36 protein-coding genes are annotated in these 42,020 nt (G+C 58.5%); 27 read left to right on the top strand and 9 right to left on the bottom strand.

What is annotated here, in order from left to right:
- From L1249_RS17595 to brnA, 4 genes are all read left to right on the top strand, one after another.
- Positions 1-97: IS3 family transposase (locus tag L1249_RS17595; protein WP_137095251.1), on the top strand; the 97-nt coding region annotated here is incomplete at its 5' end.
- Positions 98-330: 233 nt separating this feature from the next.
- Positions 331-1,032, top strand: coding sequence for an aspartate/glutamate racemase family protein (locus L1249_RS13935; protein ID WP_137094293.1), 702 nt, complete (start codon positions 331-333; stop codon positions 1,030-1,032).
- A 75-nt stretch (positions 1,033-1,107) separates the two neighbouring features.
- A complete protein-coding gene (locus L1249_RS13930) occupies positions 1,108-1,371 on the top strand; it encodes a BrnT family toxin (protein ID WP_058578261.1) in 264 nt (87 codons plus the stop codon).
- Positions 1,361-1,630: a type II toxin-antitoxin system BrnA family antitoxin gene (brnA, locus tag L1249_RS13925; protein ID WP_228168976.1), complete on the top strand. Its 270-nt coding sequence runs from the start codon at positions 1,361-1,363 to the stop codon at positions 1,628-1,630. Before L1249_RS13930 ends, brnA begins: the two co-directional genes overlap by 11 nt.
- A 32-nt stretch (positions 1,631-1,662) precedes the next feature.
- On the opposite strand, the gene L1249_RS13920 is transcribed toward brnA, so the two are convergent.
- Together L1249_RS13920 and L1249_RS13915 are read right to left on the bottom strand one after the other, a co-directional pair.
- Complete coding sequence (locus tag L1249_RS13920; protein WP_228168975.1) at positions 1,663-2,100, bottom strand: hypothetical protein; 438 nt, start codon at positions 2,098-2,100, stop codon at positions 1,663-1,665.
- A gap of 5 nt (positions 2,101-2,105) precedes the next feature.
- Positions 2,106-3,278: a UbiH/UbiF/VisC/COQ6 family ubiquinone biosynthesis hydroxylase gene (locus tag L1249_RS13915; protein WP_228168974.1), complete on the bottom strand. Its 1,173-nt coding sequence runs from the start codon at positions 3,276-3,278 to the stop codon at positions 2,106-2,108.
- A 96-nt stretch (positions 3,279-3,374) separates the two neighbouring features.
- On the opposite strand from L1249_RS13915, the gene L1249_RS13910 reads away from it, so the two are divergent.
- From L1249_RS13910 to L1249_RS13890, 5 genes are all read left to right on the top strand, one after another.
- Positions 3,375-4,241 carry an NAD-dependent protein deacetylase gene (locus L1249_RS13910; RefSeq protein ID WP_044628895.1) on the top strand — a complete coding sequence of 289 codons (867 nt, stop codon included), beginning with the start codon at positions 3,375-3,377 and terminating at the stop codon, positions 4,239-4,241.
- 141 nt (positions 4,242-4,382) lie between these two features.
- Entirely contained in the window at positions 4,383-5,861 is a 1,479-nt protein-coding gene (locus L1249_RS13905; RefSeq protein ID WP_058578264.1) for a protein adenylyltransferase SelO, read from the top strand.
- A 183-nt stretch (positions 5,862-6,044) separates the two neighbouring features.
- Entirely contained in the window at positions 6,045-7,091 is a 1,047-nt protein-coding gene (gene dinB / locus L1249_RS13900) for a DNA polymerase IV (protein ID WP_058578265.1), read from the top strand.
- A gap of 104 nt (positions 7,092-7,195) precedes the next feature.
- Positions 7,196-8,008, top strand: coding sequence for an alpha/beta fold hydrolase (locus L1249_RS13895; RefSeq protein ID WP_235253643.1), 813 nt, complete (start codon positions 7,196-7,198; stop codon positions 8,006-8,008).
- A 19-nt stretch (positions 8,009-8,027) separates the two neighbouring features.
- The gene (locus L1249_RS13890; protein WP_008958845.1) at positions 8,028-8,276 is read left to right on the top strand and encodes a YkoF family thiamine/hydroxymethylpyrimidine-binding protein; all 249 of its coding nucleotides are present in this window, start codon (positions 8,028-8,030) and stop codon (positions 8,274-8,276) included.
- A gap of 35 nt (positions 8,277-8,311) precedes the next feature.
- Here L1249_RS13890 and mapR read toward each other — a convergent pair whose 3' ends face one another.
- Positions 8,312-9,721, bottom strand: a complete 1,410-nt coding sequence (gene mapR, locus L1249_RS13885; protein ID WP_137094296.1) for a GntR family transcriptional regulator MpaR — start codon at positions 9,719-9,721, stop codon at positions 8,312-8,314.
- A gap of 206 nt (positions 9,722-9,927) precedes the next feature.
- On the opposite strand from mapR, the gene ccoG reads away from it, so the two are divergent.
- Positions 9,928-11,007, top strand: coding sequence for a cytochrome c oxidase accessory protein CcoG (gene ccoG / locus L1249_RS13880; protein ID WP_235253642.1), 1,080 nt, complete (start codon positions 9,928-9,930; stop codon positions 11,005-11,007).
- A 48-nt stretch (positions 11,008-11,055) separates the two neighbouring features.
- Positions 11,056-11,703, top strand: coding sequence for a hypothetical protein (locus L1249_RS13875; protein ID WP_044628889.1), 648 nt, complete (start codon positions 11,056-11,058; stop codon positions 11,701-11,703).
- 66 nt (positions 11,704-11,769) lie between these two features.
- Here the strand turns inward: L1249_RS13875 and gabT are convergent, their stop codons facing one another.
- The 5 genes from gabT to csiR all read right to left on the bottom strand — a co-directional run bounded on the left by gabT (position 11,770) and on the right by csiR (position 16,518).
- Positions 11,770-13,044 carry a 4-aminobutyrate--2-oxoglutarate transaminase gene (gene gabT / locus L1249_RS13870; protein WP_044628888.1) on the bottom strand — a complete coding sequence of 425 codons (1,275 nt, stop codon included), beginning with the start codon at positions 13,042-13,044 and terminating at the stop codon, positions 11,770-11,772.
- A gap of 56 nt (positions 13,045-13,100) precedes the next feature.
- Positions 13,101-13,298 (bottom strand): GGDEF domain-containing protein, encoded by a 198-nt coding sequence (locus L1249_RS13865; protein ID WP_268825203.1) that lies wholly within the window; start codon positions 13,296-13,298, stop codon positions 13,101-13,103.
- 10 nt (positions 13,299-13,308) lie between these two features.
- Positions 13,309-14,523, bottom strand: a complete 1,215-nt coding sequence (locus tag L1249_RS13860; RefSeq protein WP_044628886.1) for a CaiB/BaiF CoA transferase family protein — start codon at positions 14,521-14,523, stop codon at positions 13,309-13,311.
- A gap of 27 nt (positions 14,524-14,550) precedes the next feature.
- The gene (locus tag L1249_RS13855) at positions 14,551-15,729 is read right to left on the bottom strand and encodes an acyl-CoA dehydrogenase (protein ID WP_235253641.1); all 1,179 of its coding nucleotides are present in this window, start codon (positions 15,727-15,729) and stop codon (positions 14,551-14,553) included.
- 99 nt (positions 15,730-15,828) lie between these two features.
- Positions 15,829-16,518 (bottom strand): DNA-binding transcriptional regulator CsiR, encoded by a 690-nt coding sequence (csiR, locus tag L1249_RS13850; RefSeq protein ID WP_074211002.1) that lies wholly within the window; start codon positions 16,516-16,518, stop codon positions 15,829-15,831.
- Between the two features lie 111 nt (positions 16,519-16,629).
- Here csiR and lhgO point away from each other — a divergent pair, with 111 nt between their 5' ends.
- From lhgO to L1249_RS13830, 4 genes are all read left to right on the top strand, one after another.
- Positions 16,630-17,823 carry an L-2-hydroxyglutarate oxidase gene (gene lhgO / locus L1249_RS13845; RefSeq protein ID WP_074211001.1) on the top strand — a complete coding sequence of 398 codons (1,194 nt, stop codon included), beginning with the start codon at positions 16,630-16,632 and terminating at the stop codon, positions 17,821-17,823.
- Between the two features lie 132 nt (positions 17,824-17,955).
- The gene (locus L1249_RS13840; protein WP_074211000.1) at positions 17,956-18,915 is read left to right on the top strand and encodes a TAXI family TRAP transporter solute-binding subunit; all 960 of its coding nucleotides are present in this window, start codon (positions 17,956-17,958) and stop codon (positions 18,913-18,915) included.
- Positions 18,916-18,933: 18 nt separating this feature from the next.
- The gene (locus tag L1249_RS13835; protein WP_058578273.1) at positions 18,934-19,428 is read left to right on the top strand and encodes a DUF1850 domain-containing protein; all 495 of its coding nucleotides are present in this window, start codon (positions 18,934-18,936) and stop codon (positions 19,426-19,428) included.
- Between the two features lie 104 nt (positions 19,429-19,532).
- Positions 19,533-21,545 (top strand): TRAP transporter permease, encoded by a 2,013-nt coding sequence (locus L1249_RS13830; protein ID WP_058578274.1) that lies wholly within the window; start codon positions 19,533-19,535, stop codon positions 21,543-21,545.
- Between the two features lie 81 nt (positions 21,546-21,626).
- On the opposite strand, the gene L1249_RS13825 is transcribed toward L1249_RS13830, so the two are convergent.
- The gene (locus L1249_RS13825; RefSeq protein WP_074210999.1) at positions 21,627-24,155 is read right to left on the bottom strand and encodes a penicillin-binding protein 1A; all 2,529 of its coding nucleotides are present in this window, start codon (positions 24,153-24,155) and stop codon (positions 21,627-21,629) included.
- A gap of 193 nt (positions 24,156-24,348) precedes the next feature.
- On the opposite strand from L1249_RS13825, the gene pilM reads away from it, so the two are divergent.
- The 12 genes from pilM (at position 24,349) to eno (ending at position 41,498) form a co-directional block, all read left to right on the top strand.
- Positions 24,349-25,410, top strand: coding sequence for a type IV pilus assembly protein PilM (gene pilM, locus L1249_RS13820; protein ID WP_074210998.1), 1,062 nt, complete (start codon positions 24,349-24,351; stop codon positions 25,408-25,410).
- Positions 25,407-25,976 carry a PilN domain-containing protein gene (locus L1249_RS13815; RefSeq protein ID WP_074210997.1) on the top strand — a complete coding sequence of 190 codons (570 nt, stop codon included), beginning with the start codon at positions 25,407-25,409 and terminating at the stop codon, positions 25,974-25,976. Before pilM ends, L1249_RS13815 begins: the two co-directional genes overlap by 4 nt.
- On the top strand, positions 25,973-26,620 hold the full coding sequence (locus L1249_RS13810; protein ID WP_074210996.1) for a type 4a pilus biogenesis protein PilO: 648 nt from the start codon (positions 25,973-25,975) through the stop codon (positions 26,618-26,620). Before L1249_RS13815 ends, L1249_RS13810 begins: the two co-directional genes overlap by 4 nt.
- Positions 26,617-27,135 (top strand): pilus assembly protein PilP, encoded by a 519-nt coding sequence (locus L1249_RS13805; RefSeq protein ID WP_074210995.1) that lies wholly within the window; start codon positions 26,617-26,619, stop codon positions 27,133-27,135. Before L1249_RS13810 ends, L1249_RS13805 begins: the two co-directional genes overlap by 4 nt.
- Positions 27,136-27,195: 60 nt before the next feature.
- Complete coding sequence (gene pilQ, locus L1249_RS13800) at positions 27,196-29,241, top strand: type IV pilus secretin family protein (RefSeq protein WP_074210994.1); 2,046 nt, start codon at positions 27,196-27,198, stop codon at positions 29,239-29,241.
- Positions 29,241-29,807, top strand: a complete 567-nt coding sequence (gene aroK, locus L1249_RS13795) for a shikimate kinase AroK (protein ID WP_058578279.1) — start codon at positions 29,241-29,243, stop codon at positions 29,805-29,807. The genes pilQ and aroK overlap by 1 nt, the downstream gene beginning before the upstream one ends.
- The gene (aroB, locus tag L1249_RS13790) at positions 29,804-30,907 is read left to right on the top strand and encodes a 3-dehydroquinate synthase (protein WP_058578280.1); all 1,104 of its coding nucleotides are present in this window, start codon (positions 29,804-29,806) and stop codon (positions 30,905-30,907) included. Before aroK ends, aroB begins: the two co-directional genes overlap by 4 nt.
- 454 nt (positions 30,908-31,361) lie before the next feature.
- Positions 31,362-35,804 carry a glutamate synthase large subunit gene (gene gltB, locus L1249_RS13785; RefSeq protein ID WP_228168973.1) on the top strand — a complete coding sequence of 1,481 codons (4,443 nt, stop codon included), beginning with the start codon at positions 31,362-31,364 and terminating at the stop codon, positions 35,802-35,804.
- A gap of 32 nt (positions 35,805-35,836) precedes the next feature.
- Positions 35,837-37,255 (top strand): FAD-dependent oxidoreductase, encoded by a 1,419-nt coding sequence (locus L1249_RS13780; protein ID WP_228168972.1) that lies wholly within the window; start codon positions 35,837-35,839, stop codon positions 37,253-37,255.
- A gap of 355 nt (positions 37,256-37,610) precedes the next feature.
- Positions 37,611-39,266, top strand: a complete 1,656-nt coding sequence (locus L1249_RS13775; protein ID WP_228168971.1) for a CTP synthase — start codon at positions 37,611-37,613, stop codon at positions 39,264-39,266.
- A 10-nt stretch (positions 39,267-39,276) separates the two neighbouring features.
- Complete coding sequence (gene kdsA / locus L1249_RS13770; RefSeq protein WP_062372343.1) at positions 39,277-40,140, top strand: 3-deoxy-8-phosphooctulonate synthase; 864 nt, start codon at positions 39,277-39,279, stop codon at positions 40,138-40,140.
- 68 nt (positions 40,141-40,208) lie between these two features.
- Positions 40,209-41,498, top strand: a complete 1,290-nt coding sequence (gene eno / locus L1249_RS13765; protein ID WP_172415924.1) for a phosphopyruvate hydratase — start codon at positions 40,209-40,211, stop codon at positions 41,496-41,498.
- The last annotated feature ends 522 nt before the right edge of the window (positions 41,499-42,020 follow it).

Here is a 42,020-nt window from a genome sequence, read left to right as displayed (position 1 = left end):
GTTTGAGTACGTCGAACTGGACTACAACAAACAACGGCGGCACAGTGCTATTGGGATGATCAGCCCAGAGGCCTTTGAAGCCCGAATGATCGCTTAAACCAGTGTCCACTGTTGCTGGGTAAGATCATTAGGGCGTGGGGGGACTTCTGTGGTCGTGGGAGCCGTTTTGCTTTTAAGCTCAGCGGGGGGCAGCCGATTATGGGCGCTACTGTTAAAACTGCGAAGTGCCGGATGGCGGTAAGCATTTGAGCCTCTGATAGAGTCCGAAGCCTTGTCTGCTGCCTTCGCAATACACTCTCTTTCTTGTGACCAGAAGGTGGAAGTGCATCCATGAAAACCATCGGCTTGATCGGCGGCATGAGCTGGGAGTCCACCCAAACCTACTACCGCCTCGTCAACCAGCATGTGCGCACGGCGCTGGGCGGGCTGCACTCTGCCAAAGTGGTGCTGTACAGCGTGGATTTTGCCGACATCGAGGCGCTGCAGCATCAGGGCGACTGGCAGGCCACCGCCGAGATACTGGGGGCAGCGGGTAAAGCAGTCGAGGCGGCCGGGGCTGATTTTCTGGTGCTGTGTACTAACACCATGCACAAGGTGGCTGAGCCGCTGGAAGCGGCGGTATCCATTCCGCTACTGCATATCGCCGGCGCCACAGCCCAGGTGCTGCAACGCCAGGGGATTGCCTGCGTAGGCTTGCTGGGCACGCGGTTCACCATGGAGCAGGCGTTTTATATCGAGCGTTTGCAGCGCCACGGTATCGAAGTAGTGGTGCCTACCGAACCAAAGCGCGAGCGCGTGCACACGGTGATCTACCAGGAGCTGTGCCTGGGCGTGGTGAAAGCAGAGGCCAAAGCCGACTACCTGGCGATCATCGAGGCGCTTGCCGAGCGCGGCGCGCAGGGGGTGATTCTGGGCTGCACCGAAATCGGCCTGCTGGTTCAGCAGGCCGACACTCCCGTGCCGCTCTTCGATACGACCGAGATCCATGCAGAGCAGGCGGTGCAGTGGGCGCTGGGGCATGGTTTTGTATAAAGCCTGCTGCAGTAACGGCGTTGCTTTCGGCTTTAGAATCTTGTTGAGTGAGTAAAAAAGGAATAATTTATACTCATGAACGAGTTCGAGTTTGACGTCAACAAAAGTCAGGCCAACCTGACAAAGCACGGTATTGATTTTGAAGCGGCACAAGCGCTGTGGAAGGATCCATATCTGCTAGAGATTCGCGCAAAATCCGAGGGCGAACCAAGGTTTTTACTAATCGGTATGATCAGTGAAAAACATTGGTCGGCGGTCGTCACCTACCGAGAAGAGCGTATTCGGCTGATTTCTGTTAGACGCTCCCGCAAGAAGGAGGTAGACATCTATGAAAGCTAAAGAGTTCGATAAAAAATTCGATGAAAATCAAGATGATGTTCTCGATGATCTAGACTTTTCCACTGCTCGACGGGTGAATCAAGAGCAAAAGCGGATTAACGTAGATTTTCCTGCATGGGTAGTGGAGTCACTAGACCGTGAGGCTGCGAGAATGGGTATTACCCGCCAGTCGATTATCAAGGTTTGGTTAGTGGAGCGTCTGCAAGCTGAAGCGGCTCATAAACCTCATGGCCATAACTCAGTAGGGGGACCTCACTAGCGCTGGCCTCTTGGAGGCCAGCGCTCCACCGCTTACTCCAAAAACGCCCGCAGCGTATCGCTGGCTTGCTCGATGGCCACCACGCCATCCAGGTGGCCTCGGTTGCCTTCCAGCGTTTCTAGCGTCACCTCAGTGCCGTCGGCTTCGATCAGCTCGGCGGTGCGGCGTACGCCCTCGGGGGCGAAGACCAAATCGTTCTCGCTATACAGCATCAATGTGGGGGCTTCGATGGCGGCCAGCCCCGCTTCCAGCGAGTCGCCGTAGCCAGCCGTGAAGGTCTGGTTGGCGCGCACCAGGTAGAGCAGGTGGTTGGCATCGGAAAGCGCTGCACGGGCGGCGGCGATGTCATCCAGGGTTTGTTCGATGGCATAGCGGGCGGTGATGTCCTGGGCAGGGTCGCGCGCGTCGTCGGCCCAGTCGCGGTTGAACGCTTCGTTGGCCCACTGCCAGTGGTTGGCATTGAGCGTCACCAGCTTCAGCCCACCTTGAACGGACTCAACCCATTGGCCTGCTGCATCATCATGCGTTTGGCAAACGGCACTCGCTCGGCGAGGTGCAGGCTGAGATCACCCAGTTGGCGGAGCGGCTTGGCCCCGGTGAAGAGGTGGTGGAAGCTGTCGGTGGCGGCAATCATCGCCTGGTTGGCCAAACGCCGGTGGCACTCGAAACGGTGCAGGCTGATGTGGTCGCCAGGGTCACGGCCTTTGATGATCAGCTCGGCCAGGGTGTCGGCGTCGTGTAGGCCGATGTTCAACCCTTGCCCGGCCAGCGGGTGCACTACGTGGGCGGCGTCGCCAATCAGCGCGAGGCGTTTGCCGATGTAGCGCTTGGCGTGCTGGCGCTTAATGGGGAAGCTGGCCCGCGCCACAATACGGGTGAGCTTGCCCAGGCGTTGGGGGAAGGTGGTTTCAATGGCGTGCTGGAGCGCGTTGTCGGAGAGCTGTTCGCGGGCTTTGGTGGCTTCATTGCTGTCGTACCACACCAGCGAGGCGCGCTGGCCGGGCAGCGGCAGCATGGCAATCGGCCCTTTGGGGGTAAAACACTGCCAGCTAACATCCTGCTGGGGCAGCTCGGTCTCGACGTTAATGATCATCGCCCGCTGGTGGTAGTCGTGGCTGGTCACGCCAATGCCCGCTAGCTCGCGTAGCGTAGAGCGCGCGCCGTCGGCCCCCACAATCAGCCGGGCACTTAGGGTTTTGCCGTTATCCAGCTCTAGCATGCGGGCGGTGGTGGCTGCCATGGTGCTGAGCGGGGCGCACTGGGTATAGCAGGTCACGCTGGGCAGTTCTTCCAAGCGTTGCCACAGGGCGTACTGCAAAGCGCGGTTTTCGATAAAAATACCGAAGTCGTTCATGCCGCTCTCTTCGGCGGAGAACACGGAGTGGCCGGTGCCATCCTGATTCGCCACGTCGATATGCCGGAACGGGCAGCAGCGCTCGCCGGGCAGTATCGCACCGCTGGCTTTCACGAACGCCAGCGAGCGGGCGTTGAGTGATGAAATACGCAGGTCGTAATCGCCGCTGGGGGGCGTGGGGGCGCTGGCGCGCTCTACCAGGCCAACCGACATGCCCGCCTGGCCCAGCCTGGCCGCCAGGGCCGCGCCCACCATGCCGCCGCCAACAATGACAATCTCGTGATCCCACTGCATGAGAGGCTCCTTAATCCGCTATCGAGGGCACATTGCATGTGCTTATATTGTCCTACAGTATCGTTGACTTGTCGCAGTATTGCCTAGGGTGATCCATTGACGCAGGCCGTGGAAAGTGTCGAAAAACGAGAGAGCAGCGAGGTAGCCGGGGAAGCACTGGCCGCCTTTATCAGGCGCTACCCCAAACTCTGGGTGATTACCGGGGCGGGCGTCAGCACCGACAGCGGAATCCCCGATTACCGCGATGCCGATGGCCAGTGGAAGCGCCCGCCGCCGGTGCAGCACGGCGATTTCATGAGTTCCTTCGCCGTTCGCCAGCGCTACTGGGCGCGAGCGCTGGTAGGCTTCAAGGCCATGCGTGAAGCCCAGGTGAGCGGCGCGCATCGTGCGTTGGCGAAGCTCGAGGCCATGGGCCATGTGGAGCTTCTCGTCACGCAAAACGTTGACCGTTTGCACCAGCGGGCAGGCTCAAAAAAGGTGATTGATCTGCACGGCAGGGCCGATGTGGTGGCCTGTATGGCCTGTGGCTATCAAATGATGCGCCACGCCATGCACAGTGAAATGGCGCGTATGAACCCAGCCTTTGCCGCGCTGGATGCCCGCCACGCGCCGGATGGCGATGCGGATCTGGAAACCGACTTTTCCACCTTTAACGTATTGGATTGCCCGCGCTGCAAGGGCATTCTCAAACCGCAGGTGGTCTATTACGGCGATGTGGTGCCCCCTGCGCGGCGGTTGGCGGCCCAGGCGGCGCTGCAGCAAGCCGACGCGGTGCTGGCAGTGGGCACGTCGTTGATGGTCTATTCCGGCTACCGCTTCTGCCGGGATGCCCACGCCATGGGCCTGCCCGTGGCATCGCTCTCGCTGGGCGTGACCCGTGCCGATGGGTTCTTGACCCACCAGTGGCGCGCGCCGCTAACGCCGGTGCTGGAATATGCGGTTGGGCGTCTGAAAAAGGGCTAACGTGTTTTGGATACCGGCGGGTTACTATCGAAGCGAGCAATTTCAAATTGGTTAAGAGGCTCTCTGCGACAGGCTATCGCCAATTACTTGAGTAAACTGCTAGGGTATTCCTAGACGATAAACTGAAAAGCGGAGTTGCCCGTGCTGACCTTTGAACACCAGTTTGCCACGCTGCCAGAGCCTTTATGGGTGGCTTGCCAGCCTACGCCCGTGGCGCAGCCCAGCCTGATCGCGTTTAACGATGCCTTGGCCGTGGCGCTAGGCATGCAAACGCGGCCCGACGATGCCACGCTGGCCCAATGGTTCAGCGGTAACCAGCTGCCGCCGGGTGCCGAGCCTAAAGCGCTGGGCTACGCCGGGCACCAGTTCGGCAACTTCGTGCCTCAGCTAGGCGATGGCCGCGCGCTGCTGTTGGGCGAAGTGGTGGACCAGCAGGGCATACGCCGAGATGTGCAGCTAAAAGGCAGCGGCCGCACGCCGTTTTCTCGCGGTGGCGATGGCCGCTCTCCCCTTGGCCCGGTGTTGCGGGAATATCTGGTGAGTGAATTTATGGCCGCCGTGGGCGTACCCACCACCCGGGCGCTGGCGGCTGTCTCTACGGGCGAGCGCGTGGTGCGCCAAATGGCCGAGCCGGGAGCCGTGCTGACCCGCGTAGCCAGCAGCCATATTCGTGTAGGCACGTTCCAGTTTGCCGCCGTTCGCTGCGATGAAGACGCGCTCAAAGCGTTGGCCGATCATGTGATAGCCCGCCACTACCCCGAAGCGGCCACTGCCGAAGACCCGTACCTAGCGCTATTGGAGGCCGTGACCGCCCGCCAGGCAGCGCTGGTGGCGCGTTGGATGAGCCTAGGCTTCATTCACGGCGTGATGAACACCGACAACTGCAGCATTGCCGGTGAAACCATCGATTACGGCCCCTGCGCGTTTATGGAGCAGTTCGACCCGAAGAAGGTGTACAGCTCCATTGACCAGGGCGGGCGCTACGCCTTCGACAACCAGCCGGGCATTGCCCAGTGGAACCTGGCCCGTTTTGCCGAAACCCTACTGCCGCTGATGCGCGCAGAGGGTGACACCGTGGTAGAGCAGGCCACCGAGGTGCTACGCGGCTTTACCTCCCGCTTTAGCGCCGAGCAGCGCCGCCTGCACGCTAATAAGCTAGGCCTCGCTCCAGAAAGCGATCGCGCCGCGCCGCTCATGGAAGCGCTGGAAATCCAGATGCATCAGGGCCGCATGGATATGACCGCCACCTTTGATGCGCTGACGCGCTATGCGCAAGCGCTGAGAAAGAACTCGTCAGCCCATTCCCAAAAAGAGGCGCTGCTAGCGCTGACCACTCAGCCCGATGGCCTTGCTGCTTGGCTGGCCGAGTGGGAAAACGCCCAGCAAGCGAGCCAGCAGCGTGAGCGCCTGGAGGCCATGCGCCGCGCCAACCCTGTGGTGATTCCCCGCAACCACCGCATTCAAGAGGTGATTGAAGCGGCAACAGAAGGCGATTTCGCGCCTTTCCACACGCTGCTCGCGGCGGTCACGCAGCCCTTCGATGAATCCGAAGAAGCGCGCCGCTTAGCCGCCCCGGCCACGGAAAGCGAGCAGGTGCTACGCACCTTTTGTGGTACTTGATTTAGATCAGCGAATATGGGCGGAAAACCCGTAGCGGGGGTCTTTCGCCAGGGATGGCGAAAGTAGCGTCCAGGGAGGGATTCACAGCGCCCCCGCCTAGGGTTTTGCTGCTCATCAGCGCTGCAGCACACCCTGTGATAAACTGTGCTTTTTTACAGTTAATGGCGGAGGCAAGGTCGGCCTGTGCGCAAAATCATTCACTGCGACTGTGACTGCTTCTATGCGGCGGTCGAGATGCGCGATAACCCCGCGTTAACCGATATCCCTATTGCCATTGGCGGCAGTGTGGAGCAGCGCGGGGTGGTGGCCACCTGTAACTATCCTGCCCGCGCGTTTGGCATCCACTCCGCCATGCCCATGGCTCAGGCGCTCAAACGTTGCCCCCATCTCACGGTGATTCGTGGCGATATGGCGAAGTACAAGGCCGTGGCACGCCAGGTGTTTGCCATCTATCGCGATGTCACCGAACTGATCGAGCCGCTCTCGCTGGATGAAGCCTTTCTGGATGTCTCGGAGGTCACGCTTCACCACGGCAGCGCCACCCGTATGGCCGAAGCCATTCGCCATCGGGTGAAGCAGGAAGTGGGCATTACCGTCTCGGCGGGTGTGGCACCCAACAAGTTTCTCGCCAAGATCGCCAGCGACTGGCGCAAGCCCGATGGGCTGTTTGTCATCACGCCAGACGATATCGACGCCTTCGTGCAGCAACTGCCGGTGAAAAAGATTCATGGGGTGGGGCCGCGCACCGCTGAAAAGCTGGCCGAACTGGGGATTCAAACGGGGGCGGATCTGCGCGCCCGGCCGCTGACCGAGCTGGTGGAGCGCTTTGGCCGCTTTGGGCATCGCCTGCATGAACTCAGCCACGGGCGCGATGAGCGCCCGGTTAAAACCCACCGCGAACGCAAGTCGATCAGCACCGAGCAAACCTACTCTCAAGATTTACCCACCCTGGAAGCCTGCCGTCGTCAGCTCCCCGAGCTGATTGGCGATTTAGAGCGCCGATACGCTCGCCTAGATCCGGCCCCCGCCGTGCGCGGCGTAATGGTGAAGGTCAAGTTCAACGACTTCACCCAAACCACCGTCGAACACGCCGACCCCGCACCCAACTTGGAACAGTTCGAAACCTTGCTGAACGTGGGATGGGCAAGGGGCGAGCGCCCCGTGCGCCTGCTGGGGGTGGGCTACCGCTTGGCGGAAGAGACCGCTGCCCAGCAGCTCTCGCTGTTTTAATTAGCCTGTTAACCCTTGGGTGGATTGACGGGGTTCAGTGCTCGCGTTAAAACAGACGTATGATAGATAGCGCTTCTTCCCGTTAGCCTAACTGCGAGCCTGCCATGCCTGCCGATGCCACCCAACGCCCCCGCTTAGTGTTTGCCCATGCCAACGGCTTCCCCGGTTTGAGCTACCGCAGCCTGTTAGACCCGCTGGCAGAATCGTTCGATTTACACCCGCTAGACCGGCTAGGCCACCACCCGGACTACCCGGTGAATCACAACTGGGGCAACTTGGTAGAGGAGCTGCTTAGCTACCTCCCCGATACTGACGAGCCGTTGCTGGGCGTGGGGCATTCGCTGGGCGGCACGCTGATGGCCATGGCTGCGGATAAGCAGCCGGAGCGTTTTCGCGGTGTGATCATGCTCGACCCGCCGCTGATGCTGGGGCCAGACGCCTGGGCCATGAAAGCGGCCAAGCGTTTTGGGTTCATGGACCGTATCACCCCCGCGGGTAAAACCAAGGGGCGGCGCACGGTGTGGCCCAGCCGTGAGGCCATGGCGACCTCGCTGCGGCGGCGGGGGCTGTTTCGTGGCTTTACCCCTGAGGCACTCAACGACTACATTGAAGCAGGCACGCGGCTTTTAGATGACGGCAGCGCCGAGCTGACCTTCGACCCGCGCATCGAGCTGGATATTTTCCGCCACCTGCCAGATCACCTCTCTAACCTGCCGCAGCGCGTAGGCGTACCCATTCAACTGGTGGCGGGGCAGCAGTCGCACTTGATGACGCCTTCACGGCTCAAGCGCATCGCTCGTCGCGGGCTGCCGGTGAGTATGGTGCCCGGCACGCACATGTTCCCGATGGAACACCCGGAAGAGACGCGCACGGCGATACTGGCCGCGTGGCAGCAGTTTCAAACGGTACAGCCATAGAAGCGATTAAGGAGGCGATATGTACCTTTCTGTACAGCTGAGCTACTACCCGCTGGCCGATGATTTCAAGCCCGTGGTGAAAGAGGTGGTCAAACGTTTAGAGGCTACAGGTCTGGAGGTTCACCCTAACCGAATGAGCACCCAGGTATTTGGCGAGTTCGATGAGGTGATGGCGGCACTGAGCGACGTGATGAAATGGTCGTTCGAGACCCACGGCAAAGCCGTGTTTACCGCTAACTTTTTAGAAGGTGACCGGCGGCCTCGGTAAATAACGCCATCGCGCGCGTGATGTCCTTCATAGCGCTAAAAAAGGCTCAATAACGTGCCCAGCGTTTCCATCCCGCGTTCGCTACGTTGGGTCCAGGGGTGGCCATAGCTTAAGCGGATGCAGTGGCGAAACTGTTGGGTCGCGGAGAAAATCGGCCCAGGCGCGAGGCTAACGCCATGGTCGAGCGCTGTGCGAAATAGCTGCAGCGAATCCACGTGTTCGGGAAACTCCACCCAAAGGAAATAACCGCCCACAGGTCGGGTGATGCGCGTATGCGCAGGGAAGTAGCGATCTGCCGCCGCCAGCATACTGGTTTGTTGGGCTTCTAAGGCATGGCGAAGCTTGCGCAAATGGCGGTCGTAGCCACCGTGTTGTAAATAGTCAGCAATGGCGGCCTGGGCGGGGATGGAGGGGGAAATGGTGGTCATTAGTTTTAGCCGCGAGATCTCTTGGGCATAACGGCCGCCCGCTACCCAGCCCACCCGATAGCCGGGTGCCAAGCACTTCGAGAAAGAGCTGCAGTGAATCACTAAGCCCTCATCATCAAAGGCCTTAACGGGGGCGGGCGGCGTGCTGCCAAAATAGAGCTCGGCATACACGTCATCCTCTAGCATGGGCACTTGGTGCTGCTTTAATAACTGGTAAAGCACCTGTTTGCGCTCGTTGCTTAGGCTGGCGCCGATGGGGTTCTGCAGGTGGCTCATAAACCAGCAGGCTTTGATGGGCAGCGTCGCTAATCGCTCTGCCAGCACGTCTAGGTCAACCCCTTCCCGAGGGTGAACCGGAATTTCCACCGCACGCAGTTTGAGCTGCTCCAACACTTGTAGGCTGGCATAAAAAGCAGGTGACTCAATCGCGACCAAGTCCCCTGGCTGAGTCACGCACTGTAGGGCTAGATTGAGCGCCTCCATTGCACCATTGGTAATCACCAGTTCGTCCATCGGCAGCTGAATGCCACCCAGCATGTAGCGCAGAGCAATCTGCCGACACAGGTTGGTATGTCCGGTGGTCATATCAGCCACCACCTGTTGGGGCGAAAGCGCCCGCAAGCCACGTGTCATGCTGATACTTAAGCGAGAGAGTGGAAACAGCTCAGGGCTAGGGAAAGCCGAGCCAAAGGGCACCGTTTGGTCATCCTGCAGTGAGTCCAGCACCGAGAACACCAGCTCGCTGACCTGCACTTCCGCTGGGTCGGCGGGTTGTAGCGTGACGCGGGGTTCGTTGACCAATCGCCGTGCGTGTTCACGAACAAAGTAGCCCGAGCGCGCTCGAGCGCTGATAAGCCCCTGGTTTTCCAGTAAGTAGTACGCCTGAAACACTGTCGACGGGCTAATGCCGTGATGGCGGCTCGCTTGGCGCACTGACGGAATGCGCTCGCCTGGTCCCAGTACGCCTTGGCGAATCAGCGTGGCTATTTCATCGGCAAACTGTTCATAGCGTTTCATGGCATAAACTCGCTGGTGCTTGGCGCGGGTGCTTAGTGGGATCAACAGAATCGATACTCTCAATCAAAAGCATATCAAAACTGATACGGCTTTTTTCTCTAAAACTGCATCTGTTTTAGTGGTTGGCTGGGAGAGCATAGTAGCGGTTCATTCGGTGACGCCCCTCGACCGTATAGATCGCCACTCCCTCTTTTCTGGATATCGGTATGACGCAACGCATTCCACTGCAAGACCTAACCAGCGATGCAGCCGTTGAACACCATTCGCCTCAGGCGAAAACTACGGGTCGCTCGCCATCCACGTCTGGGCATATCTATGTGCGAGAGATACAGGGCTTTTTTCAGCGCATAAGGCGTTATTCCAACTGGCTACTGATTGCGTTGGTAACGGGCGTCACCTTCGTGGGATATGTTACGCCGGTGGGTGGGCTCGTAAGGGATCTATTCAGCCTAGAGGCGCACCCTTGGGCGCTTTTTTGGATCGGTTTTTTTACTCTGTTTACCTACCTGAACGCTGGCTGGTTGCGCCATCAGGTGTGTCTGCACATGTGCCCCTATGCACGCTTTCAGTCGGCCATGTTTGATAGCCATACGCTGATTGTTTCTTACGATTCCGCCCGTGGTGAGCCCCGCCGTGGTCATCGCAAAGAGGTCGCGGAAGCGGCTGCTGGGGACTGTATTGATTGCGAACTGTGCGTTCAGGTGTGCCCCACGGGGATCGATATTCGTGATGGCCTGCAGTATGAGTGTATTGGCTGCGCGGCGTGTATCGATGCCTGCGATAGCGTGATGGCGCGTATCGATAAGCCACTGGGCCTGATTCGCTACACCACCGAGCGCGCGCTAGAGGGCAAACCTACGCGGTTTTGGCGACCTCAGCTGTTGGCTTATACGGCGGCACTGTTTTCTATGGTGGTTTTGTTGATCGGTTTCTTGAATGCCCGGGTGCCTATGGATGTAGAGGTTGCCCGAGATCGTCAGACGCTATTTGAAAGCACGGCCGAGGGGCGCATTATTAACTACTACACCGTGACGCTGCGCAATCAAGATACGAAGGAGCACCAATACGCGCTATCTGCCACCGGTTTGCCCGGCCTGCGTTTACAAGGAGCTGACACATTCGTCTTGGCCGCTAATGAAACGAGGCAGTTACGCGTGGCGCTCAATGCTGACGCGTCAGCGTTGACCCAGCCGAGCCACCCGGTGGTGCTGCACATCGCTGCGTTAGATGAGCCTTCGATCTCCTCTAACATCGAAACGCGGTTTTTGGGATCGACCCGTCAGTAAGAGGGAGGCTAAGTGGGTGTGAGGATAAGTAAGAATGAGGATAGATAAATGATAACCGTGCTGATTTTCTTGATGGTATTCGTGGGCGTAACAGCCGCTTGGTACCAGATTTACCAAATGCACTTTAATATCAATACGCCTAACGGTGCGAAGCTTTCGGGTAATAAAAGTAGGCAACTGGATACGCTTACAGCTGCTCAGGAAACGTCGTCGGATGAGGCCGGTGCGTCACGCTTTGAAGAGGCAGCAACGCGCATCTTTGGACGTGGATTTAACATAGCCGCCCTTCGCATTGCGTTCTCTCAGGATGGGCGAGAGGCCTATGGGCTGCCGCTTCTGCGCTGTCAGAGAAAACTCTCTCGTCCTTCGTCGCATCAGGCAGGAGAGGGCGGTGTTCGCGTGCGTCATCTGCGGTTGTTCAAGACGCGCTTGCCGTCCATCAACGTCAGGAATGCGTTCATCCTGGCGGTGATCGCAAACTGTGGGTTGGTTCAGCTACTGGCGGCGATGAGTGTGTATACCATTCACTACTCTGTGGACGTATCGGCATTGGCGTGGGTCAATCAACCGGTGATGATCCTATCGGCCATCTGGGGAGTGGTGCTCCTGAATGCTCTGATATTCAGATGGGATGCCTACACGCATGATCTTTATCAGATCAGACAGTTGAACCAGCGAACGCCTCTGTTCAACTAACAAAATATAATGCGTAAAAAGGACAACGCCGCCCAATAGGGCGGCGTTGTGGGTGGTGCAGAGCGCTTAGATCAGCGATTCCAGGCAGGATTCGATGATATCCAGGCCTTCGTTCAGCACGTCGTCTTCGATGGTGACCGGCATCAGGAAGCGGATGGTGTTGCCGTACATACCGCACGAGAGCAGGATCAGACCCTCTTCACGGGCTTTTTTGCACAGCGCCGCCGCCAGCTCCGGGTTCGGGGTGCGGTCGGTTTTGTTGTTGACCAGCTCAAATGCCGCCATGGCGCCCATGTTCCGCACGTGGTCGATGCAATCGAACTTGCCTTGCCACTCGTTGAAGCGCGCCGCCAGTTTGTCGCCCAGCGCCTGGCTCTTCTCAAGGATATTTTCCTCTTCGAAGACTTCCATCACCGCCAGCGCGGCTGCGCAGGCGGTGGGGCTACCGGTGTAGGTGCCGCCCAGGGAGTTGGGGCCAGAGGCGTCCATCACTTTGTCGGTACCGACGATGGCAGAGATCGGCATGCCGTCGGCCATGCTCTTGGCCATGGTCATCATGTCCGGCTCGACGCCGCTGTGCTCGATGGCGAACATCTTGCCGGTGCGGCCAAAGCCTGACTGCACTTCGTCGATGATCATCAGCATGCCGTGCTCATCGCAAATTTCGCGAATCTTCTTCAGGAAGCTGGTCGGGGCGGGGTAGAAGCCGCCTTCACCCAGTACTGGCTCAAGAATGATGGCGGCAGTGTCTTTGGGGTTGGCGTCGGTTTTCAGCGTCATCTTCAGGCCGCGAATCGCTTCGTCTTCGCTGACGCCGTGGTAGGGCACCGGGTAGGGCGCGCGGAATACGGTGCCGGGCATCGGGCCGAAATCGGTCTGGTAGGGCGCGACCTTGCCGTTCATGGCCATGGTGTAGAAGGTACGGCCATGGTAGCCGCCATCGAAACAGATGACATTAGAGCGACCGGTAGCGGCGCGGGCGATCTTCACCGCGTTTTCCAGCGCTTCGGCACCAGAGTTGGCCAGCATCACCTTGGCGTGACCACGTACAGGGACGATGTGGCTCAACTTCTCGGCGACTTTAACGTAGCCCTCGTAGGGCATAACCGTTTGGCAGGTGTGCATCACCTTATCCAACTGGGCTTTCACAGCGGCCACGACTTTGGGGTGACGATGCCCCACGTTCAAGACGCCGATACCGCCCGCGAAGTCGATGAAGCGGTTGCCGTCAGCGTCCCAGATCTCAGCGTTTTCGGCGCGGTCCGCAAAGGCGGTGGCGGGGCTTGCAGCGCCCGCCGCGACGTATTTCTGCTTTAGTTCGTTTAGCTCGGCATTGCTCATGACTCAGCTCCTTAAAGGATAGGGTGTAGCTCTAGCATAGTGCGCAATAGCGTTGATCACACTGATGACGATGCGATGACAATCCGGTTGCGCCCTGCCTGTTTCGCCTGATACATCGCTTTATCGGCGCGATCAAGCATTCGAGTACTCGACGTTTCAATGTAACACGCGATGCCTGCTGAAAGCGTCACGGTTAGCTGATGCTGAGTGTAGGGCGTTTTGAGAAGCGGGGTGGTAGGCTCGTTTGCCGCCAATAGCGTCTGATTAAATAATGCCCGCTTGGCGAAGCGCTAGGCGCTGTTCATCGGTGATGCCGATGGCATTCAGCACGCTGTCGGTGTGCTCGCCAAGCGTAGGGGGCGCGGTGGTGGCACTGATGGATTCGCCGTTGATGCGGATCGGATTGGCTACAAGGTTGACCTCACCTGCTTGGGTATGGGGCAACGTTTGTTTCAATCCGCGTGCTTTGACATGGGGGTCGTCGAACACGCGATCCAGGGTATTGATCGGCCCGCAGGGCACGCCCACGGCCTCGAAGGCCGAAAGCCAAGTATCGGTAGGTTGTGCGCCAAGAGCCAATTCCAGAAGCGGTATCAAGGTGTCGCGATGCTGAACACGGCTGCCGTTGGTGGCAAAGCGCTCGTCTTGAGCGAGCTGCGGCTGGTCGATTACCTGGCAGAAGCGCCTGAACTGCTCGTCATTACCGACCGCCACGATCATATGGCCATCGGCGGTAGCAAACGCCTGGTAGGGCACGATGTTGGGGTGTGCATTACCCAGACGTTGGGGCACCTGGCCAGACGTCAGGTAGTTCAGCGCCTGATTGGCCAACACGCCCACCTGCACATCCATGAGTGCCAGATCGATATGGCAGCCTTCGCCACTGTCGCGGCGTTGGTAGAGGGCCGCCAGCACCGCGTTGGCCGCATACAAGCCGGTAAAAATATCGGTAATGGCGACCCCCACCTTGACCGGGCCGCCCCCTGATTCACTGTCCGGTTTACCGGTCAGGCTCATGAGGCCGCCCATGGCTTGGATCATGAAGTCGTAGCCCGCCCGGTGGGCGTAAGGGCTCTCCTGGCCAAAGCCGGTGATGGAGCAGTAGACCAAGCCGGGATTGAGCGCTTTCAGGCTCGCGTAGTCCAGGCCATACTTTTTCAGCCCGCCCACCTTGAAGTTCTCGAGCAGCACGTCCGACTGCGCGGTGAGCTGCTTGATCAGCGCTTGGCCTTCGGGCTTGGCCATATCCACCGTCACCGAACGCTTACCGCGATTGGCGCACAGGTAGTAGGCCGACTCATTGCTGCCGGAGAGCCAGGGTGGCCCCCAGTGGCGGGTATCATCGCCGCTTTGGGGACGCTCGATCTTGATCACTTCGGCACCCATGTCGGCCAGCATCTGCCCGCACCAGGGGCCTGCCAGTACGCGAGAGATGTCGAGTACCTTGATGCCTGCCAGGGGCTTTGCGACTGTGCTCATCGGGTGCCTCGCTGAGTGATGACGACGTTAGAAGAACGACTGAATGCCGGTTTGTGCGCGGCCCAGAATCAGGGCGTGCACATCGTGGGTACCTTCATAGGTATTCACGGACTCCAGGTTCACCATGTGGCGGATCACGCCGTACTCGTCGGAGACGCCATTGCCACCGTGCATGTCGCGCGCCACCCGGGCGATGTCCAGCGCTTTGCCACAGTTGTTGCGTTTGATCAGCGAGATCATTTCCGGCGCCCAGTTGCCGCTGTCCATCAGGCGGCCCACCTGCAGGGCGGCTTGCAGCCCCAGGGTGATTTCGGTCTGCATGTCGGCCAGCTTCTTCTGGATCAGCTGGTTGGCGGCCAGCGGGCGGCCAAACTGCTTGCGGTCGAGGGTGTACTGACGGGCAGCGTGCCAGCAGAACTCAGCGGTGCCCATCACGCCCCAAGCGATGCCGTAGCGCGCTTTGTTCAAGCATCCGAAAGGACCTTTCAGGCCGCTCACGTTAGGCAGCAGGTTCTCTTCGGGAACGAAAGCGTTGTCCAGCACGATCTCGCCGGTGATAGAGGCACGCAGCGATACTTTGCCTTCGATTTTCGGGGTGGAGAAGCCTTCGGTGCCACGCTCGACGATGAAGCCTTTGATTTGGTTGTCGTGGGCGGCAGATTTCGCCCATACCACGGCAATATCGGCAATCGGGCTGTTGGTGATCCACATTTTCGCGCCGGTCAGGCGGTAGCCACCATCGACTTTTTCCGCACGGGTGATCATGGAGCCCGGATCGGAGCCATGGTCGGGTTCGGTCAGGCCGAAGCAGCCCACCATCTCGCCGCTGGCAAGCTTGGGCAGGTATTTCTGTTTCTGCTCTTCGGAGCCATACGCTTCGATGGGGTACATTACCAGCGATGACTGCACGCTCATGGCCGAGCGGTAGCCAGAATCGACACGCTCCACTTCACGGGCGATTAGGCCATAAGCCACATGGTTGACGCCCGCACCGCCATATTCCGGAGACACCGTGGCACCTAGCAGACCCAGCTCGCCCATCTCGGACATGATCTCGCGGTCGAAACGCTCTTCACGGAAGGCGCTCAGCACACGTGGCTGCAGGTTTTCCTGGCAGTAGTCGTGGGCCGCATCGCGGATCTGGCGCTCTTCGTCGGTGAGCTGGCTTTCCAGCAGAAGCGGGTCGTCCCAGTTGAAGCGTGTCATGGCGTGAACTCCGAAAGATGATCGTGTTGAGCTCAATGTATCGTCGTTATTTAAAAATTTCTACATTTTTTTAAAACGCAGAATTTAATCACTCGGCATTCAATCGATGCCGCGGGATTGCAGTACCCGTGTGATGATAGGCACCGGGGTCATCAGGTGGTCGCGCATCAGGTTAGCGGCCTGTTCGGCATTGCGGGCGAGAATGACGTCCACCAGCGCAGTGTGCTCCTGGCGCTTGATGTCCAGCGCCTGGGGCGACATGACGGTCTCTTGCAGCCATAAGTGGCGGTAGCGCTCTACCTGATCAAACAGGGTGTCGCGCATTTGCAGCAGGTGGGGGGAGTTGCAGCCGCTAGCAATGGCGGTGTGAAACGCTTTGTGGCGCAAATCCCAACCATCCAGCAGCTCGTCGGGGGAGCTGACGTCGGTGACTTTGGCAAGCCGGTGTGCCGTGGCCAGCACGTTGGCTTCCCAGTCGTCGTCGCCACGTTCGATGGCGAGGCGCAAAATCAGCCCTTCCAACTGAGCGCGAGCGTCGTAGATATCGTTCAGTTCGGCCAGCGACATGGCGGCCACCCGGTAGCCCCGTTGGCTGATGGCCACGACCAGCCTGTCGGAGACCAGCTGTGACAGCGCTTCACGCAGCGGCCCGGTGCTCACGCCGTAATACTCTTTCAAACGGCTCATCAAGAGCTTCTCTTCGGGGGCATAGCGGCCACGAATGATGTCCTGCTTGAGCGCGTGGTAAGCGCTAATCGCTAGGTTCTGGCGCGGTGCATCGTGCTCCATAGGGACTCCTTGGGTCAGTGTGGCTTAGACCAATGTAGGGGTATGGCGGTCAACGTAGAATAACGGCTATTATCAATAAATTTTGAAAATTTGGCACAGGTAACGACATTCATGTGGGATTTCATCATTGTCGGCGGCGGCATACTGGGCTTTTCCACCGCCATGCAGCTGCAACAGGCCTACCCGGACAAACGCTTGCTGGTGTTGGAAAAGGAAGCAGGCCCCGCTCAGCATCAAACCGGCCATAACAGCGGCGTGATTCATGCCGGGGTGTATTACACGCCGGGAAGCCTGAAAGCGAAGTTTTGCCTGGAAGGCAATCGTGCCACCCGTGAATTCTGCGACCAGCACGGCGTGCGCTACGACATTTGCGGCAAGCTGCTGGTGGCCACCAACCCGCTGGAAAAGCAGCGTATGGAAGCGCTCTGGGAGCGCACGGCGGCCAACGGTCTGGAGCGTGAATGGCTAGAGGCCGAGGCACTCAAGGAGCGCGAGCCCAATATCACCGGCGTAGCGGGTATTTTCGTGCCCTCTAGCGGTATTGTGAATTACGCTGAAGTCACCCGCGCCATGGCGGCAGAGTTCACGCGCCTTGGCGGTGAGATCCGCTTTGACCACTGCGTCACCGGCCTTGAGGAGCGGGCTGATGAGGTCGTGGTGACCACTCAGCAGGAAACGTTTACCGGCCGCTATTTGGTCTCTTGTTCGGGCTTAATGGCGGACCGCGTCATCCGCATGCTGGGCAAAGATCCTGGATTTACGATTTGCCCCTTCCGTGGCGAATACTACCTGCTTCCCGAGCGCCACAACCGCATCGTCAACCACCTGATCTACCCGATTCCCGATCCCGCCATGCCGTTCTTGGGCGTTCACCTGACCCGCATGATTGACGGCACGGTCACCGTGGGGCCGAACGCGGTGCTGGCGTTAAAACGCGAGGGCTACCGTAAACAGGACATATCGCTACGCGATATGGGGCAGATGTTCAGCCACCCAGGCATCCTGAAAGTGCTGGGCAAGCATCTCAAGCCTGGGCTGGTGGAGATGAAAAACTCGCTCTACAAGCGCGGCTATCTGGAGCTGGTCCGCAAGTACTGCCCGAGCCTGACCCTGGAGGATTTGACCCCTTACCCGGCGGGCGTACGCGCTCAGGCGGTCTCCAACGATGGTCGGCTGGTGGATGACTTCCTGTTCGTGAATACTCCGCGCACGGTCAACGTGGGCAATGCGCCATCGCCTGCGGCGACCTCGGCGCTACCCATTGGTGCGCATATCGTGGAGCAGGTGAAAACGTTGTTGGATTAGTATCTAACGCGACTGCCGTGCTAACGTTTAAATACCGTTCTCGGCGCCGCTGACGGCGGCGAGAAACTGGCTCCTTACCTCCCTTTACGTCAACCATAATCAATAAGTCCAAGCAGGACGGAGGCAATTCCAATGAAAAAACTAAAATATACCGTTGCAGCGACCATGATGGCGGCTGCTCTGCCCGCCAGCGCGCAGCAGCTCTCCATCGCGACCGGCGGTACCGGCGGCGTTTACTACCCGATCGGTGGTGGCTTTGCCGAAATGATCAACAACCATATCGATGGCGCTCAGGCGACCGCCGAAGTGACCGGCGCTTCCGTCGAGAACATGGGCCTGATCATGCGCGGCGATGCCGACTTAGCTCTGGTGCTGGCCGATACTGCCTATCAGGCTTATACCGGTACCGGCGATTTCGATGGCCGCCAAATTGAGAACACTCGCGCGCTTGCGTCTGTGTATCCCAATGCTGTGCAGTTGGTCACCCTGGCAGAGTCTGACATTCAGAGCATTGCGGACCTAGCCGGTAAGCGTGTCTCTGTAGGTGCACCGGGTAGCGGCACCGAGCTAAACGCCCGTGCCCTGCTGGAAGCTAACGGCGTCAGCTACGAAGATTTCACTCCTCAGCGCCTGAACTTCAACGAAACCGCTGACGCGATTCGTGATGGCGATATTGATGCCGGTTTCTGGAGCGTTGGGCCGCCTACCAGCTCTATTCTGAACCTTGCCGCTACTCGCGATATCCGCCTAATTGGCCTGTCGGATGAAGAAATCGCCAACGCCCAGGAGGAAGAGGCGGTATTTGCGCCTTACGAACTGGCCGCAGGCATGTACGACGGTATGGACGAAGCGGTTCAGACCATTGGTATTCCCAACGTACTCGTTGTCAACTCTGATATGGATGAAGAGCTGGCCTACCAACTGACCCAACTGCTGTTTGAAAACACCGATGAGCTGATCGCGGTTCACCCGGCCGCCAATGACACCACTGTTGAGTTCACCATGAACTCTACGCCGGTACCGCTGCATCCGGGCGCGCTTCGCTACTTCGAAGAAGTTGGCGCTGAGATCCCGGACCGTCTGCGTCCATAACCCATTAGGAGCCGTGCCATGCAGTGGCAACGACGACTGATGGCGCTCTTACTGATGAGTGGTTTGTTCGCCGAAGCGGAGGCCTCCCCCGCTTCGGCGACTGCGTCTTGGCATCTGTGGGTCGTGACCGAGCAGGGCGACACGCTCGTAGATGCAGCCGCGCCGCAGGGCAGCCGCTGGTGCATCCAGTGGCAGCACTCTGTCGAGCACTTTACGGTGTTGGACTGTTACCGCAACGCGGGTGGCATCATGCAGCTAGAGCGTAGCCACCAGCCGGATTTTGCCGCTGGGCTTGGGCATATTTACGGGCGTGGTGAGCAGGTATCCGACGGTGAGGGCGGGTACTGGATCAATACGATTAACGAGCCGGTGGCGAATAATCGCTACGTGCTACGGGTCGGCTCGACGGCCGTCAATCACCGTGTCATGTGGCCGGATGGCGAGCATCCCACCGTGAGCCTGAGTGAGCGAGCGGCTGGCCAACGCGTCACGATAGCCTTGTCATCGCGTTGAGTGTCGTTAGTCAAACACCTCATAAGTGCGCCGATCGATGTCGCTTTTCATAAAAATTAAGTGGGTGTTAGCCCCCTAAGTTAGCTTATGCTTCCGAGGACTTTATGAACGAATCCACGCCACCGCCGACTGTGATGCCGGGCGGTAATGCGATTCAACCCCGCTTCGTTTTATGGTGTATCACCATCGTGGCGGTGGGACTGTCGTTATTCCAACTCTATTCGGCGGGTATCCAGCCGTTGGGCTTGTTTTACCAGCGCAGTATTCACTTGGCGCTGATTATGCTGCTGGCGTTTTTAATGTTCCCCGCCTTTGGGCCCAACCGTAAACGCGGTGTGTTGGGGTGGGGGATTGATCTGATCTTTTTTGCCGGGGCGCTGATCACTGGCGGCTATTTAGTCTTAAACCTGGATGCGATATTCAGCCGCGCCGGGTTCTGGAACGAGACCGATATTTTGGTTGCCTGTATTGCCACGGTCACTGTACTCGAGGCCAGCCGCCGCGCGGTGGGTTTTGGTATGACGGTGATTGGCTTGCTCGCTATCGTTTATGCGTTTGCCGGCCCCCGTGGGGAGCTTCCCTGGCTGGGCGAGTGGATGCCCGGCATCATGGAGCACCGTGGCTATAGCCTTGACCGCGTAGCGGGCCAGCTTTACCTGGGCCAAGAAGGCATCTTCGGCCTGCCGCTGGGAGTTGCCGCTACCTATATCTTCATTTTTGTGCTCTTCGGTGCTTTTTTGGAAAGCACGGGTGCCGGTAAGTTTTTCATCGATATGGCTTACGCCGCTACTGGACGCCAGCGCGGCGGTCCGGCCAAAGCGGCCGTTCTGGCCTCGGCGGGTATGGGGTCGATTTCGGGCAGCGCCATTGCCAATGTGGTCACCACCGGCGCGTTTACCATTCCGCTGATGAAGAAACTGGGCTACCAGCCGAAGCAGGCGGGGGGCATCGAAGCCGCCGCTTCCACCGGCGGGCAAATCATGCCGCCGCTGATGGGCGCAGGCGCCTTCTTGATTGCCGAATATACCAATACGCCTTACTTAGAGATCGTCAAAATCAGCATTCTGCCGGCGATCATGTACTTTGCCACGGTCTATCTGTTCGTCCACATCATTGCCTTGAAACAAGGCATGCAGGGCATGGCCAAGAGCGAGCTGCCCCAAATGCGCCAAGTCATGAAAGATGGCTGGCACTTCCTGCTGCCGCTGGCGGTGTTGGTATGGCTGCTGGCCATGAGCATGTCGCCCATGCGCGTGGGGTATTACGCAGTCATCACCATGGTAGCGGTGGCCGTCTTGCGCTATGCGTTATGGTACTTCTTCGTGGCACCCAAACAGGGGCAGCCGGTCACGGTCGAGCGCACGAAAGTGGTCGTGTGGGCAGGGCTCGTGAAGCTGGTCCAGGGATTAGAGTTGGGCGCGCGCAATGCCGTGGCGGTCTCCATGGCTTGCGCTGTCGCCGGTATCATCGTTGGCGTGGTCGGTTTGACTGGTCTGGGTCTGAAGTTCTCCTCCATGATGCTGGCGTTCTCCGGTGGCAACCTGGTGCTGGCACTGCTGTTGGTGCTGTTGGCGAGCCTAATTTTGGGGATGGGGTTACCGGTCACTGCCAGCTACATCGTTCTGATCGTGCTGGTGGGCCCGGCGCTGACCGCCGAGTTCGGTGTGCCGCTGTTGATCGCTCACTTGGTGGTTTTTTGGTACTCCCAGGACTCTAACGTGACGCCGCCCATCGCCTTGGCAGGCTTTGCTGGGGCGGCGATTGCGGGCAGTAAACCTATGGAGACGGGCTTCCAAGCGTGGAAGTTTGCCAAAGGCCTCTATTTGATTCCGCTGTTTATGGTGTTCAATCCGGAGATCATCATTGGCGGGCCGGTACTCGTGGTGGTATGGAATGCAGTCATCGCGCTACTGGCGCTATGTGCATTCGCGGCCTCGCTAGAAGGCTACCTGTTCACGCGTATGTCTTGGCTGCCTCGTTTGGCCATTGGTGGTGCCATCGTCGGTGTGTTCTATCCAAGCTTGTGGACGGAGGTGGCCGGAGTCACGGTCATGGTCGTAGCCATCGCCGCTAACTGGCAGGCGAGCAAACGGGAGACAACGCCGGTGGCTGGTTGATTTTGCCCAGAAGAAAAGCAGCACCAAAAAAGCCCGGGAACATTCGTTCCCGGGCTTTTACGTTTTAGCGTCGGTTCGTATTTAGAAAATCGACTCTGCCGTGCCAGACCCTTGCGAGCCGCTGGCTTCCTCGAGCTCTTGGCTAATGCGCCGAGGCTGGAAATCCGGTAGATGGTCTCTGTGGAACAGCTCGGTCATGCCGCCCGGTTGGTCATCGTGTAAACGACGGCCTGTCTCCTGGTCCACCCGTGCGGTGACGATGGTGTCGGGACGCTCTGGCAGTGCAGAGGGGGTTCCTTCGAGCGCATTGCCCATGAAGTCGATCCAAATGGGTAGTGCGGCATTCGCGCCATACTCGGCAATGGTGTCGTTGCTGTCTTTACCGACCCAAACCGTGGTGACGAGATTGCTGTTGAAACCGGCAAACCAGGCGTCTCGCTGGCTGTTGGTCGTACCGGTTTTACCGACGATATCCTCACGGTTTAGGCTCAGCGCACCTCGGCCTGTACCGGAGGTAATGACGTCGCGCAGCATGTCGCGCAGAATATATACTGCTGCCGCGTCGGCCACTCGTGGCGCAACCGGATACTCTTTACCGTCGATTTCAACGGTCTCCTGGCCATCAGCACAGCTTGGGCAAGCAACTTGTGGAGTGGCTTCATCAATCACTTCGTTATCGTCATCGCGGGTCACCCGCTCGATAAACCAGGGTGCGACTTGGAAGCCTCCGTTTGCAATCACCGAATAGGCGTTGGTCATCTCCATGGGGGTCAAGCTGGCACTACCCAAAGCAAGGGATAAACCGCGCGGTAGACGGCTAGAGGCAAATCCAAAACCTTCTAGGTAGTTGATTGTATGGTCCAGCCCCATGGTTTGCAGAACCCGAATCGTGACGAGATTGCGCGAGCGGGCAAGCGCAGGGCGCAGGCGCATCGGGCCTTGAAAATCGCGGCTTGAGTTGACTGGGCGCCATAGTGAATCGCTGCCATCATCCAATACCACCGGCGCGTCGTTGACCACGCTCGCTGCGTTCATTTCGCCATCTTGCAGGGCGGCGAGATAAATGAACGGCTTGAAGATCGAGCCGGACTGACGCTGGGCTTGCACGGCGCGGTTGAACTTACTCGCGTTGAAGTCGAAGCCGCCCTGCAGCGCCAGAATCGCACCGGTACGCGGATCTTGCGCCACCAGCGAGCCTTCGGCATCCGGGCGTTGAGAGAGACGCAGGGAGCCGTCGTCATTCTCAATGACACGAATCAGGTCGCCACGCTCGGCAATCTGGCTGGCGCTGCTGGGTTCGGCACCTCGGCTGCGCGGGCTGAGGTAGGGGCGCGCCCAGCTCAAGCCGCTCCAGGCGATGGTGTGCAGTTCACCGCCACGGGTGAGTACCTGCATTTCGCGGCCACTGCTTTCGACCACGATGGCGGGACGCAGCAGGCCATAGTTGGGTGTGCGTTCGAGTACCTGCAGCCAGTTGCTCACGTCGCCATCGACACCTTCCACTTCCGTCTGGCTGCGCTGGGCGGCCTGACGAGCGGTCTGGCGAATTTCAGGTGACTCAGATAGCTCCTCTTCCAAACCCTGGGTAGTGGTCTGCTCTTGGGCTTCGACCAAGCTGGGGGCAATGTCCTCTTGCTCGGCACCCCGCCAGCCATGGCGTAAGTCGTAAGCGATCAGGCCGTTGGCCAGTGCTTGGCGGGCAAACGGCTGCAGCTTGCTATCAATCGTAGTGTAAATACGGTAGCCGCCGGTGTAGGCGTCATCGCCAAAGCGCTCAATGGCATACTGGCGAGCCATCTCTGCCACATAGGCCGCGTCCACTTCGGCTTGGGTGTAATGGCGGCGAGCGGTGACCGGCTCTTGCACGGCATTTTGGTAGATATCGTTATCGATATAACCAAGCTCGCGCATACGGAACAGAATCCAATTACGACGGATCAGCGAGCGCTCAGAGTTCGCCAGTGGGTTAAAGGCAGAAGGCGCTTTGGGTAGCCCAGCAATCATGGCGGTTTCGGCCAGGCTCAGCTCGGCAAGCGGCTTGTCATAGTAAGTCTCGGCGGCGGCAGCAATGCCGTAGGCGCGGTTACCCAGGAAGATTTTGTTGACGTAAAGCTCGAAAATCTCCTCTTTATCGAGGATCTGCTCCATCTGCAGGGCTAGCAGAATCTCGCGGATTTTGCGTGTGAAGGTCTGGTCCAGGGTCAGCATGTAGTTACGCGCGACCTGCATGGTAATGGTCGAGCCGCCCGACTGAATGGTGCCACCGCTCTGTACTAGCTCCACCGCCGCCCGTGCTAGACCGCGAGGGTCGACGCCGGCATGGTCAAAATAGCTGGCATCTTCTGCCGCAATCAGCGCATTAATCATATCCTGGGGGATATCGTCGAAGTCGATCGCCATGCGGCGCTCTTCGCCGAATTCGCCAATCAGTTTGCCGTCGTTGGTGAAAATACGCAGCGGTGTGTGCAGTTCAAAATCCTGCAGTTGGCGAACGTCGGGCAGTCCCGGCGAGAAGTAGATAGCGGCACCAATCACCGCCAGTATGACCGCACCTGAGAGCGCAACAACCAGCGAAAATAGTGACAACACAAGAGTTCGTAAAAACGTCATGAACAGTGGGCACCCGTGAAAAGAGGAGTAGCCAGGGCAGTATTAACGCCATGGCGCGCAAGTGGCTGCCATTATAGGAAGGGGAGGCAGCGGCCACCAGTGTTGATATGGCGTAGAGGCATTGGCGTGTGCCTTAACTAAAAATCATGTAACCTCGAAACTCGCACGATAGGCAGGCGGAGCCGGAGTCAGCATGCGCTTACTAAAACCCAGTAAAGGGTTGATTGGTGTCGATATTACCTCGGCCACCGTCAAGCTACTTGAACTTAAACAGTGCAACGACAACTACCAAGTTGAGAGCTACGCCGTGCGCCCGCTTCGCGAAGGCGCGGTAGTCGAGCGCCGTATTCGTGACATGAACGATGTCGCCAATGTGCTTAGTCGCGCTGTTGAGCATGCCAAACCCTCGACGCGCAAAGCCGCCGTGGCCGTTCCGGCCAGCGCCGCGATTACCAAAACGCTCCAGTTTCCCATTTCGCTTAGCGAAGATGAAATAGAGGAGCGCATCATTGCCGAGTCTGACCGGCATATTCCGTTTCCGTTCAGCGAGGTAGCGTTCGATTTCCATTGCCTAGGCCCCGCGCCCTTTGATGAAGAGCAGCAGCAGGTGATTTTGGTGGCGTGCCGCCAGCAGGATGTCTCGCAACTCACAGAAACCTTAGAGCGCGCAGGTCTTGAGCCTGCGGCGGTGGATGTGGAAACCTTCGCCATGGAGCGCTCGCTGGCCGAGCTGCGTCGTCAACTCAGCATAGAGAACGACCCCAACGCCTGCGTAGGGCTAGTGGATATTGGTGCGAACATGAACGCCTTTCACGTGGTGCGTGGAGGTCACATTGTCTACAGCCGGGACACGGTGTTTGGCGGTCGCCAGCTCACCGACGCGATTCGCGACCATTACTCTTTGAGTAACGAAGAGGCCGGCTTTGCCAAAAAGTACGGCGGCCTACCGGATGACTATCACGAGAAAGTGCTGAATCCGTTTTTGGAAACCGTGGTACAGCAAGTAGGTCGCTCGCTGCAGCTTTATTACACCGCTGCTCGCCAGCATGAGGTGCAACACATTGTATTAGCGGGAGGTTCAAGCGTTATTCCCGGCCTTGCCGAACGTATTTCAGAAGATAGCGGTATGTCGGTGACGATTGCCAACCCGTTCCAACGTATGCGTGTGAATAAACGCCTTAATATTGAAGCCCTAACCAATGATGCACCGGCCATGCTCACCGCTGGTGGTTTGGCGATGAGGGTTGGGTTATGAGCATTAATATCAACCTGCTGCCCTGGCGGGAAGCACGCCGTGAAAAGCGTACACGCCGATTTTATGGGGTAGTCGTGATGATGTTCTTAGCGGGTATTGGTTTAGGGCTGGGTATCTTGCAAATTTATCAGCAGCAGTTATCGGCTCAGCAGCAGCGCAATGCGTATATCACGAACCACATTGAGCGCTTGAATAACGACATCGCCGACGTGCAGCGCTATCAAGCAACCGCAGCCCGGTTAGGTGAGCAACTAACGCTGTTTCAAACCCTGCAAGCCGAGCGGATAGGCACTGTACAGTTGTTCAATAATATTGCTGCCAGCGTGGTGGATGGCGTGGTGTATCAGCGCCTCTCCCGCAGTGGTGAACAGGTTAGCTTTTCTGCCATGGCGGGCAGCGAGCGGCAGGTATCGGATCAACTGCGCCAAATCGCCAGTATGCCAGGGTTTGGGGTGCCACAACTCTCTGAGGTAGCCAGTGGCGAAGATGGTACCAGCCGAGTGTTCCAGTTTGACGTGGTACAGTCTGTCGTAGAAGAAGCCGCCGCTGAGGAGGAAGCGCCATGATCTGGGGGCGTGAACGCTGGCGGAGTGAGTGGCGGCAGCTGCAAGATGTAGATTGGCAGGGGCTGGATGTAAAAGAGGCGGGAGAGTGGCCTGCGCTATTAAAAGCGCTATGTGGGGGGCTGGCCTTTGTCATTGCCGTTGGCGGCTTGAGCTGGTGGTTGGTAAGCGACAAGCGTGCCGAACTAGAAGCGGCCCAACGCCAAGAAGCGCGCCTTTTGAACGAATATCGCAGCAAAGTATCCGAAGCGGCCTTTTTGCCTGAAGTGCGGGAGCAGTTGGAGGAGTTAGAGGAGCAAATGGCGACCATGCGCGCCATGCTGCCTACCAGCGCTGAGATTCCGTCGCTACTGGACAGCATCAGCGATGCGGCGGTGGAAAACAATTTAAGCATTGAAGCTATCCGTTTAAGGCCTACCGTGAGTAACACTCACTATGTGGAGCATCCGCTGGATATTCAGGTGCGCGGCGGCTATCACGAACTAGCGCAATTTGTGGCAGATATCAGCCAGCTTGCGCGTATTGTGACCCAGCACGATTTAACCCTTGTCCCTGCCGGGCAGAGTGGTGACTCGCTGCGCATGTCGCTGCTGGCACGCACCTATAGCTATATAGAAGCAGTGGAAGGGGAGGAGCCCGCCCCATGAAGCGTCTACTTAGCATTGCAGCGGTGGTTCTGTTAGCGGGCTGTGGCGATGCCAACCTGAGCCAGTTAGATACCGTGATGGAAGAGATTCGTCGTACACCGGCAGGGCAGCCACCGGTGATTATGCCGACGATTCCTGAGTATCAGCTGGTAGATTACCGTTACCGCGAGGTGCGAAGCCCCTTCTTAGCACCAGAAAGCATTCGTGCCAACGGCACGGTAGCAGTGATGGAGAGTGCACTCGCCCCGGATCAGCAGCGCACCCCCGAGCCGCTAGAGCAGTTTCAGCTGGAGGCGCTGCGTTTAGTTGGCACATTGCGCATGGGCGGGAAGCAGGTGGCGTTGATTAGCGCCCCTGATGGCAGCGTTTATAGTGTGCGTGAAGGCAACTATTTAGGCACTAACTACGGGCATATCACCGCGATTGGCCCGCAAGAAGTACGCATAACCGAACGTATTTTTAATCAGTTGCAGGGTTGGCAGGAGCGTCAGGCATCGCTCACCCTGAATGAGTAGGCTAAGCATATATCGCACGGTGCGCCCTATGTATTTTTACTTGTTATCGGATAACACGCTATGGTCGTCATGCTTCGTCTAATTACGCTGCCATTGTTAGCCCTGATGCCCGCCTTTGCCCTGGGTTCAGTGCTAACGGACCTTGATGTGCGTTCAACCAGTGGCGGCGAGGTGGAGCTGGTATTGCAATTTAGCGGCGGCGTTGCCGAGCTTCACGGCTATCGGCTGAATACTCCGCCGCGTCTAGCACTAGATCTAGCCGATACCCAAAGCAGCTTGCCTCAGCGGCGTATTAACGTAGACAGCGCAGGTGTGGAGCGTATTACCGCGTTGGAGGGCAATGGCCGTACACGGCTAGTGGTCGACCTGAGCGAGCCGCTGGACTACACCTCTCGCATAGAAGGGGATCAGCTGCGCATCACCCTAAGCCCTGAAAGTACTAGCGCTGCGAATGACAACTCGCCCGCAGGTATGAGTAGCGAGTTGGAAACTGCCCTAGGGCCGCAAGTAACGGATATCGACTTCCAGCGGGGGGCTGATGGGGCAGGGCGTTTGCTGGTCTCTTTTGATCGTGAAGGGGTAGTGACGCAAGTGCGGGAAGGGAGTGAGGGCCGCGTTATTGCTGAGCTTCGCGACGTAGATATTCCTGATTCCTTGAATCAAATTTACGATGTGACCGACTTTGCTACCCCCATTACCCGCATAACCCCCCGCACTGGCCAGCGGGAAACCCTGCTTGAGCTACAAACTAACGGCCCCTACGCGATGATTTCATCGCAAAGCGGGCGAACTCTCACCGTGGAAGTGCAGCCGGTGAGCCAAGCCTCTCAGCAGGACCGCGCGCAGCAGGGAGAAAGCTTCACCGGCGACCGTCTGAGCCTCAATTTCCAAGATATTGAGGTGCGAGCCGTGCTGGCGACGCTGGCTGAGTTTACCGGCTTGAACCTAGTCGCCAGTGATAGTGTTACTGGGCGAGTAACGCTCAACCTCAACGATGTGCCCTGGGACCAGGCGCTGGCGCTGATTTTGCAAAGCCAAGGGCTCTCTAGCCGTGAACAGGGCAATGTGATTGTAGTAGCGCCGGCCAGTGAGCTGGCCGAGATTGAGCGTCAAGAGATTGAGGCCCGTAACCAGCAGCAAACCTTGGCGCCGTTGGTGACTGAGTTCATCGAGATAAAGTACGCACGGGCCGAAGATTTAGCACAGCTATTGCGTGGTGGTGACGGTTTTGGGCTGCTCACTGAGCGTGGCCGCGTTAGCGTTGACCAGCGTACCAACACACTGCTCATTCAAGACACGGCCGAACAGGTGCGCGATATTATGCGGACGCTGGACCGACTGGATGTGGCGGTGCGTCAGGTGCAGATCGAAGCGCGCATCGTGATTGCTCGTGATAGCGCTTCCCGAGAGTTGGGGGTGAACTGGGGCGTCTCCAGCACCCGAGGCTTCCTGGAAAACGAAGCCGGGCAGTTCGTGCCGCGCAACATCAATCCTGGCGGCCTCAACCGTGCCCAAGGTGGCCTGGCGGTGGACTTAGGCTCAACGACAGCGGCTGATACGGGCTTCAGCTTTGGCTATCTCTCAGGGGATATTCTGCTCGACCTTGAGTTGCGCGCCCTTGAAAGCGAAGGCAAAAGCCAGACCATTTCGCAGCCTCGGGTGATTACTGCCAACCAGCGCACCGCAACGATCCGCCAAGGGGAGGAGCGGGCATTCCAGAGTGTCGATGCCCAGGGCAACCCCGATACCGAGTTCAAGGAGGCGGAGCTGTCGCTGGAGGTCACGCCGCAAATTACCCCAGATAACCGCATCATTATGGATTTGGTAATCAAGAACGACAGCTTCCGTGAGAGCGAGTTCGGCGGCGAGCCGCCCATTGATACCAACCAAATCGAGACCCAGGTGCTGGTCGATAATGGCCAGACGGTGGTGTTAGGCGGTATTTTGACCACTGAACAGCTGAGCCAAATAGCGAAAACACCGCTGCTGGGCGATCTTCCTATACTGGGCAGGCTGTTTCGCTATACCGAAGAGAGCAATGAAAAGGTAGAGTTATTAGTCTTTATCACTCCACGATTACTTGATGATGGTTTGGCGGTTCGCTGATGCAGGATTTACCCAATCTTTTCTTAATAGGCCCCATGGGGGCTGGTAAAAGCACGATTGGTCGCCTACTGGCGGCAGAGCTTTCGCGTCCTTTTTATGACAGTGACCACGCTATCCAAGACCGCTGCGGGGCAGACATCCCGTGGATTTTTGATGTTGAGGGTGAACAGGGCTTTCGCCTGCGGGAAATTCAGATGATTGATGAGTTAACCCAGCTCACGGATGTCGTGGTCGCCACCGGCGGTGGCGCGGTGCTGCGAGAAGAGAACCGCCGAGCGCTGCGCGATCGCGGTACAGTGGTGTACTTGATGACCACTGTCGAGCAGCAGCTAAAACGCACCGCCAAAGATCGCAACCGCCCGTTGCTGCAGTGCGCGAATCGCGAACAGGTGCTCAACGATATGTTCGCCGCCCGTGATCCGCTCTACCGTGCTACTTCCGACATTACGGTACGTACGGATCGCCGTAGCCCCCGTGCCGTGGTGAATGAAATTTTACGCCGCGTGCATCGCTTGATTGATCCGTTAGAAACCGCCAGCGCCCCACATAAAAAGGTATCTCAATGACAGAGCTAGCCCATGACCGTACGCTAACCGTTGAACTGGGTGAGCGCAGCTACCCTATCCATATTGGCGTTGGGCTATTAAATCGCTCAGACAGTTTTGTGCCCTATCTGGCCGGTAGCCAAGTCATGATCGTTACCAATGAAACCGTGGCGCCGCACTACTTAGACACGCTGCGTTCTAGCTTACCCGAGCATTTAGACGTGCGTGCCGTGGTGCTGCCAGATGGCGAGCAGTACAAAACCATCGAGCAGGTAGGACGCATTTGGGATGCGCTGCTGGAAGCCGGCTTTAACCGCCGCTGCACACTCATTGCCCTTGGCGGCGGTGTGATTGGCGATATGGTGGGCTATGCCGCTGCTTCCTATCAGCGCGGCGTGGCGTTCATTCAAGTGCCCACCACACTACTTTCTCAGGTGGACTCCTCGGTAGGCGGTAAAACCGGGGTCAATCATCCGCTGGGCAAGAACATGATTGGCGCATTCTGGCAGCCCAGAGCCGTGGTGGTGGATATCGCCACGCTGACCTCGCTGCCTGCGCGGGAGCTCTCTGCAGGGCTGGCGGAGGTGGTGAAGTACGGCTTCATTCGCGATGCCGCCTTCCTTGCTTGGCTGGAACAGAACATGGCGGCGCTGCGCCGCGTCGAACCCGAGGTGGTGGCAGATGCAATTGCCAAAAGCTGCCAGATCAAAGCCAATATTGTGGCGGAAGACGAAACCGAGCAGGGCGTTCGTGCGCTGTTGAACCTTGGCCACACGTTTGGCCATGCCATCGAGGCGCATCAAGGTTACGGCAACTGGCTGCACGGCGAAGCCGTAGGAGCCGGCATGGCGATGGCCGCCACGCTCTCCCACCAGTTGGGGTGGATCAGCGCTGATGCCTTAGAGCGCACGAAAGCGGTGATCGAAAGCGCGGGCCTTCCGCTGGTTGCGCCAACGGGCATGTCGTCGGATGACTTCTTGACACGAATGCGGCTGGATAAAAAGAACGTGGACGCGCGTCTGCGTCTGGTGCTACTGAACGACTTGGGCGATGCCTGCATTAGCGATGCCACGCCTATCGAGACGCTGAAACAACTACTCGATGGTTATCCGCGCGGCTAGGGGAATCACCCGTAAGCACACCCGCTCAAAACCCGCCTCGAAACAGGCGGGTTTTGTTTGTCTAGAAAGCGCCGAAGTGGCTGTTGGCTAGTGATATCCGTATGCCTTATGCGCTATCGGCATGGGGTTTTTAGTAAAAATTAGACTAAAGTCTAGTGCTCTATATTGATCGTTGAAATACCGTTGCTTTAGTCTGCAAGCCGTTGAAGTATAACTGTTTTTTTATTGAGCGGTGGTGCAACTATGGGATTTGGCGAGGGTTTTTGACGATTGGTGAGTGTCGAGCGATTGCGCTACGCGGTGGCAAATCGCTATGCTGAGCGACCTTTTTCTCGCAGCAGCGAATGCGGACAACCCCTTATTTTGGGCGGGTAACAAGAGTCATAAAAAAGAAAAACCCGTGATTATACCATAAAAACGCTGCTTACAAAATACGCTGACTAGAGGCACGCCCATGAATAGAGGTCTTCACCAGCCAGGCGAGTTTCGCGATAACTGCGGCTTTGGCCTTATTGCCCACATGGAAGGGCAGGCCAGCCACGACTTGCTGAAAACGGCTATCGAATCACTGACTTGCATGACCCACCGTGGCGGCATCGCGGCAGATGGTAAAACCGGCGACGGTTGTGGCCTGCTGCTAAAGATGCCCGCACAGTTCATGCGTGCTGCTGCTAAAGAGTCGCTCGATGTAGAGCTGGGCGAGCGCTTCGCGGTGGGGTCGGTGTTTTTACCCAACGACGATGCGCGTGCCGCCAAAGCCAAAGAGACGCTGGTGGCTGAGTTAAGTGCACGCGGTTTGGACGTGCTGGGCTGGCGCGTAGTGCCCACGGACTCGAGTGTCTGCGGCCCCATGGCGCTGGACTGCCTGCCGCGTATCGAGCAGCTGTTCGTTGCCCCCGGCAGCAGCGACAATTTCGATGTCGATCTTTTCATGGGTCGCCGCTACGCCGAGCAGGCGCTGCGCAGCGACGAAGACTTTTACGTGGCATCGCTCTCCAGCGAAGTGGTCTCCTATAAAGGCCTGGTCATGCCGGAAGATTTGCCGGCCTTCTATAAAGACCTGAACGACCCACGCCTGGAAACCGCCATCTGCGTCTTCCATCAGCGCTTCTCGACCAACACTGCACCGCGCTGGCCCCTGGCGCAGCCGTTCCGCCTGCTGGCGCACAACGGCGAGATCAACACCATCGAAGCCAACCGCGGCTGGGCGAACTCGCGCAAGGCGAACTTCGTCAACGAGCGTCTGCCGGATATCGCTAAACTAGACGAAATCGTCAACACCACCGGCTCCGACTCCTCCAGTATGGATAACATGCTGGAAGTGCTGCTGACCGGCGGTATGGAGCTGCACCGCGCCGTGCGCATGATGGTGCCGCCCGCCTGGCAAAACGTCGAGACCATGGGCGCCGAGCTACGCGCGTTCTACGAGTACAACTCCATGCACATGGAGCCGTGGGACGGCCCCGCAGGCGTGGTCATGACCGACGGTCGCCAAGCGGTCTGTATGCTGGACCGTAACGGCCTGCGTCCGGCGCGCTGGGTGATTACCAAGAACGGCTACATCACCCTGGCCTCCGAAATCGGCACCTACGGCTACAAGCCGGAAGACGTGGTGGCAAAAGGCCGCGTCGGCCCCGGCCAGATGCTGGCCGTCGATACCCAAACGGGCGAAGTGCTGCACACTCAGGACATCGATGATCGCCTGAAGTCCGCATACCCCTACAAGCGCTGGCTGAAACAGGAAGCGAGCTACCTGGAGTCGGCGCTGACCGAACTGGCGCGCTTCCAAACGATGGACACGGATACGCTGAACGTGCAGCAGAAGATGTTCCAGGTAACGTTTGAAGAGCGTGACCAGGTGCTGCGTCCGCTGGCAGAAAGCGGCCAGGAAGCGGTGGGCTCCATGGGCGATGATACGCCCATGGCGGTCCTGTCGAGCCGCCCGCGCCTGCTCACCGACTACTTCCGGCAGAAGTTTGCTCAGGTCACCAACCCGCCCATCGACCCGCTGCGCGAAGCGATCGTCATGTCGCTGGAAACCTGCTGCGGTGCCGAGCTGAACGTTTTCAAGGCCACGCCGGAGCACGCGCACCGCTTGATCCTGACCACGCCGGTGCTGTCGCCACGCAAGTTCACCGCCCTGGTGAGCCAGGACGATCCGGCCTTTGCTAGCCATATGCTGCCGCTCGGGTACGATCCAGAGCAGACCAGCCTGCAGCAGGCGATTACCGCGCTTTGCCAAGAAGCCGAAGCGCAGGTAAAAGCGGGTAAAGTGATTCTGGTGCTGAGCGATGCGGAGCTGCCCAAAGGCCAACTGCCCATTCAGGCAGCGCTGGCCGTGGGTGCGGTGCACTCCCACCTGGGCCGCCTGGCGCTGCGCCCCAATGCCAACATCGTGGTCGAAACCGGCTATGCCCGCGACGCCCATCAAATGGCGGTACTGTTCGGCGTGGGCGCCACGGCGGTCTACCCTTGGCTGGCGTATCAGGTGATGGCCGACATGCACCGCACTGGCGAACTCACCGGTAACCCGGCAGATGCCCGCGAGAACTACCGCAAGGGCCTGCAGAAGGGGCTCTTCAAGATCCTTTCGAAGATGGGCATTTCGACGCTGGCCTCCTACCGTGGCTCCATGCTGTTCGAAGCCGTGGGCCTAGCCGATGAGGTCATGGAGACCTGCTTCGTGGGCATGGCGTCGCGCATTCAGGGCACCGGCTTTGCCGAGCTGCAGCTCCAGCAAGAGCTACTAGCCAAAGAGGCGTGGATTCCCCGCAAAGGTATCTCCCAGGGTGGTATGCTCAAGTACGTGCACGGCCACGAGTACCACGCCTACAATCCGGATGTGGTCAAGGCGCTGCAGGCGGCGGTGCAAGAGGGCAGCTACACCAAGTGGAAGAAATTTGCGCAGCTGGTGAACGAGCGCCCCGTGGCCACCATTCGTGACCTGCTGAAACTCAAGCCTGCGGCCACGCCGATTCCGCTGGAAGAGGTCGAGCCCATCGAAGCGTTGATTCCACGCTTCGACAGCGCAGGCATGTCGCTGGGCGCGCTGTCGCCCGAAGCGCACGAAGCGCTGGCCCAGGCCATGAACGAGGCGGGCGGTCGCTCCAACTCCGGTGAAGGTGGCGAAGACCCAGCCCGTTACGGCACCATTCGCAGCTCGAAGATCAAACAGATCGCCTCAGGTCGTTTCGGTGTTACGCCAGCTTACTTGGTCAATGCCGAAGTGCTGCAGATCAAAGTGGCCCAGGGTGCGAAGCCCGGTGAGGGCGGCCAGCTACCGGGCGGTAAGGTCAATCAGCTGATTGCCCGCTTGCGCTACTCGGTGCCCGGCGTCACGCTGATTTCGCCGCCGCCGCACCACGATATTTACTCCATCGAAGACTTGGCGCAGCTGATCTTTGACCTCAAGCAGGTCAACCCAGACGCGCAGGTCTCGGTGAAACTCGTCTCCGAGCCAGGGATCGGCACCATTGCCACTGGCGTCGCCAAAGCCTATGCGGATTTGATCACTGTGTCTGGCTACGATGGCGGCACGGCGGCAAGCCCGCTCACCTCCATCAAGCACGCCGGTTCCCCTTGGGAGCTGGGCCTGCCCGAGGTGCATCAAGCGCTGCGCATTAACGGCCTGCGGGACAAAATTCGTCTGCAAACCGATGGTGGTCTGAAGACCGGCCTCGACGTCGTCAAAGCGGCGATTCTGGGGGCCGAAAGCTTCGGCTTTGGCACCGCGCCGATGGTGGCGCTGGGCTGTAAATACCTGCGTATTTGCCACCTGAACAATTGTGCCACCGGTGTAGCGACCCAGGACGACTTCCTGCGCGGCGAGCACTTCCGCGGCACCGTGGATATGGTGAAGAACTACTTCCGCTTTATTGCCGAAGAAGTACGCGAGCTGATGGCCATGCTGGGCGTTCGCAAGCTCACCGACCTGATTGGCCGCACGGACCTGCTGGAAGTGCTGGAAGGCAATACGGCATCACAGCGCAAGCTGGATTTAATGCCGCTGTTGGCGAACGACTTCGTGCCTGCGGATGCGCCGCAGTTCTGCGAAGTGAGCCGCAACGTGCCTCACGACCCGGGTGCCAAGAACCAGGAAGTGCTGGCGGCGCTGAAAGAGGCCATTGAGTCTCAGTCTGGCGGCACGTTCGATTTTACCATCACCAACTGCGACCGCAGTGTCGGTGCGCTCACCTCCGGTGCCATTGCCAAGCGTTACGGTGAAGATGGCCTTGAGGCCGCACCGGTCACCGCGCGCTTTACCGGCGTGGCGGGCCAAAGCTTTGGCGTATGGAACGCTCGTGGCCTGAACCTCTACCTGGAAGGCGATGCCAACGACTACGTCGGTAAAGGCATGAACGGCGGCAGCATCGTCATCGTGCCGCCCAAGGTCAGCCAGTTCGAGAGCCACAAAACGGCCATTATCGGCAACACCTGCCTCTATGGGGCTACGGGTGGCACGCTGTTTGCTGCCGGTACCGCTGGCGAGCGTTTTGCGGTACGTAACTCCGGCGCCACGGCGGTGATCGAAGGCGCGGGTGACCACTGCTGTGAGTACATGACCGGTGGTTTGGTCTGCGTGCTGGGTGAAACCGGCGTTAACTTTGGGGCGGGCATGACGGGTGGCTTTGCCTACGTGTTGGATGAAGATCGTAGCTTCGTGGATAAGTACAACCACGAGCTGGTCGAAATTCACCGGGTCAACACCGAAGCGATGGAAGCCTACCGTCGCCACCTGCGGGAAATGATCGAGGCCTACGTGGCCGCGACGGGTTCCGCACGCGGTGTGGCGATTCTGGAAGACTTTAGCGACTACGCGCGCCACTTCTGGCTAGTGAAGCCAAAAGCGGCCAGCCTGGGTAGTCTGCTGGATCAGTCTCGGCGTCAGCCGCAATAACCGTCAGCGCCTACGCTTCGAGGAGAAAGATCATGGCCAACCGTTTAAATAACGATTTTCAGTTTGTCGACGTGGGTCGTAAAGACCCACAGAAAAAACCGGCGCACACCCGAGCCAAAGAGTTCGCGGAAATTTACGAGCCGTTCAAGCCCACCGATGCGGCGAGCCAGGCGCACCGCTGCTTGCACTGCGGCAACCCCTACTGTGAGTGGAAGTGCCCGGTACACAACTACATTCCTAACTGGCTTCAGCTGGTGGTGGAAGGCAACATTATTGAAGCCGCCGAGCTGTCCCACAAAACCAACTCGCTGCCGGAAGTGTGTGGCCGCGTGTGCCCGCAAGACCGCCTATGTGAAGGCGATTGCACCCTGAACGATGGCTTTGGCGCGGTGACGATCGGCTCGGTGGAGAAATACATCACCGATACCGCCTTTGCCATGGGCTGGCGCCCTGATATGTCCAAAGTGGTGTGGACCGATAAGAAAGTCGCGATTGTTGGTGCAGGTCCTGCGGGCTTGGGCTGTGCCGATATTCTGGCGCGCAACGGCGTCAAGCCGGTGGTGTTCGATAAGTACCCCGAAATTGGCGGTCTGCTGACCTTTGGTATCCCTGAGTTCAAGCTGGAAAAGAACGTCATGGAGCGCCGCCGTGCGGTATTCGAGGAGATGGGCGTTGAGTTCCGTCTGAATACCGAAATCGGTACTGATGTCGAGTTCGAGACGCTGCTGCAGGAGTACGACGCGGTGTTCCTGGGCATGGGTACTTACAAGTACATGCAGGGTGGCTTCCCCGGTGAAGACCTGCCCGGTGTCTACAAAGCGCTGGATTTCCTAATTGCCAACGTCAACCGCCGCCTGGGCTTCGAAAAAGACCCCAGCGACTTCATCTCCATGGAAGGCAAGCGCGTGGTGGTACTGGGCGGTGGTGATACCGCGATGGACTGTAACCGCACCTCGATTCGTCAGCGCGCCGCCAGCGTGACCTGTGCCTACCGCCGCGATGAAGAGAACATGCCGGGCTCGCGCCGTGAAGTGGCTAACGCACGGGAAGAGGGCGTCGAGTTCCTGTTCAACCGCCAGCCGGTAGCGGTAGTGGGTGAAGACAAAGTCGAAGGCGTAAAAGTGGTTCGTACGCGCCTGGGCGAGCCGGATGAGAATGGCCGTCGTCGTCCTGAAGTGGTGCCGGGGTCTGAAGAGATCATCGCCGCTGATGCGGTGGTGGTGGCCTTTGGCTTCCAGGCAAGTCCGGCCCCATGGTTCAAAAGCGCCAATATCGAGGTCAACGATTGGGATCTGGTCAAGGCACCCGAGCATGGCCAGTACGCCTTCCAAACCAGCAACGAGAAAATCTTTGCCGGTGGCGATATGGTGCGCGGCTCCGATCTCGTGGTCACCGCTATTTATGAAGGGCGTCAGGCCGCTGAAGGCATTCTGGATTACCTAGGCGTGTAAAGTGTGTATGTCATGCCGAACAGCATCAGGGGTAGGTCGTAGCGAGGGTCTTTTGTCATGGATGACCAAAGTAGCGCCCAGGGATGGGGTCACAGCGCCCTCGCGCAGACCTACTTCTGGGGCAACTGCGCATCGGCATCCTTTGGCCCGATCAATTGGCCTCCCACTGTTTATGTACAGCCAGTAGCTAGTTATGTGTAGCCAATAGCTAGGGTGGGAGGCAGCTTTAGCTCGCGACCAAGAGCTGGCGCTGTTTCAGTTCAAATTGAGCCTTAAGGCGTACTCTGCTATTCTGTCGTCCCATCCTGGTGTGGCTTTCTGTTACGCCTTTTGATCACGTTTCGACAGGTTTTCCATGACACGATATATCTTCGTGACCGGCGGCGTTGTGTCCTCTCTTGGCAAGGGCATCGCGTCGGCCTCGCTGGCGGCGATTCTCGAGGCCCGCGGCCTTAAGGTCACCATGCTCAAGCTCGACCCGTACATCAACGTGGACCCGGGCACCATGAGTCCCTTCCAGCACGGCGAGGTGTTCGTCACCGAGGATGGCGCCGAGACGGACTTGGACTTAGGTCACTATGAGCGCTTTATTCGCACCAAAATGACCCAGGGCAACAACTTCACCACCGGCCGCGTGTACGAACATGTGCTACGCAAAGAGCGCCGGGGTGACTACCTGGGTGGCACTGTGCAGGTCATTCCGCACATTACCGATGAGATCAAGCAGCGCGTCTACGCCGGAGGCGAAGGCTTCGACGTGGCGCTGGTGGAGATCGGCGGGACGGTTGGCGATATCGAATCACTGCCCTTCCTGGAGTCCATTCGTCAGATTCGCAGCGAGCTGGGCGCAAGCCGCGCCATTTACATGCACCTCACCCTGGTGCCGTACATCAAGACCGCTGGCGAAACCAAAACCAAACCGACGCAGCACAGCGTAAAAGAGCTGCGCTCCATCGGCATCCAGCCGGATATTTTGATTTGCCGCAGCGAAGTGGAGCTTGAGGAGAGCGAGCGTCGCAAGATTGCCTTGTTCACCAATGTGGAAGAGCGTGCGGTGGTGCCGCTGCAAGATGCCGACACCATCTACCGCATTCCGCTGATGCTGCACGAGCACGGTCTGGACGATATCGTCTGCGACAAGCTGCGCCTGGAAGCAGCACCTGCGGATCTGTCGGAGTGGGTCAAGGTACTCGACGCCAAGCTCAACCCGCTGAAGTCTGTCAGCATCGCCATGGTCGGCAAGTACATGGAGCTGCTGGATGCGTATAAGTCGCTGAACGAAGCGCTGATCCACGCGGGTATTCAGGGCCGCATCAAGGTCAACGTCGACTACATCGACTCTGAAGACATCGAGCGTCACGGCACCGAGCGCCTGGCAGGCAAAGACGCCATTCTGGTGCCCGGCGGTTTCGGCGAGCGCGGTGTGGAAGGCAAGATTCTGACCGCCCAGTTTGCCCGTGAAAACAACATTCCCTACCTGGGTATCTGTTTAGGCATGCAGGTGGCGGTGATTGAGTTTGCGCGCAACGTGGCAGGCTGGAAGGATGCTAACTCCACCGAGTTTACTCACGATACCAAACACCCGGTGGTGGGTTTGATCACTGAGTGGATCAACGCCGAAGGCAAGATCGAACTGCGTGATGCGGCGTCTGACTTGGGCGGCACCATGCGTCTCGGCGGCCAAGTGTGCCACCTGGTATCCGGCAGTAAAGCCCGCGAAGCGTACGGTGCCGACGAAATCGTCGAGCGTCATCGCCACCGCTTCGAGGTCAACAACCAGTTCATCGATGATCTGGAAGCCGCAGGCCTGGTGATTTCGGGCAAGAGCGTCGATCAGTCGCTGGTCGAAGTCGTCGAGCTGGCGGACCACCCTTGGTACGTGGCGTGTCAGTTCCACCCGGAGTTCACCTCGACGCCTCGCGACGGTCATCCGCTCTTCTCTGGCTTCGTCAATGCCGCACTAGAACACAAAACGGCACGCACCCGTGCCCACGCCGCACCTCAGGAATAAAGGGGGAAGCATGTCTTCTCAGTCCCAATTCCCAGAGCATCACATCAACGTTGCCGGCTTAACCGCCGGCAATTCTTTGCCACTCATGCTGCTTGGCGGCATGAACGTGCTGGAGTCGGCGGAGCTGGCCGATGAAGTGGCGCAGGCCTACGTGAATGTGACGCAAAAGCTGGGTATGCCTTATGTGTTCAAGGCCAGTTTCGACAAAGCGAATCGCAGCTCGATCCACTCCTACCGGGGGCCTGGGCTGGAAAAAGGCCTGCAAATCCTGGCCGATATCAAGGCGCGCTATAACGTGCCCATCATTACCGATGTGCACGAGCCCTGGCAGGCAGCGCCTGCTGCTGAAGTCGCCGATATCATCCAGCTGCCGGCCTTTTTGGCGCGCCAGACCGATCTAGTGGTGGCAATGGCGAAAACGGGCGCTGCCATCAATATCAAAAAGCCGCAGTTTTTGGCCCCGCACGAAATGCGCCATATCCTTAACAAGTTTCAGGAAGCGGGCAATGACCGCCTGATGCTCTGCGAGCGCGGCACCAGCTTTGGCTACAACAACCTGGTGGTGGACATGCTGGGCTTTGGCGACATGAAGCAGACCGGTTACCCGGTGTTCTTCGATGTCACCCATGCTCTGCAGCGTCCAGGTGGCCGGGCGGACAGCGCCGATGGCCGCCGTGCCCAGGTTGCCGAGCTTGCTCGCGCGGGTGTGGCAGTGGGCTTGGCCGGGCTGTTTTTGGAAGCTCATCCAGACCCCGATAACGCCAAGTGCGATGGCCCCTGCGCACTGCCACTGGACCAGCTCGAACCGTTTCTGACCCAACTGTCACAGCTGGACGCGCTGGTCAAAGGCTTCGCCCCCTTGACCATCCGTTAATCGCGGCGGATATCCGTGGTATACATTGGACCTCTCATCGATTAGACCGACAACCAAAGGACACTGTCATGACCAAAATTGTTGAAATCAGTGCGCTGGAAGTGCTCGATTCGCGCGGTAACCCGACCGTTCAAGCCACCGTACGTTTGGAAAGCGGTGCCGTAGGCGTTGCCTGTGCCCCCAGCGGTGCCTCCACGGGTTCCCGCGAAGCACTCGAACTGCGTGATGGCGACAAGGCGCGCTACCTCGGTAAAGGCGTTTTAAAAGCCGTCGAGGCCGTGAATGGCAAGATTCGTGATGCGTTGTTGGGAATGGATGCGCGGGACCAGCGCGGTTTGGACAATGCCATGCTGGAGTTGGATGGCACGGATAACAAGGCGACTCTGGGAGCCAATGCGATTCTGGCGGTGTCGCTCGCGGCAGCCAAGGCGGCGGCCAATGCCAAAGGCGTGCCACTGTATGCCCATATCGCCGAGCTTTACGGTCAGCCAGGCCAGTACAGCATGCCGGTACCGATGATGAACATCCTCAACGGCGGTGAGCACGCCGACAATAACGTGGATATTCAGGAGTTCATGGTGCAGCCGGTGGGCGCCCCCAACTTCCGTGAAGGCCTGCGCATGGGCGCGGAAATTTTCCACGCGCTGAAGAAAGTGCTGTCTGCCAAGGGGCTGTCTACCTCGGTAGGGGATGAGGGTGGCTTTGCGCCCAACCTGACATCCAACGCCGAGGCACTGGCCGTCATCAAGCAGGCGGTGGCCGATGCCGGTTATGCCCTGGGCAGCGACGTCACGCTGGCACTGGACTGCGCCTCTTCCGAGTTCTACAAGGATGGCCAGTACAACCTCTCTGGCGAAGGCAAGAGCTACGACGCCGAAGGCTTTGCGGACTACCTAGCGGGCCTGTGTGCCGACTACCCGATCGTGTCTATCGAAGACGGCATGGACGAGTCCGACTGGGCCGGTTGGAAAGCCTTGACCGACAAGCTGGGCGACAAGGTGCAGCTGGTGGGGGACGACCTATTCGTCACCAATACCAAAATCCTTAAGCGTGGCATTGACGAGCAGATCGGTAACTCGATTCTGATCAAGTTCAACCAGATTGGCTCGCTCTCCGAAACCCTCGACGCGATTAAAATGGCCCAAGATGCGGGCTTTACGGCGGTCATCTCCCACCGTAGTGGTGAAACCGAAGACACTACCATTGCTGATCTGGCCGTAGGCACCTGTGCGGGACAAATCAAGACCGGATCGCTGTGTCGTTCTGACCGTGTCGCGAAGTACAACCGCCTGCTGGTGATCGAAGCCGAGCTAGGGGATGTGAGCTACCCCGGTTTGAAAGCCATCAAAGGCCAGTAGGTCAAAAACATAGCGTTCGCGTGTAAGAGATCTCTCAAAAATTTGTAAGAGATCTCTTACAAATGCCGACGAAATTCGCTCGAAACCTTGTAAGAAAAAGCGAGATTTTTCACTAATTCAACTTTAAGTGATTGTCTTAGTTGGGTTTTATGAAAGAAAGGCGGGTCCCTTGGGCTCGCCTTTTGCGTATTGGGTCCGCTTGAGAAGTTGCGCTGTTCTGCCACAATGCATTCAGGACAAGGGGAGGCAAGGATGCTTCAGGCAGGATGCAACGGGATGTATGCAGGTGCGCTGGGTGACACAGTGATGTGAGCCTTGGCAAGGAAGTCACCTGAGGAGGTTGACACAGGGAGTGGTCAGAGGAAGTGCTTGGAGCGGGCGGCCTACGGGCCGCCTTTTTTTGTTTGCCCGGCGAAGCCGGCAAACCCGGCCATCTGAAAGAAGATGGCGTCACCCCGACTGAGGGGAAGACAATCCGACTGGCAAGGGCGTCACTGGCCAACGGTGGGGTCTGAAGGAAGC

The organism is Halomonas sp. Cn5-12 (genome assembly GCF_021532545.1).
GTDB lineage: Bacteria > Pseudomonadota > Gammaproteobacteria > Pseudomonadales > Halomonadaceae > Vreelandella > Vreelandella aquamarina.
This window is presented reverse-complemented; position numbering and strand designations above follow the sequence as displayed.

Bases quoted from the DNA above. Each gene is read 5' to 3' on its own strand.
- eno (WP_172415924.1), top strand. From the start codon at position 40,209: ATGACCAAAATTGTTGAAATCAGTGCGCTGGAAGTGCTCGATTCGCGC.
- L1249_RS13815 (WP_074210997.1), top strand. From the start codon at position 25,407: ATGAGCATTAATATCAACCTGCTGCCCTGGCGGGAAGCACGCCGTGAA.
- brnA (WP_228168976.1), top strand. From the start codon at position 1,361: ATGAAAGCTAAAGAGTTCGATAAAAAATTCGATGAAAATCAAGATGAT.
- L1249_RS13835 (WP_058578273.1), top strand. From the start codon at position 18,934: ATGCAGTGGCAACGACGACTGATGGCGCTCTTACTGATGAGTGGTTTG.
- L1249_RS13805 (WP_074210995.1), top strand. From the start codon at position 26,617: ATGAAGCGTCTACTTAGCATTGCAGCGGTGGTTCTGTTAGCGGGCTGT.
- pilM (WP_074210998.1), top strand. From the start codon at position 24,349: ATGCGCTTACTAAAACCCAGTAAAGGGTTGATTGGTGTCGATATTACC.
- L1249_RS13875 (WP_044628889.1), top strand. From the start codon at position 11,056: ATGATAACCGTGCTGATTTTCTTGATGGTATTCGTGGGCGTAACAGCC.
- aroB (WP_058578280.1), top strand. From the start codon at position 29,804: ATGACAGAGCTAGCCCATGACCGTACGCTAACCGTTGAACTGGGTGAG.
- L1249_RS13915 (WP_228168974.1), bottom strand. From the start codon at position 3,278: ATGCAGTGGGATCACGAGATTGTCATTGTTGGCGGCGGCATGGTGGGC.
- csiR (WP_074211002.1), bottom strand. From the start codon at position 16,518: ATGGAGCACGATGCACCGCGCCAGAACCTAGCGATTAGCGCTTACCAC.
- ccoG (WP_235253642.1), top strand. From the start codon at position 9,928: ATGACGCAACGCATTCCACTGCAAGACCTAACCAGCGATGCAGCCGTT.
- L1249_RS13855 (WP_235253641.1), bottom strand. From the start codon at position 15,729: ATGACACGCTTCAACTGGGACGACCCGCTTCTGCTGGAAAGCCAGCTC.
- aroK (WP_058578279.1), top strand. From the start codon at position 29,241: ATGCAGGATTTACCCAATCTTTTCTTAATAGGCCCCATGGGGGCTGGT.
- L1249_RS13935 (WP_137094293.1), top strand. From the start codon at position 331: ATGAAAACCATCGGCTTGATCGGCGGCATGAGCTGGGAGTCCACCCAA.
- kdsA (WP_062372343.1), top strand. From the start codon at position 39,277: ATGTCTTCTCAGTCCCAATTCCCAGAGCATCACATCAACGTTGCCGGC.
- gabT (WP_044628888.1), bottom strand. From the start codon at position 13,044: ATGAGCAATGCCGAGCTAAACGAACTAAAGCAGAAATACGTCGCGGCG.
- pilQ (WP_074210994.1), top strand. From the start codon at position 27,196: ATGGTCGTCATGCTTCGTCTAATTACGCTGCCATTGTTAGCCCTGATG.
- mapR (WP_137094296.1), bottom strand. From the start codon at position 9,721: ATGAAACGCTATGAACAGTTTGCCGATGAAATAGCCACGCTGATTCGC.
- lhgO (WP_074211001.1), top strand. From the start codon at position 16,630: ATGTGGGATTTCATCATTGTCGGCGGCGGCATACTGGGCTTTTCCACC.
- L1249_RS13830 (WP_058578274.1), top strand. From the start codon at position 19,533: ATGAACGAATCCACGCCACCGCCGACTGTGATGCCGGGCGGTAATGCG.
- L1249_RS13860 (WP_044628886.1), bottom strand. From the start codon at position 14,523: ATGAGCACAGTCGCAAAGCCCCTGGCAGGCATCAAGGTACTCGACATC.
- L1249_RS13825 (WP_074210999.1), bottom strand. From the start codon at position 24,155: ATGACGTTTTTACGAACTCTTGTGTTGTCACTATTTTCGCTGGTTGTT.
- L1249_RS13840 (WP_074211000.1), top strand. From the start codon at position 17,956: ATGAAAAAACTAAAATATACCGTTGCAGCGACCATGATGGCGGCTGCT.
- L1249_RS13775 (WP_228168971.1), top strand. From the start codon at position 37,611: ATGACACGATATATCTTCGTGACCGGCGGCGTTGTGTCCTCTCTTGGC.
- L1249_RS13890 (WP_008958845.1), top strand. From the start codon at position 8,028: ATGTACCTTTCTGTACAGCTGAGCTACTACCCGCTGGCCGATGATTTC.
- L1249_RS13810 (WP_074210996.1), top strand. From the start codon at position 25,973: ATGATCTGGGGGCGTGAACGCTGGCGGAGTGAGTGGCGGCAGCTGCAA.
- gltB (WP_228168973.1), top strand. From the start codon at position 31,362: ATGAATAGAGGTCTTCACCAGCCAGGCGAGTTTCGCGATAACTGCGGC.
- L1249_RS13930 (WP_058578261.1), top strand. From the start codon at position 1,108: ATGAACGAGTTCGAGTTTGACGTCAACAAAAGTCAGGCCAACCTGACA.
- L1249_RS13895 (WP_235253643.1), top strand. From the start codon at position 7,196: ATGCCTGCCGATGCCACCCAACGCCCCCGCTTAGTGTTTGCCCATGCC.
- L1249_RS13780 (WP_228168972.1), top strand. From the start codon at position 35,837: ATGGCCAACCGTTTAAATAACGATTTTCAGTTTGTCGACGTGGGTCGT.